Genomic DNA, 55,137 nt, shown 5'->3' with positions numbered 1-55,137 from the left:
TCCAGCTGGCCGCAGAGGTTGGCGAAGCGCTGGGCTTCGAAGGGTTCCAGGGTAAAGCGCAGAGGTTCGGTCGAGGCGTTCAAGGTCTTCGGCTGGCCGCCAGTCGGCAGGAAAGGTGGCATGCAGGATAACCGCGCCAGCCGGTGGACGAAAGCACCGGCTGGCACAGGATAGGTTTCAGGCGGTTAGCAGGGTGCCACGCAGCGAGTGGGGCAGGGCGTCGTCGATGCGTACCTCGACGAACTGGCCAATCAGTGCCGGGTTGTTGCAGGGGAAGTTGACGATGCGGTTGTTTTCCGTACGCCCCTGCAGCTTGCCCGGGTCTTTCTTCGAGTAGTCGCTGACCAGGATGCGTTGCACGCTGCCGACCATGCGTCGGCTGTTCTCGAAGCCCAGCTGGGCAATGCGCGTCTGCAGAATCGACAGGCGCTGCTTCTTCACGTCTTCCGGGGTGTCGTCGACCAGGTCGGCGGCCGGGGTGCCGGGGCGCGCGCTGTAGATGAAGGAGTAGGAGAAGTCGAAGCCGACGTCCTCGATCAGCTTCATGGTCTGCTCGAAGTCCTTGTCGGTCTCGCCGGGGAAACCGACGATGAAATCGGTGCTGAGCAGGATGTCCGGCACCGCCGCCTTGAGCTTGCGGATGCGCGACTTGTATTCCAGCGCGGTGTGGTTGCGCTTCATGGCCGCGAGGATACGGTCCGAGCCGGACTGCACCGGCAGGTGCAGGTATTTCACCAGCTTGGGAATGTCGGCATGCGCCTGGATGATCGCGTCGGAGAACTCCAGCGGATGGCTGGTGGTGTAGCGGATGCGCTCGATACCGTCGATCTCGGCTACCGCGTAGAGCAGCTCGGCGAAGTCGGCGATATGGCCGTCCGGAGTCGGGCCGCGGTAGCCATTGACGTTCTGCCCGAGCAGAGTGACTTCCTTGACGCCCTTGTCGGCCAGCTGGCTGATTTCCAGCAGCACGTCGGCCAGCGGCCGGCTGACTTCCTCGCCGCGGGTGTAGGGCACCACGCAGAAGGTGCAGTACTTGCTGCAGCCTTCCATGACCGAGACGAAGGCGCTGGGGCCGTCGACGCGGGCTTCGGGCAGGTGATCGAATTTCTCGATTTCGGGGAAGCTGATATCGACCTGCGCGGTTTTCGTGGTGCGCGCCGCGTCGATCATTTCCGGCAGGCGGTGCAAGGTCTGCGGGCCGAACACCACGTCGACATAGGGCGCGCGGTCGCGGATCGCCGCGCCTTCCTGGCTGGCCACGCAGCCACCGACGCCGATCACCAGGTCGGGGTTTTCCAGTTTCAGCTCGCGCCAGCGGCCCAGCTGAGAGAACACCTTGTCCTGGGCCTTCTCGCGGATCGAGCAGGTGTTGAGCAGGATGACATCTGCCTCGGCGGGGTTTTCGGTGACCTCCATGGCCTGCTGATCGCCCAGCAGGTCGACCATGCGCGAGCTGTCGTACTCGTTCATCTGGCAGCCGTGGGTTTCGATGTAAAGCTTCTTGGCCATGGGACTACAGCACCGGGAAATGACGGGGCGCGCATTATAGAAGAGCCGGCCGGCAGGGGGTAGGGCACGGCTGTCGCATGGGCGCAGGCAGGCGGCGGGGCTGTGCTATTCTGCGCGCCCTTCGAAACCTGCGTATTCCAGTCTGACCATGAGCAAGCGTGAGAACCCCATCTTCAAAGTGATCTTCCTCAATCAGGGCCAGGTCTACGAGATGTATGCCAAGCAGATCTATCAGAGCGATCTGTGGGGCTTCCTGGAAGTGGAGGAGTTTGTCTTCGGTGAGCGGACCCAGGTGGTCGTTGACCCCAGCGAGGAGAAACTCAAGGCCCAGTTCGACGGCGTGGTGCGCAGCTTCATCCCCATGCACGCGATCATCCGCATCGATGAAGTAGAACGTCTGGGCACGCCAAAGATCAGCGAGGCGCGTGGTGGTGGCAATGTCATGCCGTTCCCCATGCCGATGCCGGACAAGTGATTGCTTATCTATTTTTAAGATAAGTTATAAGCATATAATCAAATTTAACTGATAAAGCCTGCGCATTACCCTGTGCTCCTGAGGTTTCAGGAGTGCGGCACATGTCTTGGCGAGTTTCTCTGCGTGGTTATACCCCCGGCTTGGCGCTCTGTGCCGTGTTGGCGAGCTTGGCGCACTGGCTGGCGGGGCAACCCTGGGCCCGCGAGGCGGGATTGGGGCTGCTGGCACTGGCCATGCTGCTGGGGCTGTTGCTGGGCAATACCCTCTACCCGCGCTGTGCTGCCCGCGCTGATCCGGGTGTGGCACTGGCCCGCCAGTCGCTGCTGCGCCTGGGCATCGTCCTTTACGGTGTACGCCTGAGCTTGAGCCAGTTACTCGACCTGGGGCCGGCGGTCTGGCTGATCGACCTGTTGGTGGTGCTGTCGACCTTCACCCTGGCCTTGTGGCTGGGCCGGCGCTGGCTGGGCCTGGATCGCCAGACCTGCCTGTTGATCGGTGCCGGTAGCGGCATTTGCGGTGCCGCGGCGATTGTCGCCAGCGAGACCCTGGTGCGCGGCGGGCAGCAGCGCGTAGCGGTGGCCGTGGCCACGGTGGTGGCGTTTGGCAGCCTGGCCATGCTGCTCTATCCACAGTTGTTCGCCTGGCTGGGCGGCGATAGCCAGGCCTTCGGCATCTATATTGGCTCGACCCTGCACGAGGTGGCCCAGGTGGTGGCGGCGGGCAGTGCCATCGATGCGCCGGCGGCGCAACTGGCGGTGCTCAGCAAGATGCTCCGGGTGTTACTGCTGGTGCCCTTCCTGCTGCTGCTGGCCGCCTGGTTGCGACGTGCGCAGTGCCCTGGCGAGGGCGCGGCACGTCTGCCGATTCCCTGGTTTGCCCTGGGTTTCCTGCTGGTGCTGCTGATCCAGGCGCAGTGGCCGTTGGCCCGTGACTGGCAGGCACACCTGGTGGCCCTCGATGACGCCTTGCTGGCCCTGGCCATGGCCGGACTGGGCCTGGCCACACCACTGCGCGCGGTGCTGCAGGCCGGCTGGCGCCCGCTGTGGCTGGGCGGCCTGCTGTTCGTCTGGCTGGTGCTGGGTGGTGCCGCGATCAATGCCTTGCTCCTGCCCTTGTGGCGCTGAGCAGGTATTTACAGGGCCGGGGGGCAGGCGCAGAATCGCCCGCCTTCCCGGTCCCAGGGCATGTTGTCCATGGCAACCTCGACCTTGCGTCTCATTGTGTATTTGCTTGGGCTTTTCTTGCTGGCATTGGCGGCCAGCATGTTGGTGCCGATTCTGGCCATGCTCGGCGAGAGCCAACGGTTGTCGGGGGATCGCCTGGGAGACTATCTCTGGCCTGCGGTGATTACCCTGGTGGCAGGGTTGCTGATGAGTTTGCCCGGACGTCCGCAACATGTGCAGCTGCGGCCTCGCGACATGTACTTGCTGACCGCCTCCAGCTGGCTGGTCGTGTGTCTGTTTGCCGCGTTGCCGATGGTGTTCATTCAGCATATCAGCTACACGGATGCCTTCTTCGAAACCATGTCCGGGATCACCACTACCGGCGCCACGGTGCTGTCCGGCCTGGATGGCGCTTCGCCGGCGCTGCTGATTTGGCGTTCCATGCTGCACTGGCTGGGTGGCATTGGCTTCATCGGTATGGCGGTGGCGATCCTGCCCTTGTTGCGGGTCGGGGGTATGAAGCTGTTCCGTACCGAGTCGTCCGACTGGTCGGAAAAGGTCATGCCACGCTCACATATGGTTGCCAAGTACATCCTCGCGGTTTACCTAGCCTTTACCTTGCTGGGGTTCCTGGCGTTCTGGTGGGCTGGTATGACGCCCTTCGAGGCGATCAACCACGCCATGGCAGCGATTTCCACGGGCGGTTTCTCTACCTCGGACAGCTCGCTGGCACACTGGCCGCAACCGGCTGTGCACTGGGTAGCTGTGGTGTTGATGTTGCTCGGTAGCCTGCCGTTTACCCTGTATGTGGCGTTCCTGCGTGGTAATCGTCGGGCGCTTTGGCGTGACCAGCAGGTACGCGGCCTGCTCGGCTTTCTGTTGTTTACCTGCCTGTTGTTTAGCCTCTGGCTGTGGCAGAACAGCGAGCATGCCTGGTTGGATGCTTTGCGTATCGTCACGCTCAATGTGGTTTCGGTGGTGACTACCACGGGGTTTGCCCTGGGTGACTACACCCTGTGGGGCGACTTTGCCGTACTGATGTTCTTCTACTTGACCTTTGTCGGCGGCTGTTCCGGCTCTACTACCGGTGGCTTGAAAATTTTCCGTTTCCAGGTGGCCTATGTGATGCTCAAGGCCAACCTGCGGCAGATCATTCATCCGCGCGCGGTATTACGTCAGCAGTACAACGGCCACCCGATCGATGAAGAGATCGTCCGTGCGCTGATTACCCTGTCGTTCTTCTTTACCATCACTATTGGGCTGCTGGCTGTGGGACTGACCCTGACGGGCCTGGACTGGGTGACTGCTCTGACTGGCGCTGCCACGGCAGTATGCAACGTGGGGCCCGGGCTGGGGCCGGTGATCGGACCTGCCGGCAACTTTGCCAGCTTGCCGGATAGTGCAAAGTGGATGTTGTCAGCCGGCATGCTATTGGGGCGTTTGGAAATCATCACCATCCTGGTGGTGCTGACTCCGGGATTCTGGCGCGACTGACTGCCGTCATGACAGCGCCATGCGTCTCGCGCAAGATAGGCGCGTTGCTATCGCTGAGGAGTGCGGCATGAGCGGGGATATGGCGCGTGAGTTTTTGCGCATGGAAGATGCCGAGGCGGCCGTCGAGCGCCTGGCGCAGTTGCATGAGCGGGCCTGCACGGCGCTGCGCCAGGCGTTGAGTGGTTACCTGCAGGAGCGCCGGCTGCCCAGCGCCGCGCAGCGCGCCTGGTTTTACTACCCGGAGCTGCGCCTGACCTATCAGTGCCAGGGCGAGGTGCCGAGCACCACGCGGGCCTATGCCAAGGTGCAGGTGCCGGGGATCTACCGGGCCAGCGTGACCCAGCCGCTGGCCATGCGTAACTACCTGCTGGCACAGCTGCGCCCGCTGCTGGCGGATTTTGCTGTGCAGTTGGAGGTGGGGCTGAGCGACCAGGCCATTCCCTATCCCTATGTCATCGAACAGGGCGATGAGTTGGCCGGCAGCGGGGTGACCGCCGCCGAGCTGGCACGGGTATTCCCCAGTACCGATCTGTCGGCGGCTTCGGATTCGGTGGCCGATGGCCTGTATGACTGGCAGAGCGCCGAGCACCTGCCGCTGATGCTGTTCGATGCGGCGCGTACCGACTTTTCCCTCAAGCGCATCCAGCACTACACCGGCAGCGACTGGCGGCATGTGCAGCCGTGGATTCTGCTGACCAACTACCACCGCTACGTCGATCAGTTCATTCGCCATGGCCTGGCGCAATTGCGTGACGATCCGCGCTTTGTACGCATGGTACTGCCGGGCAATGTGATCATCGAGCGCGGCACTGCAGAGGAAGAGGCTCAGGCGGTGGCTGACGCGGTGGTCTGGCACCGCTACCAGATGCCGGCCTACCACCTGATTGCCAGCGACGGGCATGGCATCACCCTGGTCAACATCGGTGTGGGGCCGTCCAACGCCAAGAACATCACCGACCACCTGGCCGTGCTGCGTCCGCATTGCTGGCTGATGATCGGCCACTGCGGCGGCCTGCGTCAGTCGCAGACCATTGGCGACTATGTGCTGGCGCACGCCTATATGCGCCGCGACGGTATCCTCGACCGCGTGCTGCCGCCGCATATTCCCCTGCCGGCGCTGGCCGAAGTGCAACAGGCCTTGCAGGAGGCGGCGGCGGCAGTCACCGGTGAACAGGGCGATGCCCTCAAACGCCGCCTGCGTACCGGCACCGTGCTGACCTACGATGACCGCAACTGGGAGCTGCACTGGGCTCATGAGCGGGCGCTGATCAATCTGTCGCGCGCCGTGGCGGTGGATATGGAGAGCGGCACCATTGCCGCCCAGGGGTATCGCCTGCGGGTGCCCTACGGCACCCTGCTGTGCGTATCGGACAAGCCGCTGCACAGCGAATTGAAGCTGCCCGGGGCTGCCGGTGCGTTCTACGAGCGTGCGGTCAGCCAGCACCTGCATATCGCCATTGCCGCGCTGGAACGCTTGCGTGGCCAGCTGCCGGCACTGCATTCACGCAAGCTGCGCAGTTTCGACGAGCCGCCGTTCCGCTGACTACCAGCCCCAGAACTGCAGGTACCAGCCGTAGCCGACCAGCGCCACGCCGGCGGCCAGCGCGCCGAACAGGGGCAGGCGCTGTGCCGCTGCACGGGCCTGGCAAACGCGCCAGCCCAACCACAGGCACCAGGCCATGGCGGCACCGAGCAGGGCCATGCGCGTCGGATTGACCCACAGCAGGGTCAGTCCTTCGTAGCGCAGCAGCTTGACGGTGGTAGCCGACAGGCCGAGGAACAGCCCGGCGCCGCCCAGTGGCAGCAGGCACAGCGCTAGTTGCCGGAAAACCGCCTGGCTGGCGCCGCTGAGCCGGCAGGCCATCTGCAGCAGCAGGTACAGGCCGCCACCGAGCAGGGCGCTGGCGGCGAGGATGTACAGGCTGATGGCCAGACCGTCGAGCCAGGTGAACGCATCGTTGAGCTGTGGGTAGTGAGTGAGCAGCCACCAGGGGGCATTGGCCTCCAGAGGCCAGAAGATATCCCGCTCGACCAGCCATTCGGCCATGCCCTGCTTGAGGCTGATGAACCAGGGGCTTACCGTCCACTGGAAGGCGCCCATGGCCAGGCCGATCACGCCGAACAGCAACAGCCGGACGCTCCAGGCATTGTCCGCCTCGCCGCCATAGTGGATGACTTCGTCGTTGCACGAGCGGGCGATCAGCCGTACCGCATCGCGCTGGCCGCTGCAGCGTCCGCAGGCATGGCAATCGGAGGCGCTGTGCAGGCGACGGATGTCCAGCAGCGGTGCGCAGTTTGGTGGCGGCAGATGGGGCGGCGGGTTATCCAGCCAGCGTGCTTCGTTGGTGCGGAACTGCACGGGGGCGAGTTTGGCAAGCAGGGCAAACACGCCACTGACCGGACACAGGTAGCGACACCAGACGCGCTTGCCGCGCCCGTACAGAAAGCCCACCAGCATGGCCGCCACGGTGGAGCCGCCGAGGATCAGCAGCGCCGCCTGGGCATAGTCGTAGACGCTGATCAGCTGACCGTAGAGGGTGGTCAGGGCAAACCCCACGCTGGGCCAGCCGCCCCAGCGTAGCCAGCGCGGGGTGCCGCGTCCCAGGCCGCGTTCGCTGGCCCACTCGCTGAGCGAGCCTTCCGGGCACAAAGTGCCGCACCACAGGCGGCCGAACAGTACCATTGACAGCAATACGAACGGCCACCAGATACCCCAGAACACGAACTGGGCGAATACCGTCAGGTTGTCCAGCAGGCGTGCCTGGCCATCCGGCAGCGGCAGCAGGGCGGGGATGACCAGTAATACGGCGTAGAACAGCACGACCAGCCATTGCAGGCGGCGGATCAGCCGGGCGTGCTGGCGCATGGCATCGCCGAGGGCCGCCAGGCGGTCTTGCAGTAGGGCGTTCATCCGCGTGCTTCCTGGTACAGCGGGTGCGGCTTGGGGCGCCACAGCAAGCGCACGGCCAGCGCCCAGTAGGCGGCCAGGCCGAGCACGGCGAACAGCGACGGCATGGCCCGGTAGCCGGTCAGGCTGGCGATCAGCATGCCGCCCCGCGAGCCGTCGTCGAGCAGCGCCGAGCTATCCCATAGCGCATCACCCAGCAGCTCATAGGCATACTCGGGTAGCTCCATGCCCATTAGCTGGCCGCTGATGCGATCAAGGCTGGCCATCAGCATGGCGCAGCCGAGTAGCAGCAACAGCACTTCACTGACCCGGAAGAACACCTGCCAGCCAATCACCTTGCTGCTTTGTTGCAGCAGGTAGAAGCACAGCAGGCCGAGCAGCAGGCCGAGCAGGCCACCCGTGATGAAACCGGCCAGTTCGGTGCCCGGCTGGCTGCCGACCCCGTAGAGGAATATCACCGTTTCGCTGCCTTCCCGGGCAATGGCCAGCATGACCAGTAGCATCAGGCTCAGGTAGCGGCCCTCCTGCAGAGCGCTGCCGGCCTGGCTTTCCAGCTCGCGGCGGAGTTGTCGGCCGTGCCGCGCCATCCAGGCCAGCATATGCAGGATCAGCAGGCTGGCGCACAAGGTCATGCCGGCCTGGAACCATTCGCCGGCACTGTCGTTGAGCCAGCTGCCGGCCAGCATCATGGCCGCGCCCAGCAGGCTGGCCAGGCCCAGGCCAAGGGCTACGCCAGCCCACAGGTGACGCATGGCCAGGCGGTTATCCGGTTGTCGCTGCAACCAGGCATACAGAATACCGACGACCAGCAGTGCTTCGATGCTTTCACGCCAGACGATGAACAGGGCTTGGCCCATAGTAGGTCTCCTCGACTGCGGCGCACCGCGCGCCTCTGAGCAGGGGGTGAATCACTGGGCGATGATCTCGCCTTCGGGCAGGTCCATGCGGAACTCGTCGAAAAACGGGTAGCGTCCGGGTTTCAACGGGTGAATCACCACGAACGACTGGGCACCGGGAGACAGCACCTTTTCCACGCGCAGCGGGGTGCTTTCGAACTCGATGGGGCCTGTGCCGACGTTCTTGACGATGATCTTGAAGCGCTGGCCGGCAGGTACTTGCAGGCGCGGCGGGGTGAACTGGCCATCCCTGACGTGCAGTTCGTAGGTGGGCAGGCCGGCGGCCTGGCTGGTGCTGGCCAGGCCCAGGGTGGCCAGCAGGAAAATCACATGACGCATGTTCAGGCTCCACAAACGACAGCGGGCGCGACCTCTGCGGACGCGCCCCGGGGGAAGCAAGCAGCGGCAGGCAGCGCATGGCGTACCTGCCGGCGGCGATCAGTAGCCGCCTTTCTTGCCGATGCCGGCATAGGTGAACTCGTACTTCAGTTCGCACCGCTCGAACCAGGGCTGCACGCCGGTTTCCTTGTCGGTATGCCGGCCAAAGTCATGCCCGCCATGCGCATTCGCCTGGGCGTCGGGTGGGGTGATGATGTAGGTCAGCTGGTACTTGCCTGGCCCTTGCAGCTTGATGTTGTCGCCGTAGTGCGGGCCGTCATTGGCCACCATGGCGTGGAAGTCACCCTGCTGGGTCTGCCCGCCGACCTTGCTGAGGATGTAGCTGACATTCAGGTAGGGCACGAAACTGCCTTCCTGGAAGCCTTGCGGGTTGTTTTCCAGCGCGCTGATATCGGCTTCCATGTGCACGTCGGATTCCGCAGCGGCGCGCATGACGCCAGGTGGGTCCATTTCGATAGGCTGCAGGTACACCGCGCCGATTTCCAGGCCGCCACATTGCTGCGGCTCACCAATCGGGTATTCCTTGGCGTGCAGGCTGCCGGCTGCCAGCAGGGCAGCCAGGGGAAGCAGGGCAAGACGAGACATGGAGCAACTCCGTTAGCGTGGTAATGAACAGGCGTCCATGCTAATGCGCTGCGCTTGCTGCTGATAATGATTCTCGTCAATTTTTACTGGATTTTTACAAAGTATTTCCGAGTGCCAGGCTGTGCAGGGCCTTTTCCAGGCAGCCCAGGGCCAGTTCCACTTCATGGGCCGTGACATTCAGGGCTGGGGAAAAACGCAGCACGTCCGGCTGTGCCGCATTGACCAGCAAGCCATGCTGCTGGGCCTGGTGGGCCAGCTCGGCGGCGTTGCCGGCGGGCAAGGGCAGCGCCTGCAACAGGCCCAGGCCGCGCGGCTGGCCCAGGGCAAAGCGCTCGGCCAGCTGAGTCAGGCCTTCCTGCAGTTGCGCGGCGCGCTCGCGCACCTGGGCGAGGAAACCATCACTCAGCAGCTGCTCCAGCACCGCCAGACCGACGGCACACATCAACGGGTTGCCATGGTAGGTGCCACCCTGCTCACCGGGGGCGAAGCAGCAGGCGGCGTTGCGCGCCAGCAGTGCGGCCAGTGGCACGCCGCCACCCAGGCCTTTGCCAAGGGTGAGGATGTCGGCCTGTATCCCGTAGTGCTGGGCAGCGAGCAGTGCGCCGCAGCGTCCCATGCCGGTTTGTACCTCGTCGAGAATCAACAGGGCCTGGCGTTCACGGCACAGGCGTGCCACGCCTTGCAGATAGCGCGGGTCGGCTAGCCGTACGCCGGCTTCACCCTGCACGGGTTCGAGCAGCACCGCCACGTGCTCGTGGCCCAGGCAGGCGGCCAGGGCGGGCAGGTCGTTTAGCGGCACCTTGTCGAAGCCGTCCGGCTTGGGCTCGAACAGCGTGGCGAAGGCCGGCTTGCCGGAGGCGGCCATGGTGGCCAGGGTGCGTCCGTGGAAACTGTGCTGCAGGGTGACAATCCGCCAGGCGCCTGGCTTGTGCAGTTGCCCCCACTTGCGTGCCAGCTTGATCGCCCCTTCGTTGGCTTCGGCGCCGCTGTTGAGGAAATACGCCTGGTCGAACCCCGTGGCCTGGCAGAGCCGCGCGGCGAGGGCCAGTGCCGGAGCGTTATACAGGCCGGGGCCGGGGTTAATCAGTTGGGCGGCCTGCGTGCAGAGCGCCTGGACCACTGCCTGCGGGCTGTGCCCCAGGCTGTTGACTGCCCAGCCCTGGGTGAAGTCGAGCAGGCGGCGCCCCTGCTGATCTTCCAGCCAGGAGCCCTGGCCGGCGACGAAGCACTGTGGCGGGCGCTGGCAGGTCTGCATCAGGTAGTTGTGTGGCTCAGGGCTGTTCATCGGTAACCGTCTCCAGGTGATAGTCCACGCCGAGCAGGCGAATGCCAGCCGGCCCCTGCTCGATCAGTCGGCGTACCTCATGGCGGCGCTGTACCTGCAGGGTAAAGCCCTGCTGTTCGCTAAAGCGCTGGCGCAGCAGGGCCAGCAGCGTCGGGTAGTGGCGGGCGCTGACCGGCATGCAGGTCAGCAGCACGTCCTGGGCATACAGGCTGATCTGGTAGTCGCTCATTGCCTCGCCTCGCTGGCTACGCCGGTGAGGCGCCGCTGCCAGTCTTCGACGCCGCCGCTGCGCAGGCGCTCGGCGGCGGTCTGGCGCCAGCGCGGGGTCAGTGTTGCGCAGTCGGCCAGGCGCTGCAGGCCGTCGCGCTGCAACGGAGCCTGCAAGTAGTGATGCAGGGCTTCGGCCACGCTCAGGCGCTGGCCATCGCCCTGCAGCCGCTGCCAGCGCGCCGTGGCACTGACCCGTCCCGGCTGCAGCACGCGGTACAGCCAGCCGCACCGGCCGTTGCCCTGCATGAGCTGGGGCAGCTCGGCGAGGTTCCAGCGCCGCCACAGGCGGTAGCAGGGCGAGCGGGGCTGGCTGACCTGCAGCACGGCTTCGCCCCAGCTGAAAATGTCGCCGATACACACCTGGCTTTCCACAAGGCCCAGGCTGGAAAGATTTTCCCCAAAGGCCGGCGCCTGCCAGGCCTGTGCGGGGAAGTGCTGCTGCCAGTACGCGTAGTGCTCGGCCGGGTAGTGATGCAGTGCACGCTCGCTGCCGCCATGCACGCGGCTGTCGGCCTGCTCGTCGCCACGCAGGCCGAGGCTGTCCAGCCAGAGCTCGCCGAGAGCCGGCTGCTTGTCGATGGCGCTGAGCAGGTCTGGGTAAATTTCTTTGGTTTTTCCTAAGTAAACGCCGCAAATCTGCATGATGACCCCGCGTGTGGTTCGCTGGATGGCTACTGGATATATGGTTTTCAAGGCAGTCTAAAAGTCGGCTCGCTCAGCTACTATTTGGAAATAGCAGTTTTTTTCATAAGGGATGCTTATGGATTTGCGCCAGTTGCGCTATTTCGTCGCGCTCTACGAGGAAGCCCATGTCGGGCGCGCCGCTGAACGGTTGTGTCTGTCGCAACCGGCGCTCTCGCAGCAGATGCGGCATTTGCAGGAGAACCTGCAGGTGGAGCTGTTTCAGCGCCAGGGGCGTGGGCTCAGCCCCACGCTGGCGGCGCACAGCCTGTATGGCCATGCCCGGGAACTGCTGCGCGCTGCCGAACGTACCCGCGAGGCGCTGCAGGTGTTTCGCGGGCAGGCCAGCCAGACCCTGGCCCTGGGAGTTTTGCAAACGGTCAATGCCAGCCTGGTGCCAGCTTTGCTGGAACGTTTACAGCAGCGTCAGCCGCATTGGCTGGTGCAGATCCATGAGCTGTCGGCGGCGGAGATCGAACGACGCCTGCTGGCCGGCAGCCTGGACATCGGCATCAGCTACCTGCCGCCGCGCCAGGCCGCCCTGCATGGGCAGCTGCTCTACGAGGACGAGCTGCAGCTGGTGGTGGCGCCCGGGCATGCGCTGCAGGCATTTCGCAAGGTGTCGCTGGCGCAGGCTGCCGAGCAGCCGATGCTGTTGCTGGGCGAGGAGTTCCGGGTGCGCCAGGTCTGGCAGGAGCAGTTGGCCCGCGAGGGGCGGCGGCCGCGGCTGCGCGCCGAACTCAATCACATTGCCGGGATTCTCGACAGCCTGGCGCACACCGGCCTGGCCAGCGTACTGCCGGCCCGTGCCCAGCGCCTGCATGCCAACCAGCAGCTGTTGTGGAAGCCGATCAGCGAGCCGCCGATCGCCTTGCAGGTAGGCCTGCTCTACCGCGACAGCCAGCGCCAGCAGGCCAGTCTGGCGCTGTTGCGGGCCTTACTGGAGGATTGAGCCTGGCTGCCAGGCCGTTGCCCAGCGCCGCTGTCCAGGGAATGGCCGGCTAAGGCTTGCAGGGCAGCTGGAAGTCGATGTGGTAGTGCTCGTCATGGCGCACCCAGGGCTTGTTGGGTGAGAAGTACATGACCTTGTCCAGGCCGCGGCCTTCCTTGCTGGCCAGTAGTTGGGCGAGCAGCACTGGGTCGAAGATCACTCGCTGGATGGCGATACCCTGCTGGCGCGCGGCGGCGTGCAGGGCCCAGAGGTGCCGGGCCATGGCCGGGTAGTCGATGTGCAGGGCGGCATAACGGCCCTGCTGGTCGAACTCGATGTCGTAGCCCAGGCGATTGTCCAGGCCGATGGGCAACAGCGCGCTGTCGCCCTGGGCATTGCGCACGGGGACAAAAAAGTCGACGGACAGGCCGTTCTGGTGGGTTTTGTGCGGTGCAAAGGGACCGCCTTGCCGCCAACCCGTCTCGCCGTAGACGTAGCGTACCTCGGGCGCGCTCTGCTGCAGGCGGGCGTAGGCATCGACCACCACGGCATGCACCTGGCTGTGTACATAGGTGCGTCCGGCGAGTGCCGCCAACTGGCTATAGGCCTGGAAATTGGGTCCTTCGCCGGGCAATGCCCAGCCGTTTTCCAGGCGTCCTGCCGCGGTGCTGCCGAAACACTGGCTAGCCGGTTCGCCGGCGTGGCTCAGAGCGCTGCCCAGCAGGAGCAGGGCGGCCAGTAGCGAAGCGGCGGGGAAGACAGGGTGCATGGATCATCCTTGATGGGGCGCGCTGCGCCGGGGGCGATTTTATACCCCGCGGCGCGGCGCCGGTCGAGCCGCTTGCCGTGGCGGAGGGCTACAGACCGAGCAGATTGGCGACGTAGTCGGCATCCTTGTCGCCACGCCCGGACAGGTTGACCAGGATGTGCTGGTCGGCTGGCAGGCTGGGCGCTACGCGCATGGCCCAGGCCACGACATGTGCACTTTCCAGGGCGGGGATGATGCCTTCCACGCGCGACAGGGTCATGAAGGCCTCCAGACATTCCTGGTCGGTGGCGGTCTGGTAGCTGACCCGGCCAATATCCTTCAGGTAGCTGTGCTGCGGGCCGACCCCGGGGTAATCCAGCCCGGAGGCGATCGAATGCACGGCGGCCGGCTGGCCCTGGGCATCTTCCAGCACGTAGCAGGCCATGCCATGCAACTGGCCGGGCTTACCTTTGCTCAGCGTGGCCGAATGTCGGCCTTCGCGCTCCAGCCCTTCGCCGGCAGGTTCCACGCCGACCAGGTTGACAGCCTCATCGGCGAGGAACGCGGTGAACATGCCCATGGCGTTGGAGCCACCTCCCACACAGGCGCTCACATAGTCAGGCAGGCGACCATGCCGGCTGAGAAACTGCTCGCGTGCCTCGTTGCCGATGATGGCCTGGAAATCGCGGACCATCTTCGGGAACGGATGCGGGCCGACCACCGAGCCGATGGCGTAGATGTAGTTGTGCGGGTCCTTGAGGTATTCCTCGAAGGCACTGTCCACCGCTTCCTTGAGGGTTGCCGCACCGCGAGTCACTGGCACCAGCTTGCAGCCGAGGATCTTCATCTTGGTGACGTTGGGGTGTTCCTTCTCGATGTCCACCTGGCCCATGTGGATCTCGCAGGGAATGCCGACCAATGCGCAAGCGGTGGCCAGCGCCACGCCATGCTGTCCGGCGCCAGTTTCGGCGATGACTTTCTGCTTGCCCATGAACTTGGCCAGCAGGGCCTCGCCCAGGCAGTGATTGATCTTGTGGGCGCCGGTGTGATTGAGGTCTTCGCGCTTCAGATGGATCTGCGCACCACCCAGCTGACTGGACAGACGGCGGGCGTGGAAGATCGGGCTGGGGCGGCCGACATAGTCGGCGAACAGGCTGGCCAGTTCTTCCTGGAAATCGGCGCGCTGGCGGATTTCCTCATAGGCGCGGTTGATGTCGTCCATGGCCTGTTTCAGTTCGGGCGGAACGTACTGGCCACCATAGGGGCCGAAGAAGCCCTGGGCATCCGGCATGGCGGCAAATTCGCGGGTGTTGCTCATGGTGTCGATTCCATCGGGTCGGCGGGCGATGGCGCATCTTACCGATTGGCGCCTCGGTCAGGAATCGTGCGACCGTCGGTCGCAGGGCTAGAAGCGCTCGCGTTCGCCCAGGTAGCGCCATTGCCCGGCCGGCAGTTTGCCCATGCTGACGCCGCCGACGCGGATGCGTTTCAGCGCGGCGACATGCAGGCCTACGCTCGCGCACAGTTGCTGCAGGCAATGCTCGCCGGGCTGCTTGAGGACCAGACGCAGATGGCTTTCGTTCTGCCAGCTGGCCTTGCAACGCGGCAACTGGCGGCCCTGCCACGAGATGCCCTGGCGCAGGCGTTCCAGTCCGCCGGGAGCCAGCTCGCCACGCACCGCGACAATGAACTCTTGCTCCAGGCGGGCAGCGTCTTCGCGCAGCTTGCGCAGGGTACGCCAGTCCTGGCTGAACAGCACCAGGCCGGAGGCCCCGGCGGGCAGCGGCAGGGCCTGCTGCTGGCGCTTGAGATGCGCCTTGAGTGGCCGCAGCGGGCTGGGATCATCCGCCCAGTGCTGGTCATCGCGCAGCTCGCCCTGGCTATCAGGGAGAGCGGGTTGATGCCACAACAGGCTCACTTCCGGCAGGGCTTCGGCGCGTGCTCCCGACAGCAGGCTGACCTGCTGGTTGCCGACGGCAAATTGCGGCTGGTCGACCACGATGCCGTCGACCGTGACCCAGCCACCCTCGATGTACAACTCGGCTTCGCGGCGCGAACAGCCGATCAGGGCGATCAGGCGCTTGGACAGGCGTTGGGTCTCAGACATGCAGGCTCTCGGTGCCGGGGAGAGTCACCCGGCTGGCAATGGAACAGGGCCGACAAGGCCGGCCCTCAGGTTCAGCGGTGAGGCTTCAGACCAGCTCGGCCCACAGGTCGTATTCGTCGGCATCGACGATGCGCACGCGTACCTTGTCACCTGGTTGCAGCTGGGGCGCGTCGATGAACACGCTACCGTCGATTTCCGGCGCATCCGCCCAGGAGCGCGCCACGGCGCCTTCCTCGTCCACTTCATCGACCAGCACTTCGATTTCACGGCCGATCTTGGCCTGCAGGCGCTGCGCACTGATGGCCTGCTGATGGGCCATGAAGCGTTCCCAGCGGGCCTGCTTGATCTCGTCGGCTACCGGCTCCAGGCCCAGTTCGTTGGCCGGGGCACCGTCTACCGGGCTGTACTGGAAACAGCCGACACGATCCAGCTGCGCTTCGCTCAGCCAGTCGAGCAGGTACTGGAAGTCTTCCTCGGTTTCGCCGGGGAAGCCAACGATGAAGGTGGAGCGGATGGTCAACTCGGGGCAAATCTCTCGCCAGCGCTTGATACGCTGCAGGGTCTGATCCTCGAAGGCCGGGCGCTTCATGGCCTTGAGCACCTTGGGGCTGGCGTGCTGGAAGGGGATGTCCAGGTAAGGAAGGATCTTCCCGGCGGCCATCAGCGGAATCAGGTCGTCGACATTCGGGTAGGGGTAGACATAGTGCAGGCGTACCCACACACCCATCTTGCCAAGGGCTTCGCAGAGTTCGAGCAGGCGGCTCTTGATCGGCTGGCCGTCCCAGAAGTCCATCTTGTACTTGAGGTCGACGCCATAGGCGCTGGTGTCCTGGCTGATCACCAGGATTTCCTTGACGCCGGCCTTGACCAGGCGTTCGGCTTCGGAGAGCACCTCGCCGACCGGGCGGCTGACCAGCTTGCCGCGCATCGAGGGGATGATGCAGAAGCTGCAACTGTGGTTGCAGCCTTCGGAAATCTTCAGATAGGCATAGTGGCGCGGGGTCAGCTTGATGCCCTGCGGTGGAACCAGGTCGACAAACGGATCGTGGTCGATCTTCGGCGGTACCACTTCATGCACCGCCTGCACCACCTGCTCGTACTGCTGCGGGCCGGTCACCGCGAGTACGCTGGGATGCACATTGCGGATGGCATCCTCGGCCACGCCCATGCAGCCGGTGACGATGACCTTGCCATTCTCGGCGATGGCCTCGCCGATGGTGTCCAGTGACTCGGCCTTGGCGCTGTCGATGAAGCCACAGGTGTTGACCACCACCACATCGGCGTCCTCGTAGGTGGGCACGATCTGGTAACCCTCCTGGCGCAGCTGGGTGAGGATGCGCTCGGAGTCGACCGTGGCCTTGGGGCAGCCAAGGGAAACAAAGCCGACTTTCGGCGAGGAGGTGCTGGTCATGGATACCTCTGGCGGACGTGGCAGGCGCCAACGGCGCCGCTGATCAAAAAGCGCGCAATTCTAGCGGCGCCGGCCGCGCTTGGCCAGCGTCGTCTGCCGACGCGCTTCAGTGGCTGCGGCGGGTGGGGAGCATGCGGGTCAAGGTGTTGTCGCGCTGCAGGTAGTGATGCACCAGCGCGGCTAGGGCATGTCCGCCAATCAGCAGGTAGCCGAACTGGCCAAACAGCTCGTGGGCTTCCTTGATCTGCCCGGCCAGTTGTTGGTCGGGGGCGATCAGGGCGGGCAGTTGCAGGCCGTAGAAGGGGATCGGTTTGTCGGCGGCGCTGAGGATCATCCAGCCGGCTAGCGGCGCGCCGATCATCAGGCCATACAACGCCAGGTGCATCAGGTTGGCGACACGGGCCTGCCAGCGCGGCAGTGGTGGGACGATGGCCGGCGTCGGCGCCATCAGGCGCGCCGCCAGGCGTAGCCAGACCAGGGCAAAGATGCTCAGCCCCAGCATGAAGTGCCACTGTTTAAGCAGTTCGCGGGGTTCGCTGCCCTTGGGAAAGTTGCCTTTCAATTCGATGCAGGCGTAGACGCCGATGAATAACAGCAGCATCAGCCAGTGCAGGGCAATGGACAGGTGACCGTAGCGTGCGGGGGTATTTTTCCAGCTCATGGGACAATCCTCGGGAGGGGTGTTCCCAGCTTAGTCGAGCTGGCTTAACTGAGGCTTAACGGATGCTCAGGCGCGCAGCGACTGGCGGGTCCGTTCAATCACGGCCTGCAGACGTTGCTGGTCGGCAAAGTGCTCGGGGTAGAGGCGCTCGCTGCGGCGGGCCACGCCCTGGGCGTCGAGCAGTGTGAAGCTGAAGCTGCCCTTGCGGCTTTGTGCGGCGATCAGGCACTGCATGGGGGCGAAGGCCTGGTGCAGGGTATGGATGGCACGTTGTGCTTGTTGTTGGATAGACATGCGGTATTCCTTTAAGAGTGCAAGGCGACTTGTGGTCGCGATTGTTCCGTCCGAACCGGCGAGGTGAGCCGGATAGTCCTTGTCGGAGCGGTGGGTGGCGGAAAAGTTCCCGGATGGAGCCTTTCCGGCGGGTCCCTGTGCGGCACGTCGGGCCTGGGCCTGTGTTGTGCGTGAGAGGAACGCTAGCAGCGCGATGCGTCAGTTGCGTGACAGGCTGGCCGCGACCAGGCAAGGTCCTGGCTGGCGGCTGCGGATTCGTCCAGCGCTGTGCAAGCAACTGGCTGGGCGAAGATCGCGCATCGGCGAAGTGAGATGAACCAGGCGGGCAGTGCACGCTTTTCAAGGTTCAATAAAAAACCAGGCCCTGACTGGGTTGCAGTCAGGGCCTGGCACTAAACTGGTTGCGGGAGCAGGATTTGAACCTACGACCTTCGGGTTATGAGCCCGACGAGCTACCAGACTGCTCCATCCCGCGGCGGCCATTCTATCGATTGCGTGTGCTTTGTCAATCGATATTTGCGAATTGATAAATTGATTGAATCAAGAACGCGAAAACGAAAAAGCCACTCCGAAGAGTGGCTTTCCGAGAAAACTGGTTGCGGGAGCAGGATTTGAACCTACGACCTTCGGGTTATGAGCCCGACGAGCTACCAGACTGCTCCATCCCGCGCCGGCCATTCTACGTACAGGCGGCGCTCTGTCAACCTGTTCTTGTGAAAAAAGCTATTTTGTTCAGAGGCTTAGCTGCTGCCAGTGATACACTGAGCTTCCGCCAGGCCGCGCCATGCCTGGCCTGTGGCGTTTTGCAGGAGGCGCTGTGCGCAAGATCATTCACGTTGACTGCGACTGTTTTTACGCTGCCATCGAGATGCGCGACGATCCTGTCTTGCGTGGTCGGCCGCTGGCCGTAGGTGGTCCTGCGGAGCGTCGCGGGGTGATTGCTACCTGCAATTACGAGGCGCGCGCCTGGGGGGTGCGCTCGGCCATGTCCAGCGCGCAGGCGCTCAAGCTGTGCCCGGACCTGCAGATCGTCAAGCCGCGCATGGACGTCTACAAGGCTGTGTCGCAGGAAATACACACCATCCTGCGTGATTACAGCGAACTGATCGAGCCGCTGTCGCTGGATGAGGCCTATCTGGACGTCAGTGACAGTCCGCATTGTGCCGGCAGTGCCACGCGCATGGCCGAGGAGATGCGTCAGCGCATTCGCAGCCAGTTGCAGATCACCGTGTCGGCGGGCGTGGCGCCGAACAAGTTTCTGGCCAAGATTGCCAGCGACTGGCGCAAGCCCGACGGACTGTTCGTGATTACGCCAGAGCAGGTGGCCGACTTTGTCGCGACCTTGCCGGTGGCCAAACTGCATGGCGTGGGCAAGGTCACCGCGGAGCGCATGGCGCGCCTTGGCTTGCAAACTTGTGCCGACCTGCAGGAGTGGTCGCGTCTGGATTTGCTGCGCGAGTTCGGGCGTTTTGGCGAGCGTCTCTACCAATTGGCGCGTGGCCGCGACGAGCGACCGGTGCAGGCGGACAGCGCGCGTCAGTCGGTGAGTGTCGAACATACCTTTGACAAGGATCTGCCCGACCTTAGCAGTTGCCTGGCGCAGCTGCCGGCACTGCTGGAAAGCTTGCAGCGACGCATGGCCCGGCTGGACAGCCGCTATCTGGCCGGCAAGCCGTTCGTCAAAGTGAAGTTTCACGACTTTACCCAGACTACTCTGGAGCAGGCCGGGGCCGGACACGATGCGCAGAGCTATGAGCTGCTCCTCAACGCGGCCTTTGCCCGGGGCAACAAGCCGGTGCGGCTGCTGGGCCTGGGTATGCGGCTGGTTGACCGGAGCACACGTTTGCAGCAGCTGGAGCTGTTCTAGGCGGGTTGTGCTTTCAGGAGCGTTCGGGCCATAGGCGGATCGGCTTGCCGTTGGCCGGCCACAGGCGGATTTGCTCGATCGGCGAGATATCCCAGCGTTCGACTTGGCTCAGGGCTTCCAGAAAGCGCTGTTCCTGTTCCATCAATGCCGGCGCGCAGAGCTTGCGCGTGCTTCCGGGCTGCGCAAAACGCAGGTGCTGACCGTGCAGCTGGTAGCTGGCGAACCAGTGGTTGCAGCCTGCGGTGCCATAGGCGCGGCCATCGGCACCCAGGGTAATGGTCAGGTGGCTGCGATCAATCAGTGGTCGCTCGCCGATCCATTCCACGCGCAGGGCGCGCTCTTCGGGCAGGCCATCGGGTTGACTGGCGCAACCGCCGAGCAGGGCGACGGCCAGTAGGCAGGCGAAATGACGGCTCATGCGTGGTTCTCCGTGTGGCAGGCAGGGCACAGGTGCTGTTGTTGCTGGCTGTGCCAGCCCAGTTCGGCCAGGCGTGCGTTGGCGGCGGTGGGGCGTGCCGCTTCGCCAAGGCTGGCATCCACGGCAAATTCGAAATCGAGGACGCGCTGGCAGCTGTCGCAATGTACCTGCCAGTTGAGGATAGCCAATTCGCGGAAGGACGGCCCGCGGGTTACCGCCAGCCACTGTCCGGGCGGGTTGATCAGGTGGCGCACTTTTTCCACTTGCAGGCGCATGAACAGCTCACGACTGCCCTTGAGCGTGACCAGCAGGGTATCGCCGGCCTGGATCGAGCCGCCGTTGCCGGTGACCTGGTAGTGCCCAGGGGACAGGGCACGGCACTCGGTCAGAGTGTGCTGGGGAGAAAGCAGGCTGTAGCGAAAATCGTGTTCGGCCATGGCGCAGGTGGGTCCGGGCGGCGGGAAAGACACAGATGCTAGTGGCCTGTCCGCGCCCTGCCAAGCGACAAATAGGCTTTCAGGCCTGCACCTGGTTGCGCGGCTGGCCGGCCTGCCAGTGGCGGATGTTGTCCAGCGTGGTACGGGCAATGGCTGCCAGCGCTTCGTGGGTGAGAAAAGCCTGGTGTGCCGTGATGATCACGTTGGGGAACGTCAGCAGGCGTGCCAGCACGTCGTCCTGCAGCGGCAGATCGGAGCGGTCGGCGAAGAACAGCTGGGCTTCCTCCTCGTAGACATCCAGGCCCAGATAGCCAAGTTGGCCACTTTTCAGGGCGCCGATCAGTGCCGGGGTATCGATCAGTGCGCCGCGTCCGGTGTTGATCAGCATGGCGCCGCGCTTCATGCGCGCCAGGCGTGCAGCGTCGACCAGGTGATGGCTGTGCGTGTTGAGCGGGCAGTGCAGGCTGATGATGTCGCTGTCGGCAAATAGCTCATCAAGTGCCACGTAACGCCCGCCCAGCACGGTGAAGGCGGGGTCGGGCTGGGGGTCGAAAGCCAGCAGCTGGCAGCCGAAGCCCTGCATCAAACGGGCAAACACCAGGCCGATCTGTCCGCAGCCGACGATGCCCACGGTCTTGCCGGCGATGTCGAAGCCAATCAGCCCATGCAGGCTGAAGTCGCCCTCGCGGGTGCGGTTGTAGGCGCGGTGGACATGCCGGTTGAGTGCCAGGATCAGGGCCAGGGCATGCTCGGCCACGGCGTGTGGCGAATAGGCCGGCACGCGCACCACGCAGAGCCCCAGGCGCTGCGCTGCGACCAGGTCGACATGGTTGTAGCCTGCCGAGCGCAGGGCGATCAGTCGTGTGCCCCCGGCGTGCAGCTGGGTAAGCACCGTGGCGTCGAGCTGGTCGTTGATGAATGGGCAGACCACCTCGTAGCCTTGGGCCAGGGCCGCGGTGCTGGCATCCAGGCGGCCGCTGTGAAAGTGCAGTTGCAGTCCACTGTCCGCTTCGGCGGCGGTAAAGCTGGCCTGGTCGTAAGCCTGGCTGCTGAACAGAATGACGCGCATGGTGGTTGCCTCATGCAGGGTGTGGTGAGCTCAGTTGGCCGGCGTTGTCCAGCAGGGCCGCAATGGCCTGGTCGAGGGTATCCAGGGCGGCGCCGCTTTCCGGGGCATTCTGCTTGAGCAGGGTTTCGCAGTGCTGGCAGGCTTGGCGTAACTGCGGCACGCCACAATAGCGGGTTGCGCCGTGCAGGCGATGCACGCGCTCCAGCAGCAGCTCGCGGGCATTGTCCTCACGCGCCTGGCGGATCGCTGTGCGATCGTCGGCCAGGCCGCCAAGTAGCATGTCGAGCATGTCGGCGGCCAGCATGGTCTTGCCGGCGGCCAGGCGCAGGCCTTCCTCGGCATCGAACAGGGGCAGTGCGCTGAGGTTCGGCAGTGGCTGGTCGGTCGGCACCACGCTGTGCGTGAGGTGCTGGCTGCTCCACTTGAGCAGGGTCTGGCTAAGTTGTCGGGTACTGATCGGTTTGCTCAGGTAATCGTCCATGCCGCTTTGCAGCAGCTGACGCTTTTCATCATGCAGGGCGTGCGCGGTCAGCGCGACGATGGGGGTCGTGCTGCGTCCGCTGTGCTGTTCCTGCTGGCGAATCAGTTGCGTGGCCTGCCGACCATCCATGCCGGGCATCTGCACGTCCATGAAGATCAGGTCGAAGTGTTGCTGGGCGCAGGCGTCCACGGCCTGCTGGCCGCCCTCTACCGCGCAGACGCGTACGCCGAGGTCTTCCAGCAGGGTTTTCACCAGGCGCAGGTTGGCTGGATTGTCATCGACGCACAGTACATCGAGGGTGATGCCGGGTAGCAGCGGGCCGTGCTGGGTGCCCGGGGTATGTCCGGTAAGCAGCGCGGTCAGGGTTTTCTGCAATTTGCTGGTGCACAGTGGTTTGCCCAGCACCGGCAGTTGCTCATCCACCTGCTGCTGGTAGCTGGCCTGTTCGTTGGTAGGGCACAGGACCAGTGTCTGGCAGTTGAGCTGGCGCAGTTGCTGGACATGCCGGGCCAACTGGTTGGCCGGCAGTTCGGCCAGGCGCGCGGCGATGACGGCGCAGGCGATGGGCTCGGCGCTGCTGGCGGCGCGGCCGACCTGTTCGAGCAGGTCCGTCAGGCTGCTGGCCAGCTGTACCTGCAGGCCACAATCTTCCAGTTGGTGTTGCAGCGCCTGGGCGGCCAATGGATGGGCTTCCAGCATGATGCTGCGGCGTCCAGCCAGTTGTCCGGCAAGGTCTTCGGCGTCGGCACGGGCCAACGGCAGGCTGAGGCTGATCCAGAACTCCGCACCTTGGCCAGGAACACTTTCCAGGCCAATTTCACCGCCCATCAGCTCGATCAGTTGCTTGGAAATGGCCAGGCCCAGACCGCTGCCGCCAGCCTGGCGAGTCAGCGAGTTGTCGGCCTGGCTGAAGGCGCGGAACAACTGCTGCTGGTCCTGTTCGGTCACCCCGATACCGCTGTCCTGCACGCTGATGCGCAATTGCGCACGGTCGTCATGCAGGTCTTCGAGCATGGCGCGAACCACGATGTCACCGTGCTCGGTGAACTTGATGGCATTGCTGATCAGGTTGCTGAGTACCTGGCGCAGGCGCAGCGAGTCGCCGAGCAGGTGCAGCGGAGTGTCGCGGTAGACCAGGCAGATCAGTTCCAGATGCTTGGCATGCGCGTTGGGGGCAAATACGGTGAGACAGTCCTGGATCAGATCGCGCAGGTTGAACGGGCTGTTATCGAGGATCAGCCGTCCGGCTTCGATCTTCGAGATGTCGAGGACGCCGTTGATGATCGCCAGCAGGTTGTTGGTCGACTCCTCGATGGTATCCAGGTAGTCGCGCTGTCGTGCCGTCAGGCTGCTCTTTTGCAGGAGCTGGGTGAAGCCGAGCATGGCGTTGAGCGGAGTGCGTATCTCATGGCTCATGTTGGCGAGGAATTCGGATTTGATGCGACTGGTTTCCAGGGCTTCCTTGCGCGCCAGGTCCAGTTCGATGTTCTGGATCTCGATGGTTTCCAGATTCTGCCGGACGTCCTCGGTGGCCTGCTCGATGCTGTTGTACAGCTCTTCCTGGGCGTCCTGCAGGCTTTCCGCCATGCGGTTGATGCCGCTGGCCAAGGCATCCAGGTCATGGCTGCCCAGATGGGGCAGGCGGGTATCCAGATGGCCCTCGCTAAGGCGTGCTACGCCTTGCTGGATATGTTGCAGCGGCTGCTCGATGGCGCGGCCCAGGCGCAGGGCCAGCAGGGTGCCGCCGAGCAGGGCGGCGAGGCTGAACAGCAAGGCGCCGAGCAGATGGCGATAGCCAAGCAGCAGGGCGCGCTCCTGGGACAGTTCCAGTTCCAGCCAGCCCAGCAACTGCTCCTCGCCCCGTGTCGGAGTAATGCTCAGGTGCTGATCGAGGATCGGTAGCAACAGACGCCAGGCTTCGCCGTTACCGGTGGCAACCCTGTGCCAGCCCTGGGTCGGCGCCTGGCTGGGCTGCAGGCGTGGGCCAGCTTGCAGCAAGGGTATGCGCTGCGGATCGCTGAGGCGCAAGGCGCGGACATCGTCCTGTTGCAAGGCCTGCTGGATGATTTCCTGCAGGCGTGGCAAATCCTGACGCTGCAAGGGGCGCGCAGTGTCGCGGGCGATCTGCTCGGCGAGCAGGTTGCCGCGTTGCTGCAGTTGCGCATGCAGCTGCTGGAAGTGCAGCCAGGAGAAATATCCCCCCAGCAGCAATGCCAGCAGACAACTGGGCAGCAGGGTCAGCATGACTACCCGGCCCTTGATGCCAAGATCCTTGAACACGTTAGCTACTCCCTGAGGTCTGGGTGCAGTTTAGCCAGTCCGTGCATAGGAATCTGCAGCGGTTTTTGGCATAGTAAATAAGTTGAAAGTATTTGCATTTAGGTTTGCATATGAATCTGTCTCCTACTGCGCGCATTCTGGCGGTTGAGGATGACCCGCTGTTGGCTGGTCCGCTGTGTGATGACCTGCGTCGCCGGGGATTTACCGTCGAGCATTGCGCGGACACCCAGAGTGCGCGCCAGCGTCTTGCCGCACAGCCGTTCGACCTGCTGCTGCTGGATATCCTGCTGCCGGGGCAGGACGGCCTGGCATTCCTTGCCAGCCTGCGGCAGCGCAGTGCGGTGCCGGTGATCATGATGTCGGCGCTGGGCGCTGAGCAGCAGCGTATTGCCGGCTTCAGCCAGGGCGCCGACGACTACCTGGCCAAGCCATTCAGCCTCGAGGAAATGGCCGTGCGCATTGCCGCGGTGTTGCGGCGGGTCGCCTACGAGCGCCAGACCCGGCAAGTACGCAGCGAGTACGCCAGCCTGTGTCTCGACGAACAGCGTGGCGATGTGCGCTACCAGGGGCAGTGGGCGGGTTTGACGGCCAGTGAGTACCGTGTGCTGGAGGTGTTGCTGGCGCATGCCGACGAGGTCCTGAGCAAGGCCTTCCTCTACCAACAGGTCTTGCAGCGCAGCTATTCACAGCATGACCGCAGCCTGGACATGCATGTCAGTCATGTGCGTCGCAAGCTGGCACGCCTTGACTACCCCGTCGAGCGCTTGCAAACGGTATGGGGACGCGGCTACCTGTTCAGCAGCCAGGTGCATTGAGGTGCTTCCCGGTCGACATTCATTGTTCTGGCGACTGGCCCTGCTACTGGCCAGCTTCTGTCTGCTGGTGGTGTGGCTGAGCTGGATCTGGGGTGGGCGCCTGGCGCAGCAGTCCTTTCACCTAAACGAGGAGGCGCAGGCGCAGCTACGCCAGTACGCCGTTGAGGCCGAACAGGCCTGGCAACAGTCCGGCCCGGCCGGTGTGGATGCCTGGCTGGCTCGGCTGGCCGAGCGGGAGGCCGGCTGGGCCAGTGTGCTGGGCGCGAATCTACAGCCATTGGGCAGCCAGGCGTTGAGCCCGCTGCAGTACCAGCAGCTGACCTTTCTGCGTGGCGTCGATTGGCCGATGAGTCCGCGTCAACGCGGCTTGCCCTATCTCAGCCTGCCCTTTGCCGAGCAGCCTGAGCAGGGCAGATTGGTCATGCAGTTGCCGCTGCGCTTTTTGCCCGAAGGGTTCAACCCCTGGTTGCAGTGGCTGATCCATGGCTTGTTACCCCTGTTGCTCAGCCTGCTGCTGTGCGTGGCGCTGTATCGTCTGCTACTGGCGCCGCTGCGCCAGTTGCAGGCCCAGGCCAATGCCTTGCGCGGTAACCGTCTGGATTGGCGGGGAACGCGGGCGTTGAGTCGTCGCCAGGACGAGCTGGGCGAGTTGGCGCGCGCCTTCGATCATATGACGGCACGCCTGCAGGGCAGCCTGAACTTCCAGCGCCAGTTGCTGCGTGATCTGTCTCACGAGCTGCGTACGCCGCTCAGTCGCCTGCGTGTGGCCGGCGAGGCTGCCGGCGAGCTGGATGCTTTGCGCCAGCGGCTGGAACGCGAAGTACAGGGCATGCAGCAGTTGGTGGATGCCACCCTGGAGCTGGTCTGGCTGGACAGCGAGCGCCCGCAGTTGCCGCTGCAGGCCGTGTCGCTCCGTGAGTTGTGGCAGGTGCTGGTCGAGGATGCCTGTTTTGAAAGTGGTTGGCAGGCCGCACGCCTGCCTTGTCGGTTGCCCGAGGGCTGCCAGGTGCTGGGGCATCTCAACAGCCTGGCCCAGGCGCTGGAGAACATCCTGCGCAACGCCATCCGCCATTCCCCGGATAACGGGCAGGTTACCCTGAGTGGTGAGCGGCAGGCTGACGACTGGCTGCTGTGTATCGAAGATCAGGGCGGTGGCGTGGCGGTGGATGCCCTGGAAAGCATCTTCCGACCTTTCACCCGGCTCCAGGCCGAGCGCCCGGGAGGTGAGGGCTATGGCCTGGGCCTGGCGATTGCCCGGCGCAATATCGAGTTGCAGGGTGGTGCGCTGTGGGCGGAAAACGGCTGCGCGGGCCTGCGCCTGATGCTGCGCCTGCCGGCGGCCGACTAGCACTGAATTGGCGGCCAGTCATATGGCCGGCTCACGTTTGCCGCTATCATGTGCGCCTTTCTCCGCCGGATTGCGAAGCTGTCATGACCCTGCATTTCCCCACCATTGCCGACTGCATCGGCAATACGCCGCTGGTGCGCCTGCAGCGCCTCGGTGGCCATCCGAGCAATACCCTGCTGGTCAAGCTAGAGGGCAACAACCCGGCCGGTTCGGTCAAGGATCGTCCGGCCCTGTCGATGATCAGTCGCGCCGAACTGCGTGGCGACATTCGCCCCGGTGACACGCTGATCGAGGCTACGTCCGGCAATACCGGGATCGCCCTAGCCATGGCTGCGGCGATCAAGGGCTATCGGATGATTCTGATCATGCCCAGCAACTCCACCGCCGAGCGCAAGGCGGCGATGAGCGCCTACGGGGCCGAGCTGATTCTGGTCGATGGCATGGAAACCGCACGTGACCTGGCGCTGGCCATGCAGGCCGAGGGCAAGGGCAAGGTGCTCGACCAGTTCGCCAATGGCGACAATCCCGAAGCGCACTACCTGACCACCGGCCCGGAAATCTGGCGGCAGAGCCACGGCGAGATCACCCATTTCATCAGTTCGATGGGCACCACCGGAACCATCATGGGCGTTTCGCGCTTCCTCAAAGAGCAGAATCCGGCGGTACAAATCATCGGCCTGCAACCGCAGGAAGGCGCGGCCATTCCCGGTATCCGTCGTTGGCCGGAGGCTTATCTGCCGAGCATCTTCGAGGCCAGCCGGGTCGACCGGGTCATCGACATGGGCCAGGCGGAAGCCGAGCAGGTCATGCGTCGTCTGGCACGCGAGGAAGGCATCTTCTGTGGCGTCTCCTCGGGCGGTGCGGTGGCCGCCATGTTGCGCCTGGCCCAGGAAGTGCGCGATGCGGTAATGGTCGCGATCATTTGCGACCGGGGTGATCGTTACCTGTCCAGTGGCATTTATGACGCGCCTTGACGTAGCGGCCGGTGCCGCGGGGAGCCTGCATGGCCAAGCGTAGTTCCGGGCTGCGCCTGCAACCGGCGGGTGGCTCGCGGGGCAGCAGCCTGCCGGTGGGCAAGAAGCAGATACTCAGCATTGAGCGACTGGCCCATGATGGCCGGGGCATTGCCCATGCCGAGGGACGCACCTGGTTCGTCAGTGGCGCGCTGCCCGGCGAGCAGGTACAGGCGCGCGTGCTGGCGGCACGCAGTCAGCAGGTGGAAGCACGCGTGGAGCAAGTGCTGCAGGCCAGCGACCTGCGCCGCCCGGCGCCCTGTGCGTTGGCCGGGCAGTGTGGTGGTTGCACCCTGCAACATCTGCCGCATGCCCAACAGGTGGCCCTCAAGCAACGCACCCTGGCCGAGCAGTTGCAGCGCCAGGCCGGCCTGCAGCCTGAACAGTGGGCGGCACCGCTGGTCGGCGAGGAACTCGCCTACCGCCGGCGCGCGCGCCTGGCCGTGCGCTGGGACCCGGCGCAGCGTCACCTGGCCGTGGGCTTCCGGGCGGCGGCCAGTCAGGCGATTGTCGATGTCGAACAGTGCCCGGTACTGGTGCCGGCCCTGCAGCGCCTGCTGGATGGCCTGCCGGCGTTGCTGCGCAGCCTGGACAAGCCGCGCGCGCTGGGACATGTCGAGCTGTTTCATGGCAGTCAGACGGCCCTGTTGCTGCGCCATACGGCAGCGCTCAGCGAAGCCGACCTGCAGCGTTTGCGCCAGTTTTGTGCAGCGCAGCAGGCGCAGCTGTGGCTGCACGGCGAGGGGCAGCCCGTGGCCGACCAACCGGCACCGCTCGGCTACCGGGTGCAGCCGGGTGATCTAGAGTTGCGTTATCAGCCCGGTGATTTCGTGCAGGTCAATGCGCCGCTCAACCAGGCGATGATCGAACAGGCGCTGGACTGGCTGGCGCCCCAGCCTGATGAGCGGGTACTGGATCTGTTCTGTGGCCTGGGCAACTTCGCCTTGCCGCTGGCCCGCCGGGCGGCGAGTGTCGTGGCGGTTGAGGGGGTGGCCAGCATGGTCGAACGGGCGCGACAAAATGCCTGTGACAATCAACTGAACAACCTGGCGTTTTACCAGTCTGATCTGGCCGCTGAGCTGGCCAGCCAGCCCTGGGCGGCGCAAGGTTTTGCCGCCGTGCTGCTCGACCCACCGCGCGATGGCGCGTTGGCCTGTGTGCAGCACATGGCGGCCCTGCGGGCGCAGCGCGTGCTGTATGTATCGTGCAATCCGGCCACCTTGGCACGCGATGCGCAAGTATTGGCCGGGCAGGGCTATCGACTGCAGCGTGCCGGGATGATCGACATGTTTCCGCAGACCGCGCATGTCGAAGCCATGGCCCTGTTTGTCAGACAGCCCTAGCGCACGTCACACCCTATTGGTTTTTGGCAGAAGCCTGCCTGCTGTAGAGAAGGAACACCCATGGTACAGGTCAGGGCACAGCAGCCGGTCAATCAGGACGGCAGCATCAATCTGGAGGCATGGCTCGACTACGTGCAGAGCCTCGATCCGGCACTGCAGCGCGAGGGCTTGCGCCAGGCCTGCGAGTTTGCCCGTGACACCGAGGCGGCGGCCCGAGCGGCGCAGAATATCTGGAAGGATGGTGTGTCCAGTTACCGCACCGGGTTGCAGATCGCCGAGATTCTCGCCGACCTCAAGCTCGATCAGGACAGCCTGGTGGCGGCGATCATCTACCGTGCGGTGCGCGAGGGCAAAACCAGCCTGGTCGAGGTGGAGAAACGCTTCGGTGCGGTGGTCAGCAAGCTGATCGATGGCGTGCAGCGCATGGCGGCGATCAGTGCCAGCCTCAATCCGCGCCAGTCGCTGGTGCTGGGCACCCAGACGCAGGTCGATAACCTGCGCAAGATGCTGGTGGCCATGGTCGATGACGTGCGCGTGGCGCTGATCAAGCTGGCCGAACGTACCTGTGCCATCCGCGAGGTCAAGGACGCCGACGAGGACAAGCGTTACCGCGTGGCCCGCGAAGTGTTCGACATCTACGCGCCGCTGGCGCACCGGCTGGGCATCGGGCATATCAAGTGGGAGCTGGAAGACCTCTCGTTCCGCTACCTGGAGCCGCAGCAGTACAAGCAGATCGCCGCGCTGCTGCATGAGCGGCGTCTCGACCGCGAGCAATACATCAACGATGTCATGAGCCAGTTGCGTGGCGAGCTGGACAGTGCCGGTATCCAGGCCGACATCAGTGGGCGGGCCAAGCACATTTATTCGATCTGGCGGAAGATGCAGAAGAAGGGCCTGCAGTTCAGTCAGATCTACGACGTGCGTGCGGTGCGCGTGCTGGTTCCGGAGGTGCGTGATTGCTACACCACCCTGGGTATCGTGCACAGCCTGTGGCGGCATATTCCCAAGGAGTTCGATGACTACATCGCCAACCCCAAGGAAAACGGCTACCGCTCCCTGCATACCGCGGTAATCGGTCCGGAAGGCAAGGTGCTGGAAGTACAGATTCGTACCCACGCGATGCACGAGGAAGCCGAGCTGGGTGTCTGCGCGCATTGGCGCTACAAGGGCACCGATGTCAAATCCGGCTCCGATCATTACGAAGAAAAGATCGCCTGGCTGCGCCAGGTGCTCGAGTGGCACGAGGAGCTGGGCGACATCGGCGGCCTGGCCGAGCAGTTGCGCGTGGATATCGAACCCGACCGGGTCTATGTGTTCACCCCTGACGGGCATGCCATTGACCTGCCCAAGGGCGCGACACCGCTGGACTTCGCCTATCGGGTACACACGCAGATTGGCCACAATTGCCGGGGTGCCAAGGTCAACGGGCGCATCGTGCCGCTCAACTACAGCCTGCAGACCGGCGAACAGGTGGAGATCATCACCAGCAAGAACGGCGCGCCGAGCCGTGATTGGCTGAACGCCAACCTCGGCTATGTCACCACCAGCCGAGCACGGGCGAAAATTGTCCACTGGTTCAAGCTGCAGGCGCGCGACCAGAACATCATTGCCGGCAAGGCCCTGCTGGAGCGCGAGATTGCGCGTCTCGACCTGCCGCCGGTGGACATGGAGAAGCTCGCCGAGAAGTGCAACCTGAAGACCAGCGAGGACCTGTTCGCCGCGCTGGGCGCCACCGACTTGCGCCTGGCGCAGGTGATGAACCATGCCCAACAACTGGCCGAGCCCGAGCGGGGCAGCCCGCAGCTGGAGCTGATTCCGCGTCGTCCCAGCGTGCCCAGCCGGCATGCCAAGCGCGACGAGGTGCAGATCCAGGGTGTCGGCAACCTGCTCACGCAGATGGCCGGTTGTTGCCAGCCGCTGCCGGGGGACGCCATCGTCGGCTACATTACCGTTGGTCGTGGGGTGACCATCCATCGCCAGGACTGTCCGACCGCTTTGCAGCAGGCGGCCCGCGAGCCAGAGCGCATGATCCAGGTCAGCTGGGGGCCGGTGCCGGTGCAGACCTATCCGGTCGATGTAGTGATCCGTGCCTTCGACCGTTCAGGGCTGCTGCGCGATGTGTCCCAGGTACTGCTCAACGAGCGCATCAACGTGCTGGCGGTGAACACCCGCAGCAACAAGGAAGACAATACCGCATCCATGCTGCTGACCATCGAGATCCCCGATCTCGACGCCCTGGGCCGTTTGCTCGGGCGCATCAGCCAGCTGCCCAACATCATCGAGGCGCGGCGCAATCGCAGTAGCTGATGCGCCCACCGCTGCATCGAGGAATTGTCATGTACCAGCTGGATGACCTGTTGCACCTGATGGCCCGCCTGCGTGATCCGCAGCATGGCTGCCCATGGGATCTGCAGCAGGACTTCGTGAGCATCGTCCCGCATACCCTGGAAGAAGCCTATGAGGTGGCCGATGCCATCGAACAGGGTGATTTTGCCCACCTGCCCGGTGAGTTGGGTGACCTGCTGTTCCAGGTGGTCTATTACAGCCAGCTGGGCCGCGAGCAGGCGTTGTTCGACTTTGCCCAGGTCGTGCATGGCATTACCGCCAAGCTGATTCGCCGGCATCCGCATGTCTTCCCGGATGGCGATTTGTATGGCTCGCCGGATGTGCCGCGCCTCGGCGAAGCGGCCATCAAGCAGCGCTGGGAGCAGATCAAGGCCGAGGAGCGCGCCGAGCGGGCGGCTGAACCGCAGCAGTTGTCGTTGCTCGATGATGTGCCGCAGGCCTTGCCGGCGCTGAACCGTGCCGGCAAGCTGCAGAAGCGCGCGGCCCAGGTCGGCTTCGACTGGCCCGATGCGCTGCCGGTGGTGGACAAGGTGCGTGAAGAGCTCGACGAAGTGCTCGAAGCCATGGCCAGTGGTGACGCGGCGGCACAGGGCGAGGAACTCGGCGACCTGCTGTTTGCCGTGTGCAACCTGGCGCGGCATCTCAAGGTTGACCCGGAGCAGGCGCTACGGGCGGCCAATCACAAGTTCGAACGGCGTTTCCGTCATATCGAACAGGCGCTGCGTGACGCCCAGCAAGATTTTGCGGCATGCAGCCTGGAACAACTGGATGCCCTGTGGGGCGAAGCCAAACAGCGCGAGAAGCAGTCGGCCGGCTGCTGAACAGATAAGCGAGTACCCATGAGTCTTTCCCTACGCGATCAGCTGCTCAAGGCAGGCCTGGTCAATGAAAAGCAGGCCAAGCAGGCCGGCAAACAGAAGCAAAAGGAACAGCGTCTGGCCCACAAGGGCCAGGCGGAACTGGATGACAGCGCCCGTCGGGCCGCGTTGGCGGCCCAGGCGGAAAAGGCCGCGCGTGACCAGGAGCTCAATCGCCAGCAGCAGGAGAAGGCCGAGCAGAAGGCCCGCGCCGCACAGATCAAGCAGTTGATCGAGCGTTCACGTCTGCCCAAGCTGAACAGCGATGACTACTACAACTTCGTCGATGACAAGAAGGTCAAGCGCCTGGCGGTCAATGCGCTGATGCGCGACAAGCTCAGCCGTGGCTCGCTGGCCATCGTGCGGCATGCCGGTGGCTACGAGGTGATTCCGCGTGAAGCGGCGCTGCGTATCCAGGAACGCGATCCGTCGCGCATCGTGCTGTTGAATATCCAGGTGGACAAACCGGATGACGATGATCCCTACGCGGCCTACCAGATTCCCGACGACCTGATGTGGTAGGGGCGGGCTGGCAGGTGGTTGTTCAACCGCCTGCTAGTCCAGAACGGTGCTCAGCCTCGTGCGGCTGGCCTGGCGCTGGGCCAGGTAATCACGCAGTGCGGCCTGTTCGCTGGCGCTGAGCAGCAGGCCGAGCTTGCTGCGCCGCCAGAGGATGTCCTCGGCCTGCTGGGCCCATTCCTCGTCGCACAGGTAATCCACCTCGCGTTGGTACAGGCCGGCGCCAAAGTGCCGGCCCAGTGCCTGGCTGTCGTGGATGCCCTGCAGCAGGCGCCAGACCCGCACGCCATAGCTGTCGGTCCAGCGTTGGGCGAGGCTGGCCGGCAGCCAGACAAAACGTCGACGCAACTGCTCGACCAGTGTTGCGTGGCCCGGCCATTGCTCGCCGCCCGGTAGCGCGGCGTTGGCCGTCCATGCCGGCCCCATTTGCGGCAGGCTGGGTGCCAGCAGCTGCAGGGCCGCCTCGGCAAGGCGCCGGTAGGTGGTCAGCTTGCCGCCAAACACGCTGAGCAGGGGTGCCTCGCCAGGATTCCCGGCCAGTGCCAGGGTGTAGTCACGGCTCACTGCCGAAGGACTGGCGCTGTGGTCGTCGTACAGCGGGCGCACTCCGGAGAAACTGTGCACGATCTGCGCGCGGCTGACCGGCTGGCGAAAGTGCCGGTTGAGTACGGCCAGCAGGTAGTCGATCTCCACGTCGCTGATGCGTACCTGCGCAGGGTCGCCCTGGTACTCACGATCCGTGGTGCCAACCAGGCTGAAATGTTCCTGGAAAGGCAGTACGAAGACGATACGCCCGTCCTCGTTCTGCAGGATGTAGGCGTGCTCGCCCGGGTACAGGCGCGGCAGCACGATATGGCTGCCCTGCACCAGACGCAGCGCGCGGCCGTCCGGTTGCTTGAACAGTTGCAGCAGCTGCGCCGCCCAGGGGCCGGCGGCATTCACCAGTGCGCGCGCGCGCAACGACAGGCGACTGCCATCGCGCCGCTCCAGTTGCAGGTGCCACAGGCCTTTGCTGCGCCGCGCGCCGATGCAGCGGGTGCGGCAGTGCACGTGGGCACCGCGTTCCCGCGCGGCCTGGGCATTGGCCACCACCAGGCGGGCGTCATCGACCCAGCAGTCGGCATACTCGAAGGCCTGGCGAATATCCGCCTGCAGCGGACTGTCTGCGGCCAGACGCAGGTAACGCGAAGCCGCCAGGTGCTGGCGCGGGCCGAGGTGATCGTAGAGGAACAGGCCGGCGCGGATCAGCCAGGCAGGCCTCAGGTGGGCACGGTGCGGCAGGATAAAACGCAGCGGGCGGACCAGGTGGGGGGCCTTGCCCAGCAACACCTCGCGCTCGCCCAGCGCTTCACGGACCAGGCGGAACTGGTAGTGCTCCAGGTAGCGCAAGCCGCCATGGATCAGCTTGCTGCTGGCTGAGGAGGTGTGTGCGGCCAGGTCATCCTGCTCGCAGAGCAACACGCGGAGGCCGCGTCCTGCCGCATCGGCGGCAATGCCGACACCATTGATGCCGCCGCCGATCACGGCCAGATCATAGACTTCGCCAAGCGGGGGATGGACTGGCTGCATGCACGACTCCCGGGCAGGCGTGTCGTACGCCCGCTATCTTGCGTTAAGGTAAGCACATTCTGTGTCAGTTCAGGGACGCACCACGTTTTCCTGACTGGTTTATCCCGCCTACAGGTCGCTGCCGTGACGCCCGCTATCGATGTGCTGAAAAAAGCTGCTGTCGCCCACCAGGTGCTCAGCTACAAACATGACCCGAAGACTGCTTCCTACGGCCTGGAAGCGGCTGACAAGCTGGGACTTGACCCTGCCCAGGTGTTCAAGACCCTGCTGGCGAGCAGTGAGCGCGACGAACTGCTGGTGGCTGTGGTGCCGGTGGCCGGCAGCCTGGACCTCAAGGCGCTGGCCCTGGCCGCTGGCGTCAAGCGCGTGGAGATGGCCGACCCGCAAGCCGCGCAGCGGGCCACCGGTTACCTGCTGGGGGGGATCAGTCCGCTGGGGCAGAAGAAGCGCCTGCGTACCTTCATTGACCAGAGTGCGCGCCAGTATGCGCAGATCCATGTCAGCGCCGGGCGACGTGGCCTGGAAGTCGCGCTGACAGCCGACAGCCTGGCGGCACTGACCCAGGCGGTATTTGCCGATATCGGCCGCTGAACGGAGTTCGCCCATGCGTCTGCCTCCCCCCCTGTTGATGGTACTGGTCGGCCTGTTGATGGCGCTGCTCGCGACGTTTTCGCCGAGCTTGGCCTGGCCGTTGACCCTGCGTGTCGCGTTGGGCGTGCTGTTGGCGTTACTTGGCCTGGCTCTGGCCCTGGCGGGGCTGCTGCATTTTCGCCGCGCGCGTACCACCTTCGATCCGCTGCACCCGGAGCGCGCCTCGCGCCTGGTCAGCTGGGGCATCTACCGGTTTACGCGCAACCCCATGTACCTGGGCATGCTCTGCCTGTTGTTTGGCTGGGCGCTGTACCTGGCAGCGCCTCTGGCCTGGCCAGGGCCGCTGGTATTTGTCTGGCTTATGAACCGCTGGCAGATCGCTGCCGAGGAGCGTGCCCTGCAGCAGCTGTTCGGCGAGGATTTTTTGCGCTACCAGGCCCGCGTGCGGCGCTGGCTCTAACCCCATCGTCGAGGAACGCACATGTCTCAGTATCTGTTGGCTATCGATCAGGGTACGACGAGCAGCCGGGCCATCCTGTTCAGCGCCCAGGGGTTGCCGGTGGCCAGTGCGCAGCAGGAGTTCAAACAGTATTTCCCCTGCGATGGCTGGGTCGAGCATGACGGCGAGGAGCTCTGGCTGAGCACCCTCAAGGTCTGTCGCCAGGCGTTGGCCGACAGTGGACTGTGCGCCAGCCAGGTGGCGGCCATCGGTATCACCAATCAGCGCGAAACGACCCTGGTGTGGGATGCGCAGACAGGGGTGCCGATCCACCCGGCGATCGTCTGGCAGGACCGGCGTACCGCCGACTATTGCGCGCAGCTCAAGGCCGACGGACACGAGGCCTGGGTCAGTGAGCGTACCGGCTTGCTGATCGATCCTTATTTCTCCGCCAGCAAGCTGCGCTGGCTGCTCGATCAGGTGCCCGGTGCCCGCCAGCGTGCGGCGCGTGGCGAGTTGCGCTTCGGTACCGTGGACAGCTTCCTGTTGTGGCGCCTGACCGGTGGCCAGGTTCACCGTACCGATGCCAGTAATGCTTCGCGCACCCTGTTGTTCAACATCCATAGCCAGCAATGGGATGAGCAACTGCTCGAATTGTTCGACATCCCGCGCAGCCTGTTGCCGGAGGTCTGCGATTGCGCCAGTCACTTCGGGGTCAGTGAAGCTCACTGGCTGGGTGCGGCCATACCGGTCATGGGCATGGCTGGCGACCAGCAGGCCGCGCTGATCGGTCAGGCCTGCTTCCAGCCCGGCATGGTCAAAAGCACCTATGGCACCGGCTGCTTCATGGTGCAGAACACCGGGACGCAGGCCGTGCGCTCGCACAACCGCCTGCTGACCACGGTGGCCTACCGTCTGAATGGCCAGGTCACCTACGCGGTGGAGGGCAGCATCTTTGTTGCCGGTGCGGCGCTGCAGTGGCTGCGTGATGGCATCAAGCTGATCAGCCATGCCCGTGACAGCGAGGCGTTGGCCGAACAGACCGGCGATGCCTGCGGGGTCTATCTGGTACCGGCCTTTACTGGCCTGGGTGCCCCATACTGGGACCCGCGGGCGCGGGGAGCGATCTTCGGCCTGACCCGCGACACCGGCATCAAGGAAATCGTCACTGCCGGTTTGCAGTCGGTGTGCTACCAGACCCGCGACCTGCTTGAAGCCATGCAGCAGGACGGCGCCAGTGCTCCCCAGGCGCTGCGTGTGGACGGCGGCATGGTGGAGAACAACTGGCTGATGCAGTTCCTTGCCGATCTGCTGGGTGTGTCGGTGGAGCGCCCCGAGGTGACCGAGACCACGGCCCTTGGCGTGGCCTACCTGGCGGGCCTGCAACTGGGCTGGTATCCCAGCCTGCAGGCGATTGCCAGCCACTGGCACGTGCAGCGACGTTTTCAGCCACGTATGCAGGAGGCGCATCGTCAGCGTCTGTATGCCGGTTGGCTGGATGCCGTGCAGCGCGTGCGCAGCGAGGGCTGAACCTGTGCTGCCTGGGCAAGGACAGGCGGCCAGCTATACTGCGCCTGACCCGTTGCACGCCTGCGACGGCAAGCTCGCTGCGCTGTGCCTGCTCGATGTCAGGTGGTTTGTTTTGACCTGTTGGCTAGCGCGCTCGCCTAGACTGTTCAATAACCCGCTCACCGTCATATAACGAGGTGCCGATGCAGCCCTCCCGTCACCAACGCCTGCGCTTGCGGCGCATCCTGCTGGCGAGCATTGCCTCGCTGCTGCACCTGCTGTTGTGCTGGCTGGCCTATGCCAGCGGGCATATGCGTCTGGATCTGCTGGGCATGCTGGCGCTCAACCTGCTGGTGATAGGCAGCTTTGCCGGTTTCCTGCTATTCACCTGGTTCAACCTCAACCTGCACTTTCGTGATCCCAGCCTGACCCTGCCGCAGATGGCCTGGGCGATCGTGCTGATCTTCATCTCCGCCTACTATGCCGAGGGCCTGCGCAGCCTGTTCCTGATGATGGTACTGGTGGTGCTGATGTTCGGCGCGTTCCGCCTGCAACTGGGCGGTTTTGTGCGCGTCGGCGTATTTACCCTGCTCTGTTATGCGGTACTGCTCTGGCTGATGCTGCGCAGTGGCCAGACGGTCGACTGGCAGGATGAGCTGATGCATGGCCTGGAATTCTTCGTGCTGTTGTTTGGCGTGAGCCTGCTGGGGCTGGAGATGAGTGGCCTGCGCCAGGTATTGCAGACGCGCAACCATGACCTGCGTCTGGCCATGGAGCGCATCCAGCAGTTGGCGATTACCGATGAGCTGACCGGGCTGTACAACCGCCGCTTCGTCAAGGAACTGGTGGCCCAGCAGAAAGCCCTGGCTGACCGAGGCAACTACCAGTTCGTGCTGTGCCTGGTCGATCTGGATTACTTCAAGGCGGTCAACGACCAATACGGCCATGCCGGTGGCGATGCGGTGCTGCGCCAGCTGGGGGCCCTGCTCAAGAGCCTGGTGCGTGATGTCGACTTTGCCGCACGGATGGGCGGCGAGGAGTTCCTGCTGGTGCTATCGCGTACCGATACCGCCGGTGCCAGGCAGATGTTGCAACGTTTGCGCCTGGCCATGGCGCAGCAGGAGTGGGCGCAGTGCCCGGGCCTGCGTTTGACCCTGTCACTGGGCATGAGTGCTTATCGTCCCGAAGAGGACTGGCAGGATTGCCTGCAGCGTGCCGATGACGCGTTGTACCGCGCCAAGCACGCTGGGCGTGATCAACTGGTCGAGCTGTAGCGGCGTACGCCGGAGTCGCTCAGCGGTGCCTGGGCCGCCACGCTGCCAGGTACGGCAAAGGCTACCAGGTGGTCGGCGGCAACACTGATGCCGACGGTCTGCCCGGGCAGGTGGTCGACATGGCTGGGAAAGATCGCCTCCAGATGGCTGCCGGTGGGCAATTGCAGGCGGTACAGGGTGGCGGCGCCAAGGAAGGTCTTGCCGATGATGCGCGCCTGCAAGGGGCTGTCAGGGGCGTAGACGATATCGTCGGGGCGCAGTAGCACATCCACCGAACTGCCGTTTGGCCACTGGTAGGCGCGGTTGCCACGGATGACCCCCAGCTCGGTGTGTACGCTGTCCGGGGTAAGCATCTGTCCGCGGATGAAGTAGCCCTGGCCGATGAAGCTGGCGACGAAAGGCGTCAGCGGTTCATGGTAGAGGTTGAACGGGGTATCCCACTGTTCCAGGCCACCCTTGTTGAACACGCCGATATGGTCGCTGACGGCGAAGGCTTCTTCCTGGTCGTGGGTAACCAGAATGGCGCTGGTGCCGCGCAGCTTGAGGATTTCGCGGACCTCCTGGCTGAGGCGCCGGCGCAGCTCGCCATCCAGGTTGGAGAAGGGCTCGTCGAGCAGCAGCAACTGTGGTTCGGGAGCCAGGGCGCGGGCCAGCGCCACGCGTTGCTGCTGGCCGCCGGACAGCTCATGCGGGTAGCGCTGGCCGAGCCCGGAGAGCTTGACCAGCTCAAGGAGTTCGGCGCAGATGCGTGCGCAGTCGGGGTGCTGGCGAATACCAAAGGCCACGTTCTGCGCCACACTCAGGTGCGGGAACAGTGCGTAGTCCTGGAACACCATGCCGATGCGGCGCTTTTCCGGGGCCAGGGTAAACCCCTTGCGCGAGATGAGCTGGTCGGCCAGGCGGATTTCCCCGCTGGCCAGCGGCTCGAAACCGGCGATCGCGCGCAATGTGGTGGTCTTGCCGCAGCCGGAGGGGCCGAGCAGGCAGCCGATGTCGCCGGCATTCAGATGCAGGTTGAGGTTCTCGACCACCGTCTGGCCCGCGTAGGCGCAGGCCATTTGGTTGAGCGACAGGAGCAGCTGGCTCATGCCTGCTGGGCATGCATGACGAGGAACTCGAGCAGTGCCTTCTGCACGTGCATGCGGTTCTCGGCCTGGTCCCAGGCCAGGGAACGTGGGTCATCGAGCAGGTCGTGGCTGATCTCCTCGCCACGATGGGCCGGCAGGCAATGCAGGAAAATTACGTCATGGGCGGCCTGGTCGAGTAGCGCACGGCTTACCTGATAGGGCCGGAACAGTTCGGCACGCTGTTGAGCTTCCTCTTCCTGGCCCATGGACGCCCAGACATCGGTGCTTACCAGATGGGCGCCGGCTACTGCTTCACGGGGATCGCGCACGATCTGCAGGCGGTCGCCAGCCAGGGCGATGAACTCGGACTTGGGCTCGAAGCCGGCCGGGCAGGCCACACGAATCTGGAAGTCGAACTGTACGGCGGCCTCCAGGTAGCTGTTGCACATGTTGTTGCCGTCGCCGATCCACGCCACGGTCTTGCCGGCGATGCTGCCGCGCGCCTCCTGGAAGGTCTGCATGTCGGCCATCAACTGGCAGGGGTGCAGGTCATCGGACAGGCCATTGATCACCGGCACGCTGGAATACGCGGCAAACTCGGTCAGGGTGCTGTGGGCGAAGGTGCGGATCATCACTGCATCGAGCATGCGCGACATGACGATGGCGCTGTCGCTCAGCGGTTCGCCACGGCCCAGTTGGGTATCGCGGGGCGAGAGGAAGATCGCCTGGCCGCCCAGTTGGATCATCCCGGCCTCGAAGGACAGGCGGGTACGGGTCGAGGCTTTCTCGAAGATCATCCCGAGGATGCGGCCTTTCAGCGGTTCGTAGAGGACGCCCTGGCGGCGCAGGTCCTTCAGCTCGATAGCGCGGCGTACCAGGCCGTGCAGTTCGGCGGGGGTACAGTCCATCAGGGAGAGAAAGTGCCTGGCACTCATGGCTTACTACCTTTTATTACACCGGGCCGCGGCTTCGCGTTATTGCAGTAACAACAAAGGAGGAAACCGCGGCGAAGGCCGCGCTAGGGCGACGAAACAAGGGAAAGGCCCGGATGGTATAAGGAAATGGCGCATGCAGGCAAATGCCGCCACCGGCCACCATGGGCCTGGCTAATGGCGGCCAATTCAGCGCGAGGCAGTGGCTGGCGCGGCGCGGCAGGCCCGGCCATAGTGAGGCTTGCACCTTTATAACAAGAGAGCGGCCCATGACCACCTCCGTGCATTACCGTGCCTGCCACCTGTGCGAAGCCATTTGTGGCCTGCGTATCGAAGTGACCCGTGACAGCACCGGGCAGCAGGCTATTCAGTCGATCAAGGGCGATGCCGAGGATACGTTCAGCCGTGGGCATATCTGCCCCAAGGCGGTAGCCCTGCAGGATATCCAGAACGACCCTGACCGCTTGCGCCAGCCGATGCGCCGGGTGGGCGAACACTGGCAGCCGATTGGCTGGGATGAGGCCTTTGCCCTGGCCGCCGAGCGCCTGACGGCGATCCAGGCGGCGCATGGCCAGCAGTCCGTGGCGGTCTACCAGGGTAATCCCAGCGTGCATAACTATGGGCTGATGACCCATAGCAATTACTTCCTGGGCCTGCTGAAGACGCGCAATCGTTTCTCGGCGACCTCGGTCGATCAGCTGCCGCATCACCTGGTCAGCCAGCAGATGTATGGGCACGGCATGCTCTTGCCAATCCCGGATATCGATCACACGCAGTTCATGTTGATCCTCGGCGGCAACCCGCTGGCCTCCAATGGCAGCCTGATGACGGTGCCGGATGTCGAGCGGCGCCTGCGCGACTTGCAGGCACGCGGCGGGCGCCTGGTGGTGGTTGATCCACGGCGCAGCGAGACCGCCGCGATGGCCAACCAGCACCTGTTCATTCGCCCGGGTGCCGATGCGGCGCTGCTGCTCGGCATGCTCCTGACGCTCTTCGAGGAACGCCTGACGCGCCCCAGCCATTTGCCGCTGCACGGCCTTGAGACCCTGCAGGAGGCGCTGAGCGAACTGCGCGTGGCCCAACTAGCGGAGCGCTGCGGGATTGCCGAAAGCACTCTGCGCCAGCTGGCGCGCGACTTCGCAGCGGCGGAACGGGCGGTGTGCTACGGCCGCATGGGTGTTTCCACCCAGGCTTTCGGCAGCCTGTGTCAGTGGCTGATCCAGTTGCTCAACCTGCTCACCGGCAACCTCGATCGGGTCGGTGGCGTCCTGTGTACCCAGCCGGCACTCGACCTGGTAGGGATGACCTCGGGCGGGCATTTCAATCGCTGGCAGAGCCGGGTGTCCGGGTTGCCCGAATACGCGGGCGAGCTGCCGGTGGCGGCGTTGGCCGAGGAGATTCTCAGCCCAGGTGATGGCCAGGTGCGGGCGCTGGTTTGCGTGGCCGGCAACCCGGTACTCTCCACGCCCAACGGGCGGCAGCTGCAGAAGGCTCTGCAGGGGCTGGACTTCATGCTGGCGGTGGACCTGTATATCAATGAAACCACCTGCCATGCCGACCTGATCCTGCCGCCCACCGCACCGCTGGAGCATGACCATTACGACACCACCTTCAATGCCCTGGCGGTGCGCAATGTCACGCGCTTCAACGAAGCCGTGCTGGATAAGCCGGCTGGCGCGCTGCACGACTGGGAGATCTTCATTGGCCTGGCCCAGGCGTTTGCCGCGCGTAACGGGCTGACCCTCAAGCCGACCCTGGCCCCCGAGCTGATGATCGACATGGGCCTGCGTAGCGGGCCTTATGGCGCGCAGTCACCCTGGCAGCTCAGCCTGGCCCGCTTGCGCGAGCAGCCGCATGGCATCGATCTGGGGGCGTTGCAGGCGAACCTGGCGGCACGCCTGAAAACGCCGCATGGCCAGGTACAGCTGGCGCCGCCCTTGCTGTTGGCCGAGCTGCGGCGTTTTCTGCTTGAGCCGCGTCTGCCCGCGGAACAGTTGCTGCTGATTGGCCGTCGCCATGTGCGCAGCAACAACTCCTGGATGCATAACTACCGGCGTCTGGTGAAGGGCAAGCCCCGTCATCAACTGCACATGCACCCGCATGACCTGGCCAGTCGTGGCCTGCAGGATGGCCAGCAGGTACGTGTGCGTTCGCGGGTCGGCGCGCTAGAGGTGGAGGTGCAGGCCAGCGAGGCACTGATGCCGGGGGTGGTCAGTCTGCCGCATGGCTGGGGGCACGCGCGGCGTGGTGGGCAGCTGGCGATCGCCGGTGCTCAGCCCGGGGTGAGTGCCAATGACCTGACCGATGAGTGTTTGCGCGACGGGCTATCCGGCAATGCCGCGCTTAACGGTGTACCGGTGGAGGTGGAGGGCTTATGAATCGTCAATCCAGGCGTAGGCTGGCGGGTTTGCTGGGCGTGTGCAGCCTGCTGGGTGTACCCGTGCAAGCCGAAGTGCCGGTAACGGTAGAGGCGCACCACTTCGGCTGCATTCGCGAGATGACGCCGGTGCGGCATTTTTATCTGACTAACCTGCTGGGCAACCTGCCCGCTAGCCTGGCGGCGGCGAATGCCCCTGAAGGGGCGATCTATCCGCCCGGCACGCTGATCCAGCTGGTGCCGGGCGAGGCCATGGTCAAGCGTGAGGCCGGTTTCAGCCCGGCGACCGGCGACTGGGAATTCTTCGAACTGGAGGTCAGCGCACAGGGTACGCAGATTCGTGCGCGTGGCTTTGCCGAGGTTAACAACCGCTTCGGCGGCAACTGTTTTGCCTGCCACGCCCCGGCACGCCAGCCCTGGGACTTTGTTTGCGAAGATAACCATGGCTGCGAAAGCATCCCGGTGACCCGGCAGATGATTGGTGCGCTACAACGCTCCGACCCTCGCTGTGGCGAAGCGGAGCTGCAGGACGGTGATCGCTGGGCGCTGTTCAAGCTGCAGACGCTGGTCTGGCTGGGCGAAGCCCGCGCCAGCCTGGCCCGCTGGTGGTGAGGTGGCGTCAGGCCTTGGGCCGGAACGCCTTGATCACCGCCTCGTTGCACTGCAGGTAGGGGCCGTCCATCAGGTCGATACAGTAGGGCACGGCAGGAAAAACCGCATCCAGGCACTGGCGAATGGCCTTGGGCTTGCCGGGCAGGTTGATGATCAGGCACTGGCCGCGCAGCCCGGCGGTTTGCCGGGAGAGGATGGCGGTGGGCACATACTTCAGTGACTCGCTGCGCATCAGTTCGCCAAAGCCCGGCATCATGCGCTGGCAGACGGCCTCGGTGGCTTCCGGGGTGACGTCGCGGGCGGCCGGACCGGTGCCGCCGGTGGTGACGATCAGGCAGCAGCCGTGCTGGTCGGCCAGTTCGATGAGGGTGCTCTCGATCAGCGGCTGTTCGTCGGGAATTACCCGGTAAACGGCTTCCCAGGCGCTGTCGAGGTAGTCGTTGAGGGTGTCGATGATGCTCTGTCCGGAGAGGTCTTCGTACACCCCGGCACTGGCACGGTCGCTGACGGTGAGTACGCCGATGCGGGCGGCCTGGGTCATGGGTAGGGTTCCTTGTGAGTCGTCGAGAGTCGGGGGATCTTAGCAAAAGCCTGGCTGCTGCAGTCCTGGCGCTGCCTTGCCGGCGATCAGGAATGTCGCCATTAAAGCCCGAGCCTTGCGCTCGGCTTTGCGCTAGAATCGCCGCGATCGTGCCCGGGTCGAGCCGGGAAAGCCAATATGAGGTGCTCCGTGGATATCATCGAAACCATCAAAGACCAGATCGCCAGCAACACCGTCCTGCTCTACATGAAGGGCTCGCCAAACGCCCCGCAGTGCGGGTTTTCCTCGCGTGCCGCACAGGCCGTGATGGGCTGTGGTGAGAAGTTCGCCTATGTGGACATCCTGCAGAACCCGGAGATTCGCGCCAATCTGCCCAAGTACGCCAACTGGCCGACCTTCCCGCAGCTGTGGGTGGCCGGTGAGCTGGTGGGCGGTAGCGATATCATCACCGAGATGTTCGAGAAGGGTGAGCTGCAGACCCTGATCAAGGACGCTGTGGCCAAAGCCGCCGAGTAAGCGTTCCGCCGCGCATGGCAAACCCGCAGCATGCTGCGGGTTTTTTGTTTCAGCGTTGCCAGTCGATCTGGTAATCGTGCAGGTAGGCATCCACGGCAGCGGCCACCGTAGGCTGGAAACGCGTTTCGTCAGCAGGGCCCAGTAGGCCGAAACGGCGCAGCTTGTCCTTGACCGGTCCCTTGACCTCGGCAAAGTGCAGCTCGATGCCCGTGTTGTGCAGGTAGGCTTGCAGCTCAGCCAGCATGTCGGCACTGGTGACATCCACGCTGGTGACCGGCTCCGCAGCCACCACCAGGCGCCGTACGGGGGTTGGGGATTCGCCCAGCACCTTGAGTACGCTCTGCTGAAACAGCTCGGCGTTGGCGAAAAACAGCGGGGCATCCCAGCGTAGCAACACCAGGCCGGGGATCAGCCGGGCATTCGGATGGCGGCTGATATCGTGGAAGCCGCGAATACCTTCCACCCTGCCGAGCACCGCATAGTACGGGCGCCAGCCATCCCAGAGAAATTCCAGTACGGCCAGGACGATGGCCAGGCCAATGCCGGGTATCACGCCAAACGCCAGTACCCCGGCGAAGCAGGCCATGGATAGCCAGAACTCCCATTGCTGGATGCGATAGATGCGCTGCAGGTCGCGTATTTCGAACAGGCCGATCACCGCAGCAATGACCACGGCGGCCAGCGCGCTGTGTGGTAACAACGCCAGCAGGTCGGGAGCGGCCAGCAGCAGCGTGGCGACACCCAGTGCGGCGACAACCCCGGCTAGTTGGCTACGTGCGCCGGCCGCCTCTGCAACCGGTGTGCGCGAGGCGCTGCTACTGACCGGGAAACTCTGGAATAGCCCGCCGAGCAGATTGGCGGCCCCCAGCGCGAGCATTTCCTGATTGGGGTCGACCTGTTGTCGGGTGCGCGCGGCATAGCTGCGCGACAACACGCTGGTATCGGCAAAGGCCACCAGTGCGGTGGTTATGCCGCCGATGACTACGGCCAGCAGGTCAGTATCGCTGAGCCACGGCCAGCTGAAACTGGGCAAGCCGCGGGGCAGGCTGCCAAGGACTGCAACACCCTGTTGCTCAAGGTCGAACACGCCCACTGCCAGGGTAGCCAGTGTCACCGCGATAAGGATGCCTGGCACCCGACGATAGCGCTTGAGCGCCAGGATCAGCAGTAGGGTGCCGAGACCGACGGCCAGGTTGTAGGGGTTGAACTGATTGGCGGCCGCGGCACGGGTCAGTTGCAGCAGGTCCTGCAGCGGCCCCTGGCTGTCGATGTTGAAACCGCCCAGCTTGGGTAGCTGGCTGATCAGTACGGTCAACGCGATACCGTTCATGTAGCCATAGCGGATGGGCTTGGAGAGCAGCTCGGTGACGAAACCCAGACGCAGCAGGCCGGCCAGTATGCAGGTGGCTCCGGCGACCAGCGCCATCATGCTGGCCAGGCTGACCGCACGCAGTGGATCGCCGGCGGACAACGGTAGCACCACGGCGAGAATCAACGCCGCGAGCGCCGAATCCGGGCCCAGCACGAGAATCCGGCTGGGGCCGAACAGCGCGTAGGCCAGCAGCGGCACGATGCTCGCGTACAGCCCATAGATGCCCGGCACGCCGGACGCTTCGGCATAGGCGATGCCGACCGGCACCAGCATGCTGGTCAATACCAGGCCGGCCAGCAGATCGTGTCCCAGCCAGGCGCGCGGATAACTACGCAGCAGGGCCAGGCCAGGCAGCCAGCGTGAAGGCGGTTGGGGGGCGCGAGAGGCTTCTGCCACCTGAGTGTCTCGTTCTGGGCTGTAGGCAGATCAGCTTGTTGACTGGTCTGCCGTATTCGACAGGCGTAGCGGGGCTGAAGGGTCCGTTCAAGTAGTACTGGGATGGCTCTGCAGACACGGTCTGGGGGCTGGAGCTGGCTTTCAAAGAAACGGGAGCCTTTGGGCTCCCGTTTTCATGCTCGCTACTTATTCGTCCATTTGTGACTGCAGGTAGTTTTGCAGGCCGACCGCATCAATCAGGCTCAGCTGGGTTTCCAGCCAGTCGATGTGTTCTTCCTCGGATTCGAGAATGTCTTCCAGCAGTTCGCGGCTGCCATAGTCGCCAGCACTTTCGCAGTAGGCAATGGCGTCACGCAGGTCGGCAATGCCCTTGATTTCCAGCTTGAGGTCGGAGGCGAGCATTTCCTGGGTGTTCTCGCCAATGTGCAGCTTGCCGAGATCCTGCAGGTTGGGCAGGCCTTCGAGGAACAGGATGCGCTTGATCAGCTTGTCGGCATGCTTCATCTCGTCGATGGACTCGTGATACTCATGCTCGCCCAGCTTTTTCAGACCCCAGTCCTCGAACATGCGGGCATGCAGGAAGTACTGGTTGATGGCCACCAGCTCATTGCCGAGGATCTTGTTCAGGTGCTGGATGACTTTCTTGTCGCCTTTCATGTGCGGCTCCTGGGTGAGGGGGTCACGATCTCAGGAGTCTGGTCGGCGAACGCGCGGCTGTCAAATGCAAGTGCTTGAAATCAAATGCAAATACAGTGCGTTTGATAATGGCTGAGGGATGGCGGCGGGTCAGGCGTGATGGAAGGGCGCGCTGACGGCCATGGCCTGGGCATTGTGCAGGTCTGCCAGGCTGTCGCGGAAGACCTGCTTGGCCATGCAGGCGCATTTGCCGCACTGGGTGCCGACTTCGGTGGCCTGGCGGACTTCGGCATAGCTGCTGCAGCCTTCCATGATGGCTTCACGGATATGGCCGTCGGTTACACCCATACAAAGACAGACGTACATGGCAGAAAACCGTATCTGGTTAAGGTGAAACAGATACTAATGTTAACGAGAATGATTGTCAAAGATTCTGTGGCTGCTGGGCATACTGCTGAGACATCGAGCGTTCCGGTACCGCGGGCCAGGTGTGCCAGGGGGCAGGAGAGCAGGCGAAGGACGGTGTGGCGGGTTGGCTTGGAGTGGGCGCTGAAGGTATGCCTTGCGCCAGCAGCTGTGCCGGCGCAAGGCGCTGCCGGTCAGTGCTCGAAGTCGTTCCAGCCGCCGAGCTCCTTCCAGCGGTTGACGATGCCGCAGAACAGTTCGGCGGTCTTTTCCGTGTCATAGCGTGCCGAATGAGCTTCACGGCCGTCGAAGGCAATACCGGCCGCCTGGCAGGCCTTGGCCAGCACAGTCTGTCCGTAGGCCAGCCCAGCCAGCGTCGCGGTGTCGAAGCTGGAAAAGGGATGGAAGGGGTTGCGCTTGATTTCGCAGCGCGCCACAGCCGCATTCAGGAAGCCGAGATCGAAGCTGCTGTTGTGGCCCACCAGAATGGCGCGTTTGCAGCCATTGGCTTTGATCGACTTGCGCAGGCCGCGGAAGATTTCGCTGAGCGCATGCTCTTCGCTGACCGCCTGGCGCAGCGGGTGATCTAGTTTGATGCCGGTGAACTCCAGGGCAGCCTGCTCGATATTGGCGCCCTCGAAGGGCTCGATACGGAAGAAGTAGGTGTGCTGCGGATAGAGGAAGCCGCCTTCGTCCATGCCGATGATGGTCGCGGCGATCTCCAGCAGCGCGTCAGTGGCGGCATTGAAACCGCCGGTCTCGACATCGACCACTACCGGCAGGTAACCGCGAAAGCGTGCCGCCATCGGGTGGCGTGGTCCGGGCGGCAGGCTGCCATCCAGTTCGTCGTCGTAATGTTCTTCACTCATGCCGATTGCTCCAGCAGGCGCCAGCGCAGTTTTTCCCCAGCGCGCAGCGGGATGACACGCTGCTCGCCCAGTGGCAGCTCGGTCGGGGCTACCCAGTCTTCACGGACCAGGGTGATGCGGTCGGTATTGCGCGGCAGGCCATAGAAGTCCGGGCCGTGCAGGCTGGCAAAGCCTTCCAGCTTGTCCAGCGCATGGCGTTGCTCGAAGGCTTCGGCATACAGCTCAATGGCGGCATAGGCGGTGTAGCAGCCGGCGCAGCCGCAGGCCGCTTCCTTGGCGTGCTGGGCGTGTGGCGCCGAATCGGTGCCGAGGAAGAACTTGGCGCTGCCGCTGGTTGCCGCGTCGAGCAGGGCTTCCTGATGCGTGTTGCGCTTGAGGATCGGCAGGCAGTAGAAGTGCGGGCGAATACCGCCAACCAGCATGTGGTTGCGGTTGTACAGCAGGTGATGGGCGGTGATGGTGGCGCCAACCTGGGCTGAGGCGCCCTGCACGAACTGCACGGCATCGCGTGTGGTGATGTGCTCGAAGACCACCTTGAGTGTCGGGAAGCGTTCGACCACGCGGGTCAGGTGTTCGTCGATAAAGGCTTTCTCGCGGTCGAACACGTCGATCTCGGCGCGGGTTACTTCACCGTGCACCAGCAGTGGCATGCCGACTTCGGCCATGGCTTCCAGTGTTGGGAAGATGGTGTCGATGCGGGTTACACCCGAGTCGGAGTTTGTGGTGGCGCCGGCCGGGTAGAGTTTGGCTGCGTGAACGAAACCGCTGGCCTTGGCCGCGCGCACATCCTCGGGACTGGTATGGTCGGTGAGGTAGAGAACCATCAGCGGTTCGAACGAACTGCCTGCCGGGCGCGCTGCGAGGATGCGCTGGCGATAGGCATCAGCCTGGACGGCATTGCGTACCGGAGGGACCAGGTTGGGCATGATGATGGCGCGGGCGAAGCTGCGTGCGGCATCGCGGACGGTGTGCTGGAGCACGGCTCCATCACGCAGGTGGATGTGCCAGTCGTCGGGGCGCAGCAGGGTAATGCGGTCGGACATGCAGGATTCCAGGCGGGTCGAACGATGGCCGCATGCTACCGGAAAAGGGCTTTTGCGGCACGGCCTTCAAGTTTTTCCCCGGCTGACCGATAGCGCGGATGTATACCGTGTCTTTCTGGAGTCTGTCGTGCTCAAGCCGCTGCCATCGCTGCTGCTCTCGCTGTCTGCCGTGCTGCTTTGCCAGCAGGCACAGGCATTGACGTTCCAGACTCGCCTGGAGCGTATCGAATGGCAGGTCGAGGGTGATCAGTTCGAGTGCCGTCTGAGTCAGCCGATTCATCAGTTCGGCACGGGCGAGTTCGTGCGCCGCGCAGGTGAGCAGGCGACCTTTCGTCTGCGCAGTCAGGAGCGCTGGTTTGCCCCGGGAGGCGCCACCCTGCTGGCTGCGGCCGCACCCTGGCAGGCACAGCGCGGTGACTTGAACCTGGGGACGTTGCAGGCCGGGGGCGGCGATGTGCCGGTCACGAGCAGTCAGGAACAGGCCGGGCGTCTGCTGGCTGGTTTGCTGCAGGGGCGCAGCCCGCTGGTACGCCACCGCACCCTGCACGGTGCTCAACCCCTTGAAGTGCGTCTGCTACCGGCACGTTTCGCTGAGGCTTATGCGCGCTATCAGGCCTGTACGGCCAAGCTGTTGCCGGTCAACTTCGACCAGTTGCGCAATACCCAGGTCGGCTTTCCCGGCGGCGGTATCGAGTTGGATGACCGGGCCAGGGGTGTGCTCGATGTGATTCTCGACTATATGCAGGCCGATCCCAGCGTGTTGCGCATCGAGTTGGACGGGCATTCCGACAACAGCGGCAATCGCCTGCTCAATCGCGACCTGTCGCGGCGTCGGGCCATGGCGGTGTTCGATTACTTCAAGTCCAAGGGCATTGCCGAAGAGCGTATGACCCTGCGCTTTCATGGCGAGCGTTATCCCCTGGTGCGCAATGACAGTGCCGGCAACCGGGCGAAAAACCGCCGGGTGACGGTCACCTTGTCGCGTGAGCCGTTGTTGAGCGCCGAGGCCCCCTGAACGTCGCTTGCCTGCCCGGTCGTGTCGCGCCCCTGTAAATCCCCCGGCAAGGCCAGTAGAATCCACGGTTTTCGTACAACCCCGTGGAGTGGATGGCATGGCGGACGTAAAGAAGGTAGTTCTGGCCTATTCCGGTGGCCTGGACACCTCGGTGATCCTCAAGTGGCTGCAAGACACCTATAACTGCGAAGTGGTGACCTTCACCGCCGACCTCGGTCAGGGCGAGGAGGTCGAGCCGGCCCGTGCCAAGGCCCAGGCCATGGGCGTCAAGGAAATCTACATCGACGACCTGCGCGAAGAATTCGTGCGTGACTTCGTTTTCCCGATGTTCCGCGCCAACACCATTTACGAAGGTGAGTACCTGCTGGGTACTTCCATCGCCCGTCCGCTGATCGCCAAGCGCCTGATCGAAATCGCCAACGAGACCGGCGCCGACGCCATCTCGCACGGCGCCACCGGCAAGGGCAATGACCAGGTGCGCTTCGAGCTGGGCGCCTATGCGCTCAAGCCGGGCGTCAAGGTCATCGCCCCCTGGCGCGAGTGGGACCTGCTCTCGCGCGAGAAGCTGATGGACTACGCTGCCAAGCACAAGATCCCGGTGGATTTCGCCAAGGCCGGCAAGAAGTCGCCCTATTCCATGGACGCCAACCTGCTGCATATCTCTTACGAGGGCGGCGTGCTGGAAGACACCTGGACCGAGCACGAAGAAGACATGTGGCGCTGGACCAAGTCGCCGGAAGCCGCGCCGAACACCCCGACCTACATCGAGCTGACCTACCGCAACGGTGACATCGTGGCCATCGACGGCCAGGCCATGACCCCGGCGCAGGTGCTCACCGAGCTGAACCGTATCGGTGGCGAGAACGGCATCGGCCGTCTGGACATCGTCGAGAACCGCTACGTCGGCATGAAGTCGCGAGGCTGCTACGAGACCCCCGGCGGCACCATCATGCTGCGTGCCCACCGGGCCATCGAGTCGATCACCCTCGACCGTGAAGTCGCTCACCTGAAAGACGAGCTGATGCCCAAGTACGCCAGCCTGATCTACAACGGCTACTGGTGGAGCCCGGAGCGTCTGATGCTGCAGCAGATGATCGATGCCTCGCAGGCCAACGTGAACGGCGTAGTGCGCCTGAAGCTGTACAAGGGCAACGTCATCGTCACCGGGCGCAAGTCCGACGACTCGCTGTTCGACGCCAACATCGCGACCTTCGAGGAAGATGGCGGTGCCTACAACCAGGCCGACGCGGCTGGCTTCATCAAGCTGAACGCGCTGCGCATGCGCATCGCTGCCGGCAAGGGTCGCAGCCCGCTCAACTAAGCGGACTGCTCAGCCACAAAAAACCCCTGCCAGTTACCTGGCAGGGGTTTTTTGTGGGCGTTTTCCTTCAGAAATCGTAGTCGTAATCGGCCAGGTCTTTCTGCAGACGTCGCTCTTCCAGCAGGTTGTCGATGATGCGACGCTTGGTCAGGTTGGTCTTGGCCACTTCGACCGGCGCATCATCCGTGTCATCGCTGTCATCTGCGACAAGGTCGTCTTCAAGCTCGATTTCTTCTTTGGCACTCATGCTTGACTCCGGGAGGCAGGGGGCAGGTTTCGCGCACCTTATAGCGGCAAACCCGGAGCGGGTAAAAAAGATTTTTTCAATCAGTAGCTTGGCTAAACATGATGATGCTCAATCGTCACTGGTCTTGCCCTTGAATTCGCACAGGTCTTCGATACGACAACTGCCGCAGCGAGGCTTGCGTGCCTGGCATACATAGCGACCATGCAGGATCAGCCAGTGGTGGGCGTCCAGCAGGTAATCCTTGGGAACGAACTTGAGGAGTTTTTTCTCGACCTCCAGCACATTCTTGCCGGGCGCGATGCCGGTGCGGTTGCTGACCCGGAAGATATGCGTGTCCACGGCCATGGCTGGCTGGCGGAAGGCGGTGTTGAGTACCACGTTGGCGGTCTTGCGGCCGACGCCGGGTAGCGCTTCCAGCTCTTCACGGGTTTGTGGCACCTCGCCGCCATGCCGCTCGACCAGCAGCCGGCAGGTCTCGAGGACATTGCGTGCCTTGGTTGGATACAGGCCGATGGTCTTGATGTGCTCGCACAGCCCCTCGTAGCCCAGCGCGTACATGGCCTGCGGCGTACGGGCCAGCGGAAACAGGCGCGCAGTGGCTTTGTTCACGCCCACGTCGGTGGCCTGTGCGGAGAGAATCACCGCAATCAGCAGCTCGAAAGGTGAGCTGTAGTTGAGCTCGGTCTTCGGCTCGGGATTGTCTTCATGCAGGCGGCGGAAGATTTCCAGGCGCTTGGCGGCATTCATGGGTGAGCTACAAGCCTTCAGTTAATGCGTCATGTCGAGCGCTAGTGTGGTAACAGGAGCGCAGGGCAGCAGCCGGTTGGCGCTCACTCGATGACTCCGGTGACGCGCACGCGCCGACTGACGGCTGGCGCAGCGACCTGGCGCGCCTTGGCCCGCTCGCTCAGGATCTCGTCACTACGGTTTTTCAGGGCAATCAGCAGTCCCATGACGATGAAGGCGCCCGGCGGCAGGATAGCCAGCAGGAAGCCGGGATAATTGCTGGGCAGGCTGAATGTCCAGTCGCTGGCCATAGGGCCGAACAGCAAATGCATGTTGGCGAACAGCGTGCCGCTGCCGAGCAGTTCGCGCAGTGCGCCGAGCAGAACCAGTACCAGGCCAAAGCCCAGTGACATCATCAGGCCGTCAAAGGCGGCACGTGCAGGATCATGCTTGGCGGCAAAACCATCGGCTCGGCCGAGAATCACGCAGTTGGTGGTGATCAGCGGGATGAAAATGCCCAGTATCTGGTACAGCTCGTAGGTGAAAGCCTGCATCAGCAGTTCGATACAGGTGGTCAGCGCGGCGATGATCATCACGAACACCGGCAGGCGCACGGCACTTTTGACCACACCGCGGGCCAGCGACACGGCGAGGTTGGAGCAGGTCAGTACCACGCAGGTTGCCAGCGCCAGCCCCAGTGCGTTGACTGCCGAGTTGCTCACGCCGAGCAGGGGACACAGACCGAGCAGTTGGACCAGCGCCGGGTTGTTGTGCCACAGGCCGTTGCTGGCAATGTCGCGATAGCTGGGTTTAGCCACGGGAAGCCTCCTCGGTAGCGAGCAGTTCGTTGCGGTGTGCGTCGAAGTAACGCAGGGCCTGGTGCACGGCCTTGACCACGGCGCGGGGGGTGATGGTGGCGCCGGCAAACTGGTCGAACTGGCCGCCGTCTTTCTTCACGGCCCAGCCGCTGCTCTGCGGGTCCTGTAGAGATTTGCCAGTGAAACCGAGGATCCAGGGGTGCTTGAGGTGCTCGATCTTGTCGCCCAGGCCGGGGGTCTCGCGGTGCTGCAAGGTGCGGACGCCGGCCAATCGGCCGTCGGCCTGGATGGCTACGAGCAGCTGAATGGCACCGCTGTAGCCGTCCGTTGCGGTAGTGCGCAGGATCACGGCGCTGGTCTGGCCCGCGCGCACGGCGCGATAGGCAGGCTGGGCGAGTTTGCTGCCGAGCAGTGGGTCGGTTAGCTGTAGTGGGCTATCGAGCAACAGCTGGTCGTAGCTACCTGCCGGTAGTATTTCCTCCAGGGCGCGTTGTTGCATGGCGCGTTCCGCAGCGACGATACGCTCGGCTGTGCCCTGCCGCAGCAGGCTGACACTGCCTACGGTGATTACCGCGAACACCCCCAACAGCAGGCTGTTCTTCAGCATGGAGCGGGAAACTTCCGGGAGCATGGGTTTATTCCCCGAGCTTGAAGCCGCGCTCGGCCTGGCGATGGCCGTAGGTGCGCGGACGGGTGTAGTAGTCGATGGTCGGTGCTGCCAGGTTCATCAGCAGAACGGCAAAGGCCATGGCGTCGGGGTAACCGCCCCAGGCCCGGATGACGTACAGGATAATGCCGACGCCCATGCCGAACACCAGGCGGCCACGCGGGCTGGTGGCACCGGAAACGGGATCGGTGATGATGAAGAATGCGCCGAGCATGGTGGCACCACTGAGCAGGTGCAGCAGGGGCGAACCGTGCGAGGCCGACCCACTGCCATTCCAGAACAGCAGGCTCATTACCAGCAGAGCCAGCAGCATGCCCAGCGGGGCGTGCCAGCTGATGACCTTCTTGTAGAGCAGGAACAGGCCGCCGAGCAGGAAAGCCAGGTTGACCCATTCGCTGCCGGCACCGCCCAGCAGGCCGAAGGCAGCATGGCTGTCATACAGTTCTTGCAGGGTCAGGCTGTGGTTGAGCTTGAGGGTGTCGAGCACGGTGGCCTGCACCCAGCCATCGGCGAGCGGGGCCAGGCCAAAGATGAGTTGCAGACCTTCGCCGGGGCTGACCTGAGCGATGCCGGGCCAACGGGTCATTTCCAACGGAAAGGAAATCAGCACCACCACATAGCCGAGCATGGCCGGGTTGAAGGGATTCTGCCCGAGGCCGCCATACAGGTGCTTGCCCAGCAGCAGGGCGCTGGCGCTGGCAATGACGGTCAACCACCAGGGGGCGTAGGGAGGCAGTGCCAGGGCCAGCAGCACGGCGCTCAATAGCGCGCTGCGGTCATTGAGGAAAAAAACCAGCGGGCGTTGGCGAATCTTCAGCACCAGCGCTTCGACCAGCAGTGCGGTGGCGCTGGCCAGTAGCAGGTTGACCAGGTTGCCGATGCCGTACAGCCAGGTGAGCACGCCGAGTCCCGGCAGGGTAGCCAGGATGACTAGGGTCATCAGCCGCTGGGTACGGTTGCTGCCTTTGGCATGGGGCGAGGTGATGCGGGGCAGGGCCATGGATGCTCCGGTTGGCTAAGGTGCCCGGTGCCTGGCGGCACCGGGCAGGTTAGTGCTGTGGCAGTTCGGCAAGGCGTTGCTCGGCACTGGCCAGGCGTTGGCGGGCCTGTGCCAGGGCATCTTCGCTGCTGGCCGGGTCTCGTTCCAGTTTGCGCAGGTCGGCACGGGCGAAGGCCAGCTCGGTCTTGCAGGCTTTGTAGGCGTCATCCACTCCGCTGGGCATCACGCGTTGGCGCGCGGTGGGCTCGCCACGTTGGGCTTCCACGTCGTGCAGAGCCTGTTCGGCAGCGTTTAGCGCATCCTGCAGGCTGTCCAGTTGTGCCTGGTCGGCACCGGCTTTCTGCGCTTTCTTGAGTTCGGCACGCTTCAACGCCAGCTCGATCTTGGCTTTTTTCAGGGCGTCGTCCTGGGCGGCGGATGTGGTTGCGGGCGGTATGCTGGCCTGGGCGGCTTGCAGGGCCTGTTCGGCGGCCTGCAGCGCAGGTCGTAGCTCGCTGACCTGGTTCTGCAGCTCGCCGGTGTGGTGGACGGGCATTTCTTTTTTCCCTTTTTTCACCTCGAGCTTGGCCGTGTTGGCCGGAGGTT

At 64.1% G+C, this 55,137-nt stretch carries 55 protein-coding genes, 2 tRNA genes and 1 pseudogene (1 of these 58 only partly in view); 22 read left to right on the top strand and 36 right to left on the bottom strand.

Annotation, left to right across the window (positions count from 1 at the left end; translation table 11 throughout):
* Positions 1–83 carry the beginning of a PhoH family protein gene (locus CFY91_RS03850; RefSeq protein ID WP_093985222.1) on the bottom strand. It extends 910 nt beyond the left edge of the window, so 83 of the gene's 993 nt are visible here — the first part of the coding sequence; the start codon lies at positions 81–83; its stop codon lies off the left edge, out of view.
* Between the two features lie 94 nt (positions 84–177).
* Positions 178–1,509, bottom strand: a complete 1,332-nt coding sequence (gene miaB, locus CFY91_RS03845; protein WP_093985029.1) for a tRNA (N6-isopentenyl adenosine(37)-C2)-methylthiotransferase MiaB — start codon at positions 1,507–1,509, stop codon at positions 178–180.
* 148 nt (positions 1,510–1,657) lie between these two features.
* Between miaB and CFY91_RS03840 the strand changes: the two genes are divergently transcribed.
* From CFY91_RS03840 to amn, 4 genes are all read left to right on the top strand, one after another.
* The gene (locus CFY91_RS03840; RefSeq protein ID WP_093985028.1) at positions 1,658–1,984 is read left to right on the top strand and encodes a DUF1820 family protein; all 327 of its coding nucleotides are present in this window, start codon (positions 1,658–1,660) and stop codon (positions 1,982–1,984) included.
* A 101-nt stretch (positions 1,985–2,085) separates the two neighbouring features.
* Positions 2,086–3,108: a YeiH family protein gene (locus tag CFY91_RS03835; protein WP_093985027.1), complete on the top strand. Its 1,023-nt coding sequence runs from the start codon at positions 2,086–2,088 to the stop codon at positions 3,106–3,108.
* A gap of 69 nt (positions 3,109–3,177) precedes the next feature.
* A complete protein-coding gene (locus CFY91_RS03830) occupies positions 3,178–4,641 on the top strand; it encodes a TrkH family potassium uptake protein (protein ID WP_093985221.1) in 1,464 nt (487 codons plus the stop codon).
* A 67-nt stretch (positions 4,642–4,708) separates the two neighbouring features.
* The gene (amn, locus tag CFY91_RS03825) at positions 4,709–6,184 is read left to right on the top strand and encodes an AMP nucleosidase (RefSeq protein WP_165765296.1); all 1,476 of its coding nucleotides are present in this window, start codon (positions 4,709–4,711) and stop codon (positions 6,182–6,184) included.
* Here amn and CFY91_RS03820 read toward each other — a convergent pair whose 3' ends face one another.
* From CFY91_RS03820 to CFY91_RS03790, 7 genes are all read right to left on the bottom strand, one after another.
* A complete protein-coding gene (locus CFY91_RS03820; protein WP_093985026.1) occupies positions 6,185–7,552 on the bottom strand; it encodes a 4Fe-4S binding protein in 1,368 nt (455 codons plus the stop codon).
* Positions 7,549–8,406, bottom strand: a complete 858-nt coding sequence (locus CFY91_RS03815; protein ID WP_093985025.1) for an FTR1 family iron permease — start codon at positions 8,404–8,406, stop codon at positions 7,549–7,551. Before CFY91_RS03815 ends, CFY91_RS03820 begins: the two co-directional genes overlap by 4 nt.
* A 51-nt stretch (positions 8,407–8,457) precedes the next feature.
* A complete protein-coding gene (locus CFY91_RS03810; protein ID WP_093985024.1) occupies positions 8,458–8,784 on the bottom strand; it encodes a cupredoxin domain-containing protein in 327 nt (108 codons plus the stop codon).
* Positions 8,785–8,883: 99 nt separating this feature from the next.
* Positions 8,884–9,429: an iron transporter gene (locus CFY91_RS03805; protein WP_093985023.1), complete on the bottom strand. Its 546-nt coding sequence runs from the start codon at positions 9,427–9,429 to the stop codon at positions 8,884–8,886.
* 94 nt (positions 9,430–9,523) lie between these two features.
* Positions 9,524–10,714, bottom strand: coding sequence for an aminotransferase class III-fold pyridoxal phosphate-dependent enzyme (locus CFY91_RS03800; protein ID WP_093985022.1), 1,191 nt, complete (start codon positions 10,712–10,714; stop codon positions 9,524–9,526).
* Positions 10,701–10,943 carry a hypothetical protein gene (locus CFY91_RS03795; RefSeq protein WP_093985021.1) on the bottom strand — a complete coding sequence of 81 codons (243 nt, stop codon included), beginning with the start codon at positions 10,941–10,943 and terminating at the stop codon, positions 10,701–10,703. The genes CFY91_RS03800 and CFY91_RS03795 overlap by 14 nt, the downstream gene beginning before the upstream one ends.
* Positions 10,940–11,626, bottom strand: a complete 687-nt coding sequence (locus tag CFY91_RS03790) for an MOSC domain-containing protein (protein ID WP_093985020.1) — start codon at positions 11,624–11,626, stop codon at positions 10,940–10,942. Before CFY91_RS03790 ends, CFY91_RS03795 begins: the two co-directional genes overlap by 4 nt.
* A 118-nt stretch (positions 11,627–11,744) precedes the next feature.
* On the opposite strand from CFY91_RS03790, the gene CFY91_RS03785 reads away from it, so the two are divergent.
* Positions 11,745–12,617 (top strand): LysR family transcriptional regulator, encoded by an 873-nt coding sequence (locus CFY91_RS03785; RefSeq protein WP_093985019.1) that lies wholly within the window; start codon positions 11,745–11,747, stop codon positions 12,615–12,617.
* A 49-nt stretch (positions 12,618–12,666) separates the two neighbouring features.
* Here the strand turns inward: CFY91_RS03785 and CFY91_RS03780 are convergent, their stop codons facing one another.
* From CFY91_RS03780 to CFY91_RS03745, 8 genes are all read right to left on the bottom strand, one after another.
* Entirely contained in the window at positions 12,667–13,365 is a 699-nt protein-coding gene (locus tag CFY91_RS03780; protein WP_093985018.1) for a penicillin-insensitive murein endopeptidase, read from the bottom strand.
* An 88-nt stretch (positions 13,366–13,453) separates the two neighbouring features.
* Positions 13,454–14,662: a tryptophan synthase subunit beta gene (trpB, locus tag CFY91_RS03775; protein WP_093985017.1), complete on the bottom strand. Its 1,209-nt coding sequence runs from the start codon at positions 14,660–14,662 to the stop codon at positions 13,454–13,456.
* Positions 14,663–14,749: 87 nt separating this feature from the next.
* Complete coding sequence (locus tag CFY91_RS03770) at positions 14,750–15,451, bottom strand: RNA pseudouridine synthase (RefSeq protein ID WP_093985016.1); 702 nt, start codon at positions 15,449–15,451, stop codon at positions 14,750–14,752.
* Positions 15,452–15,536: 85 nt separating this feature from the next.
* Positions 15,537–16,862 (bottom strand): 30S ribosomal protein S12 methylthiotransferase RimO, encoded by a 1,326-nt coding sequence (gene rimO, locus CFY91_RS03765; protein ID WP_093985015.1) that lies wholly within the window; start codon positions 16,860–16,862, stop codon positions 15,537–15,539.
* 106 nt (positions 16,863–16,968) lie between these two features.
* Complete coding sequence (locus CFY91_RS03760) at positions 16,969–17,523, bottom strand: cytochrome b (RefSeq protein WP_093985014.1); 555 nt, start codon at positions 17,521–17,523, stop codon at positions 16,969–16,971.
* A 66-nt stretch (positions 17,524–17,589) separates the two neighbouring features.
* Complete coding sequence (locus tag CFY91_RS03755) at positions 17,590–17,817, bottom strand: hypothetical protein (RefSeq protein ID WP_093985013.1); 228 nt, start codon at positions 17,815–17,817, stop codon at positions 17,590–17,592.
* 398 nt (positions 17,818–18,215) lie between these two features.
* Positions 18,216–18,292 (bottom strand) — tRNA-Met (locus tag CFY91_RS03750).
* Between the two features lie 118 nt (positions 18,293–18,410).
* Positions 18,411–18,487 (bottom strand) — tRNA-Met (locus CFY91_RS03745).
* 114 nt (positions 18,488–18,601) lie between these two features.
* Here CFY91_RS03745 and dinB point away from each other — a divergent pair.
* Entirely contained in the window at positions 18,602–19,684 is a 1,083-nt protein-coding gene (gene dinB / locus CFY91_RS03740; RefSeq protein ID WP_093985012.1) for a DNA polymerase IV, read from the top strand.
* A 13-nt stretch (positions 19,685–19,697) separates the two neighbouring features.
* Here the strand turns inward: dinB and CFY91_RS03735 are convergent, their stop codons facing one another.
* The 4 genes from CFY91_RS03735 to CFY91_RS03720 all read right to left on the bottom strand — a co-directional run bounded on the left by CFY91_RS03735 (position 19,698) and on the right by CFY91_RS03720 (position 24,369).
* Entirely contained in the window at positions 19,698–20,102 is a 405-nt protein-coding gene (locus CFY91_RS03735; RefSeq protein ID WP_093985011.1) for an META domain-containing protein, read from the bottom strand.
* Positions 20,099–20,539, bottom strand: coding sequence for a hypothetical protein (locus CFY91_RS03730; RefSeq protein ID WP_093985010.1), 441 nt, complete (start codon positions 20,537–20,539; stop codon positions 20,099–20,101). Before CFY91_RS03730 ends, CFY91_RS03735 begins: the two co-directional genes overlap by 4 nt.
* 79 nt (positions 20,540–20,618) lie before the next feature.
* Positions 20,619–21,608 carry a 2-hydroxyacid dehydrogenase gene (locus CFY91_RS03725; protein WP_093985009.1) on the bottom strand — a complete coding sequence of 330 codons (990 nt, stop codon included), beginning with the start codon at positions 21,606–21,608 and terminating at the stop codon, positions 20,619–20,621.
* Positions 21,609–21,618: 10 nt separating this feature from the next.
* On the bottom strand, positions 21,619–24,369 hold the full coding sequence (locus CFY91_RS03720; protein ID WP_093985008.1) for a response regulator: 2,751 nt from the start codon (positions 24,367–24,369) through the stop codon (positions 21,619–21,621).
* A gap of 110 nt (positions 24,370–24,479) precedes the next feature.
* On the opposite strand from CFY91_RS03720, the gene CFY91_RS03715 reads away from it, so the two are divergent.
* From CFY91_RS03715 to CFY91_RS03685, 7 genes are all read left to right on the top strand, one after another.
* The gene (locus CFY91_RS03715; protein WP_093985007.1) at positions 24,480–25,184 is read left to right on the top strand and encodes a response regulator transcription factor; all 705 of its coding nucleotides are present in this window, start codon (positions 24,480–24,482) and stop codon (positions 25,182–25,184) included.
* Position 25,185: 1 nt separating this feature from the next.
* Positions 25,186–26,532: a HAMP domain-containing sensor histidine kinase gene (locus CFY91_RS03710; protein WP_229727172.1), complete on the top strand. Its 1,347-nt coding sequence runs from the start codon at positions 25,186–25,188 to the stop codon at positions 26,530–26,532.
* A gap of 83 nt (positions 26,533–26,615) precedes the next feature.
* Entirely contained in the window at positions 26,616–27,506 is an 891-nt protein-coding gene (gene cysM / locus CFY91_RS03705) for a cysteine synthase CysM (RefSeq protein ID WP_093985005.1), read from the top strand.
* A gap of 29 nt (positions 27,507–27,535) precedes the next feature.
* On the top strand, positions 27,536–28,888 hold the full coding sequence (rlmD, locus tag CFY91_RS03700; protein ID WP_093985004.1) for a 23S rRNA (uracil(1939)-C(5))-methyltransferase RlmD: 1,353 nt from the start codon (positions 27,536–27,538) through the stop codon (positions 28,886–28,888).
* Between the two features lie 60 nt (positions 28,889–28,948).
* A complete protein-coding gene (relA, locus tag CFY91_RS03695) occupies positions 28,949–31,195 on the top strand; it encodes a GTP diphosphokinase (RefSeq protein WP_093985003.1) in 2,247 nt (748 codons plus the stop codon).
* Positions 31,196–31,224: 29 nt separating this feature from the next.
* Complete coding sequence (mazG, locus tag CFY91_RS03690; protein WP_093985002.1) at positions 31,225–32,055, top strand: nucleoside triphosphate pyrophosphohydrolase; 831 nt, start codon at positions 31,225–31,227, stop codon at positions 32,053–32,055.
* A gap of 18 nt (positions 32,056–32,073) precedes the next feature.
* The gene (locus CFY91_RS03685) at positions 32,074–32,613 is read left to right on the top strand and encodes a DUF2058 domain-containing protein (RefSeq protein WP_093985001.1); all 540 of its coding nucleotides are present in this window, start codon (positions 32,074–32,076) and stop codon (positions 32,611–32,613) included.
* 33 nt (positions 32,614–32,646) lie between these two features.
* On the opposite strand, the gene glpD is transcribed toward CFY91_RS03685, so the two are convergent.
* Positions 32,647–34,179: a glycerol-3-phosphate dehydrogenase gene (glpD, locus tag CFY91_RS03680; RefSeq protein WP_093985000.1), complete on the bottom strand. Its 1,533-nt coding sequence runs from the start codon at positions 34,177–34,179 to the stop codon at positions 32,647–32,649.
* Positions 34,180–34,302: 123 nt separating this feature from the next.
* Between glpD and ybaK the strand changes: the two genes are divergently transcribed.
* From ybaK to CFY91_RS03660, 4 genes are all read left to right on the top strand, one after another.
* The gene (ybaK, locus tag CFY91_RS03675) at positions 34,303–34,770 is read left to right on the top strand and encodes a Cys-tRNA(Pro) deacylase (protein ID WP_093984999.1); all 468 of its coding nucleotides are present in this window, start codon (positions 34,303–34,305) and stop codon (positions 34,768–34,770) included.
* A 13-nt stretch (positions 34,771–34,783) separates the two neighbouring features.
* On the top strand, positions 34,784–35,230 hold the full coding sequence (locus CFY91_RS03670; RefSeq protein WP_093984998.1) for a methyltransferase family protein: 447 nt from the start codon (positions 34,784–34,786) through the stop codon (positions 35,228–35,230).
* 21 nt (positions 35,231–35,251) lie between these two features.
* Positions 35,252–36,739 (top strand): glycerol kinase GlpK, encoded by a 1,488-nt coding sequence (gene glpK, locus CFY91_RS03665; protein ID WP_093984997.1) that lies wholly within the window; start codon positions 35,252–35,254, stop codon positions 36,737–36,739.
* A 182-nt stretch (positions 36,740–36,921) separates the two neighbouring features.
* Positions 36,922–37,992, top strand: coding sequence for a GGDEF domain-containing protein (locus CFY91_RS03660; protein ID WP_093984996.1), 1,071 nt, complete (start codon positions 36,922–36,924; stop codon positions 37,990–37,992).
* Here the strand turns inward: CFY91_RS03660 and CFY91_RS03655 are convergent.
* Entirely contained in the window at positions 37,974–39,080 is a 1,107-nt protein-coding gene (locus tag CFY91_RS03655; RefSeq protein ID WP_093984995.1) for an ABC transporter ATP-binding protein, read from the bottom strand. The two genes, CFY91_RS03660 and CFY91_RS03655, sit on opposite strands and share 19 nt — an antisense overlap.
* On the bottom strand, positions 39,077–39,994 hold the full coding sequence (argF, locus tag CFY91_RS03650; protein WP_093984994.1) for an ornithine carbamoyltransferase: 918 nt from the start codon (positions 39,992–39,994) through the stop codon (positions 39,077–39,079). The genes CFY91_RS03655 and argF overlap by 4 nt, the downstream gene beginning before the upstream one ends.
* A 266-nt stretch (positions 39,995–40,260) precedes the next feature.
* Between argF and CFY91_RS03645 the strand changes: the two genes are divergently transcribed.
* Both CFY91_RS03645 and CFY91_RS03640 read left to right on the top strand, forming a co-directional pair.
* Positions 40,261–42,369 carry a molybdopterin oxidoreductase family protein gene (locus tag CFY91_RS03645; protein WP_093984993.1) on the top strand — a complete coding sequence of 703 codons (2,109 nt, stop codon included), beginning with the start codon at positions 40,261–40,263 and terminating at the stop codon, positions 42,367–42,369.
* On the top strand, positions 42,366–42,980 hold the full coding sequence (locus CFY91_RS03640) for a hypothetical protein (protein WP_093984992.1): 615 nt from the start codon (positions 42,366–42,368) through the stop codon (positions 42,978–42,980). The genes CFY91_RS03645 and CFY91_RS03640 overlap by 4 nt, the downstream gene beginning before the upstream one ends.
* Before the next feature lie 7 nt (positions 42,981–42,987).
* Here CFY91_RS03640 and mog read toward each other — a convergent pair whose 3' ends face one another.
* A complete protein-coding gene (gene mog, locus CFY91_RS03635; RefSeq protein WP_093984991.1) occupies positions 42,988–43,521 on the bottom strand; it encodes a molybdopterin adenylyltransferase in 534 nt (177 codons plus the stop codon).
* Positions 43,522–43,710: 189 nt separating this feature from the next.
* On the opposite strand from mog, the gene grxD reads away from it, so the two are divergent.
* Positions 43,711–44,037 carry a Grx4 family monothiol glutaredoxin gene (grxD, locus tag CFY91_RS03630; RefSeq protein WP_093984990.1) on the top strand — a complete coding sequence of 109 codons (327 nt, stop codon included), beginning with the start codon at positions 43,711–43,713 and terminating at the stop codon, positions 44,035–44,037.
* Between the two features lie 49 nt (positions 44,038–44,086).
* On the opposite strand, the gene CFY91_RS03625 is transcribed toward grxD, so the two are convergent.
* The 5 genes from CFY91_RS03625 to pyrC all read right to left on the bottom strand — a co-directional run bounded on the left by CFY91_RS03625 (position 44,087) and on the right by pyrC (position 48,758).
* Positions 44,087–45,805 carry a SulP family inorganic anion transporter gene (locus CFY91_RS03625; protein WP_093984989.1) on the bottom strand — a complete coding sequence of 573 codons (1,719 nt, stop codon included), beginning with the start codon at positions 45,803–45,805 and terminating at the stop codon, positions 44,087–44,089.
* Positions 45,806–45,991: 186 nt separating this feature from the next.
* The gene (gene bfr / locus CFY91_RS03620; RefSeq protein WP_093984988.1) at positions 45,992–46,462 is read right to left on the bottom strand and encodes a bacterioferritin; all 471 of its coding nucleotides are present in this window, start codon (positions 46,460–46,462) and stop codon (positions 45,992–45,994) included.
* 129 nt (positions 46,463–46,591) lie between these two features.
* Complete coding sequence (locus CFY91_RS03615) at positions 46,592–46,807, bottom strand: bacterioferritin-associated ferredoxin (protein ID WP_093984987.1); 216 nt, start codon at positions 46,805–46,807, stop codon at positions 46,592–46,594.
* Positions 46,808–47,040: 233 nt separating this feature from the next.
* Positions 47,041–47,715 (bottom strand): ribonuclease T, encoded by a 675-nt coding sequence (gene rnt / locus CFY91_RS03610; RefSeq protein WP_093984986.1) that lies wholly within the window; start codon positions 47,713–47,715, stop codon positions 47,041–47,043.
* Positions 47,712–48,758 (bottom strand): dihydroorotase, encoded by a 1,047-nt coding sequence (gene pyrC / locus CFY91_RS03605; RefSeq protein WP_093984985.1) that lies wholly within the window; start codon positions 48,756–48,758, stop codon positions 47,712–47,714. The genes rnt and pyrC overlap by 4 nt, the downstream gene beginning before the upstream one ends.
* A 127-nt stretch (positions 48,759–48,885) precedes the next feature.
* Between pyrC and CFY91_RS03600 the strand changes: the two genes are divergently transcribed.
* Both CFY91_RS03600 and CFY91_RS03595 read left to right on the top strand, forming a co-directional pair.
* Entirely contained in the window at positions 48,886–49,773 is an 888-nt protein-coding gene (locus CFY91_RS03600; protein ID WP_371870530.1) for a flagellar protein MotY, read from the top strand.
* Between the two features lie 97 nt (positions 49,774–49,870).
* Complete coding sequence (locus CFY91_RS03595; protein WP_093984983.1) at positions 49,871–51,094, top strand: argininosuccinate synthase; 1,224 nt, start codon at positions 49,871–49,873, stop codon at positions 51,092–51,094.
* Positions 51,095–51,161: 67 nt separating this feature from the next.
* On the opposite strand, the gene CFY91_RS03590 is transcribed toward CFY91_RS03595, so the two are convergent.
* The 6 genes and pseudogenes from CFY91_RS03590 to CFY91_RS03565 form a co-directional block, all read right to left on the bottom strand.
* Positions 51,162–51,341 (bottom strand): PA3496 family putative envelope integrity protein, encoded by a 180-nt coding sequence (locus CFY91_RS03590; RefSeq protein ID WP_093984982.1) that lies wholly within the window; start codon positions 51,339–51,341, stop codon positions 51,162–51,164.
* Between the two features lie 108 nt (positions 51,342–51,449).
* Complete coding sequence (nth, locus tag CFY91_RS03585; RefSeq protein ID WP_093984981.1) at positions 51,450–52,088, bottom strand: endonuclease III; 639 nt, start codon at positions 52,086–52,088, stop codon at positions 51,450–51,452.
* A gap of 83 nt (positions 52,089–52,171) precedes the next feature.
* A complete protein-coding gene (locus CFY91_RS03580) occupies positions 52,172–52,885 on the bottom strand; it encodes an electron transport complex subunit E (protein ID WP_093984980.1) in 714 nt (237 codons plus the stop codon).
* Positions 52,878–53,516 (bottom strand): electron transport complex subunit RsxG, encoded by a 639-nt coding sequence (rsxG, locus tag CFY91_RS03575; RefSeq protein WP_188390273.1) that lies wholly within the window; start codon positions 53,514–53,516, stop codon positions 52,878–52,880. Before rsxG ends, CFY91_RS03580 begins: the two co-directional genes overlap by 8 nt.
* Before the next feature lie 4 nt (positions 53,517–53,520).
* Positions 53,521–54,552, bottom strand: a complete 1,032-nt coding sequence (locus CFY91_RS03570; protein ID WP_093984978.1) for an RnfABCDGE type electron transport complex subunit D — start codon at positions 54,550–54,552, stop codon at positions 53,521–53,523.
* Positions 54,553–54,601: 49 nt separating this feature from the next.
* Positions 54,602–55,137: pseudogene (locus CFY91_RS03565) on the bottom strand (electron transport complex subunit RsxC); the annotation flags it as partial.

This window comes from Pseudomonas fluvialis (assembly GCF_002234375.1).
Lineage (GTDB): Bacteria > Pseudomonadota > Gammaproteobacteria > Pseudomonadales > Pseudomonadaceae > Aquipseudomonas > Aquipseudomonas fluvialis.
Note: the sequence above shows the minus strand (reverse complement) of the source record. Positions and strands in the feature narration are given on the sequence as shown.

Excerpts from the sequence above, each read along its gene's own strand:
- miaB (WP_093985029.1), bottom strand. The coding sequence starts at position 1,509 with ATGGCCAAGAAGCTTTACATCGAAACCCACGGCTGCCAGATGAACGAG.
- CFY91_RS03840 (WP_093985028.1), top strand. The coding sequence starts at position 1,658 with ATGAGCAAGCGTGAGAACCCCATCTTCAAAGTGATCTTCCTCAATCAG.
- CFY91_RS03835 (WP_093985027.1), top strand. The coding sequence starts at position 2,086 with ATGTCTTGGCGAGTTTCTCTGCGTGGTTATACCCCCGGCTTGGCGCTC.
- CFY91_RS03830 (WP_093985221.1), top strand. The coding sequence starts at position 3,178 with ATGGCAACCTCGACCTTGCGTCTCATTGTGTATTTGCTTGGGCTTTTC.
- amn (WP_165765296.1), top strand. The coding sequence starts at position 4,709 with ATGAGCGGGGATATGGCGCGTGAGTTTTTGCGCATGGAAGATGCCGAG.
- CFY91_RS03820 (WP_093985026.1), bottom strand. The coding sequence starts at position 7,552 with ATGAACGCCCTACTGCAAGACCGCCTGGCGGCCCTCGGCGATGCCATG.
- CFY91_RS03815 (WP_093985025.1), bottom strand. The coding sequence starts at position 8,406 with ATGGGCCAAGCCCTGTTCATCGTCTGGCGTGAAAGCATCGAAGCACTG.
- CFY91_RS03810 (WP_093985024.1), bottom strand. The coding sequence starts at position 8,784 with ATGCGTCATGTGATTTTCCTGCTGGCCACCCTGGGCCTGGCCAGCACC.
- CFY91_RS03805 (WP_093985023.1), bottom strand. The coding sequence starts at position 9,429 with ATGTCTCGTCTTGCCCTGCTTCCCCTGGCTGCCCTGCTGGCAGCCGGC.
- CFY91_RS03800 (WP_093985022.1), bottom strand. The coding sequence starts at position 10,714 with ATGAACAGCCCTGAGCCACACAACTACCTGATGCAGACCTGCCAGCGC.
- CFY91_RS03795 (WP_093985021.1), bottom strand. The coding sequence starts at position 10,943 with ATGAGCGACTACCAGATCAGCCTGTATGCCCAGGACGTGCTGCTGACC.
- CFY91_RS03790 (WP_093985020.1), bottom strand. The coding sequence starts at position 11,626 with ATGCAGATTTGCGGCGTTTACTTAGGAAAAACCAAAGAAATTTACCCA.
- CFY91_RS03785 (WP_093985019.1), top strand. The coding sequence starts at position 11,745 with ATGGATTTGCGCCAGTTGCGCTATTTCGTCGCGCTCTACGAGGAAGCC.
- CFY91_RS03780 (WP_093985018.1), bottom strand. The coding sequence starts at position 13,365 with ATGCACCCTGTCTTCCCCGCCGCTTCGCTACTGGCCGCCCTGCTCCTG.
- trpB (WP_093985017.1), bottom strand. The coding sequence starts at position 14,662 with ATGAGCAACACCCGCGAATTTGCCGCCATGCCGGATGCCCAGGGCTTC.
- CFY91_RS03770 (WP_093985016.1), bottom strand. The coding sequence starts at position 15,451 with ATGTCTGAGACCCAACGCCTGTCCAAGCGCCTGATCGCCCTGATCGGC.
- rimO (WP_093985015.1), bottom strand. The coding sequence starts at position 16,862 with ATGACCAGCACCTCCTCGCCGAAAGTCGGCTTTGTTTCCCTTGGCTGC.
- CFY91_RS03760 (WP_093985014.1), bottom strand. The coding sequence starts at position 17,523 with ATGAGCTGGAAAAATACCCCCGCACGCTACGGTCACCTGTCCATTGCC.
- CFY91_RS03755 (WP_093985013.1), bottom strand. The coding sequence starts at position 17,817 with ATGTCTATCCAACAACAAGCACAACGTGCCATCCATACCCTGCACCAG.
- dinB (WP_093985012.1), top strand. The coding sequence starts at position 18,602 with ATGCCTGGCCTGTGGCGTTTTGCAGGAGGCGCTGTGCGCAAGATCATT.
- CFY91_RS03735 (WP_093985011.1), bottom strand. The coding sequence starts at position 20,102 with ATGAGCCGTCATTTCGCCTGCCTACTGGCCGTCGCCCTGCTCGGCGGT.
- CFY91_RS03730 (WP_093985010.1), bottom strand. The coding sequence starts at position 20,539 with ATGGCCGAACACGATTTTCGCTACAGCCTGCTTTCTCCCCAGCACACT.
- CFY91_RS03725 (WP_093985009.1), bottom strand. The coding sequence starts at position 21,608 with ATGCGCGTCATTCTGTTCAGCAGCCAGGCTTACGACCAGGCCAGCTTT.
- CFY91_RS03715 (WP_093985007.1), top strand. The coding sequence starts at position 24,480 with ATGAATCTGTCTCCTACTGCGCGCATTCTGGCGGTTGAGGATGACCCG.
- cysM (WP_093985005.1), top strand. The coding sequence starts at position 26,616 with ATGACCCTGCATTTCCCCACCATTGCCGACTGCATCGGCAATACGCCG.
- rlmD (WP_093985004.1), top strand. The coding sequence starts at position 27,536 with ATGGCCAAGCGTAGTTCCGGGCTGCGCCTGCAACCGGCGGGTGGCTCG.
- relA (WP_093985003.1), top strand. The coding sequence starts at position 28,949 with ATGGTACAGGTCAGGGCACAGCAGCCGGTCAATCAGGACGGCAGCATC.
- mazG (WP_093985002.1), top strand. The coding sequence starts at position 31,225 with ATGTACCAGCTGGATGACCTGTTGCACCTGATGGCCCGCCTGCGTGAT.
- CFY91_RS03685 (WP_093985001.1), top strand. The coding sequence starts at position 32,074 with ATGAGTCTTTCCCTACGCGATCAGCTGCTCAAGGCAGGCCTGGTCAAT.
- glpD (WP_093985000.1), bottom strand. The coding sequence starts at position 34,179 with ATGCAGCCAGTCCATCCCCCGCTTGGCGAAGTCTATGATCTGGCCGTG.
- CFY91_RS03670 (WP_093984998.1), top strand. The coding sequence starts at position 34,784 with ATGCGTCTGCCTCCCCCCCTGTTGATGGTACTGGTCGGCCTGTTGATG.
- glpK (WP_093984997.1), top strand. The coding sequence starts at position 35,252 with ATGTCTCAGTATCTGTTGGCTATCGATCAGGGTACGACGAGCAGCCGG.
- CFY91_RS03660 (WP_093984996.1), top strand. The coding sequence starts at position 36,922 with ATGCAGCCCTCCCGTCACCAACGCCTGCGCTTGCGGCGCATCCTGCTG.
- CFY91_RS03655 (WP_093984995.1), bottom strand. The coding sequence starts at position 39,080 with ATGAGCCAGCTGCTCCTGTCGCTCAACCAAATGGCCTGCGCCTACGCG.
- argF (WP_093984994.1), bottom strand. The coding sequence starts at position 39,994 with ATGAGTGCCAGGCACTTTCTCTCCCTGATGGACTGTACCCCCGCCGAA.
- CFY91_RS03645 (WP_093984993.1), top strand. The coding sequence starts at position 40,261 with ATGACCACCTCCGTGCATTACCGTGCCTGCCACCTGTGCGAAGCCATT.
- CFY91_RS03640 (WP_093984992.1), top strand. The coding sequence starts at position 42,366 with ATGAATCGTCAATCCAGGCGTAGGCTGGCGGGTTTGCTGGGCGTGTGC.
- mog (WP_093984991.1), bottom strand. The coding sequence starts at position 43,521 with ATGACCCAGGCCGCCCGCATCGGCGTACTCACCGTCAGCGACCGTGCC.
- bfr (WP_093984988.1), bottom strand. The coding sequence starts at position 46,462 with ATGAAAGGCGACAAGAAAGTCATCCAGCACCTGAACAAGATCCTCGGC.
- CFY91_RS03615 (WP_093984987.1), bottom strand. The coding sequence starts at position 46,807 with ATGTACGTCTGTCTTTGTATGGGTGTAACCGACGGCCATATCCGTGAA.
- rnt (WP_093984986.1), bottom strand. The coding sequence starts at position 47,715 with ATGAGTGAAGAACATTACGACGACGAACTGGATGGCAGCCTGCCGCCC.
- pyrC (WP_093984985.1), bottom strand. The coding sequence starts at position 48,758 with ATGTCCGACCGCATTACCCTGCTGCGCCCCGACGACTGGCACATCCAC.
- CFY91_RS03595 (WP_093984983.1), top strand. The coding sequence starts at position 49,871 with ATGGCGGACGTAAAGAAGGTAGTTCTGGCCTATTCCGGTGGCCTGGAC.
- CFY91_RS03590 (WP_093984982.1), bottom strand. The coding sequence starts at position 51,341 with ATGAGTGCCAAAGAAGAAATCGAGCTTGAAGACGACCTTGTCGCAGAT.
- nth (WP_093984981.1), bottom strand. The coding sequence starts at position 52,088 with ATGAATGCCGCCAAGCGCCTGGAAATCTTCCGCCGCCTGCATGAAGAC.
- rsxG (WP_188390273.1), bottom strand. The coding sequence starts at position 53,516 with ATGCTCCCGGAAGTTTCCCGCTCCATGCTGAAGAACAGCCTGCTGTTG.
- CFY91_RS03570 (WP_093984978.1), bottom strand. The coding sequence starts at position 54,552 with ATGGCCCTGCCCCGCATCACCTCGCCCCATGCCAAAGGCAGCAACCGT.